Genomic DNA, 56568 nt, shown 5'->3' on the forward strand with positions numbered 1-56568 from the left:
CGAGCAGAAGCTCGTCGACGCGGGCATCAAGGCGCACCTGCGCATCATGCAGTCGAACGGCGGCGTGTCGACGGTCGAGAAGTGCTCGAAGGAGGCCGTCACGATCCTGATGTCGGGGCTGGCCGGCGGCGTGATGGGCGGCCGCTGGGCCGGTGCGCTGTCGGAGGAGAAGAACGTCATCACCGTCGACATCGGCGGCACGTCGGCGGACTTCAGCACGATCCCCGACGGCAAGGTGAAGATCATGAACCCGCGCGACACCTACGTCGGCGCGTATCCGATCCTCGCCCCGATGATCGACCTCGCGACGATGGGCGCGGGAGGCGGGTCGATCGCCTACATCGACGAGGGTGGCGCGTTCCGTGTCGGGCCGCGTTCGGCCGGCGCGGATCCGGGGCCCGCATGCTACGGCAAGGGCGGCACCGAGCCGACGGTCACCGACGCGCAGGTCGTGCTCGGGCGCCTGGACCCCGACCATTTCCTCGGTGGCGGCATCGAGATCGACGCCGAGCTGGCGCGCGAAGCGATCCGCACGAAGGTCGCAGAGCCGCTCGGGCTCACGGTCGAAGAGGCCGCGCTGGGCATCATCCGCATCCTCAACTCCAACATGTCGCTCGCGATCCGCGCGAACTCGGTCGCCAAGGGCTACGACCCGCGCAAGTTCGCGCTCGCCCCGTTCGGCGGTGCGGGTCCGCTCAATGGCGTCGCGCTTGCCGAGGCCGTCAGTGCACGCGAAGTGATCGTGCCGCCCGCACCGGGGATCACCGCGGCGATCGGGCTGCTTGTCACCGACATGCAGTACGAATTCATGCGCTCGGTGCCGACGCTGCTGAAGGACGTCGGGCAGCCGGCGCTCGACAAGCTCAACCGCGTGATCGACGAGCTCACCGCGCTGTGCCGCGAGCGGCTCGACGACGATGGCGTGCCGGCTGACAACCAGCACTTCGTGCGCATTGCCGAATGCCGCTACCACGGACAGGGCTTCGAGCTGCGTGCGGACATTCCCGAGGGTCGGATCGACGGCGAGCGGCTCGCCGCCATCAAGGCGAGCTTCCAGGCGCAACACAAGCGGGACTACGGCTGGGCGTTCGACGACGTCGATGTCGAGATCGTGACGATCCGCATCATCGGTATCGCCCGCACCCGACCCCTTGCCTGGCCGGAACTGGAGGATGCCGCGGGGAGCAGCCCCGACGGCGCATTGATGTACGAGCGGCCGACCATCTTCGACGACAGGAAGACCTACGCGACACCGCGCTATGACCGGAAGAAGCTCAAGGCCGGCCACGAACTTTCCGGCCCCGCGATCATCGTCCAGCACGACTCGACGACGCTGGTCCCGCCGGGCTACGTGGCCAAGGTTTCGGGCAAGGGCAACATCCACATCAATGCGCAGCGCGTCTAAGGAGAACCAGATGAACCCGTCGAACACCAAGGTCGACCCGATCACCCTGCAGGTCATCAGCGGCGCATTGCACACCATCGCCGAGGAAATGGGCCACGTCCTCTACCGCATGTCCTTCTCGTCGATCATCCGCGAGTCGCAGGACATCGGCGCGGGGCTCTTCGACCTGCACTTCAATACGCTGACCGAGTCCGAGGGCTCGCCGCTGCACATCGGCTCGATCCCGGCCTACCTGCGCGGCATCGACGCCTGCCTGCAGGGCGGCACGTGGAACGAGGGCGACGTCGTGCTCCACAACCACCCGTATTACGGCGCGAGCCACAGCCCCGACCTGTGCATCGTCGTGCCGGTGTTCTGGCGCGGCGAGCTGGTCGCCTTCGCGGCCAATACCGCGCACCACGTCGATATCGGTGCGGCAACGCCCGGTCTCATCATCGACATCCCGGACGTCTTCGCCGAGGGCATGCTCTTCGCCGGCATCAAGCTCTATGAGGGCGGCAAGCGCAATGAGGGCCTGTGGCAGTACATCGGCCACAACAGCCGCACCGCGAAGCAGACCAAGGACGACATCGACGCGCAGATCGCCTCGGCACTGCTCGGTGCGCAGCGGATGCAGGAACTCCTCGATACCTACGGCAAGGAAACCGTCTTCGGCGCCGCGGACCAGCTGATGGACTACACGGAGGCGATGATGCGCAGCCGCATCGCCGAGATTCCCGACGGCGAATATTTCGCCGAAGGCTATCTCGACGACGACGGTGCGAACCGTGACAAGCGCTTGCCGATCAAGGTGTGCGTGCGGGTCACCGGCGACAGCGTCGAGGTCGACCTCACCGGCTCGGCCGACCAGGTGCCGACGGGCTTCAACGTGCCTTTCGAAGGTTCGACGAAGCCGGCCTGCTACTGCGCCTTCCGTGCGATGCTCACCGATGCCGCGCTGATGGAGGTGAAGCTGCCGCCGAACGAAGGCTCCTTCCGTCCGATCAAGGTCACGGCGCCGAAGGGCTCGATCTTCAACCCGATCTACCCGGCCGCGGCCGAGGCGCGCTTCACGCAGTGCAACCGCATGATCGACCTGATCATCAAGGCGCTTGCGCCCGTGATGCCGCAGCGGGTCACCGCCGGCAACTCGGCGACGCTGTCCTTCGCCGCGTACTCGGGCATCAAGGCCGAAGGCGACTACTGGGTGTTTCTCGAAGTCAATGAGGGCGCCTACGGCGGTCGGCCGCATTCGGACGGCCCGGACTCGATCGACAACCTGATGGCGAACACGCGCAACAACCCGATCGAGGACCTCGGCATGCACCTGCCGATGGTGTGCGACCGCTACGAGCTGCGCGACGACGTGATGCCCGGAGCGGGGCAGTTTCGCGGCGGCATCGGCGTCGTCAAGACGCAGCGCCTGCTCACCGACGGCGCGATCACGCATGAGTCCGAGCGCCATCTGGACGTACCCTGGGGCGCCTTCGGCGGCACCGACGGTGCGGCGGGCCGCGTCGAGATCTTCCTGCCGGACGGCACGAAGCAGGACACCTACGCGAAGTTCTCCAACCTGCGCGTGCCGGCGGGTGGTGGCATGGCGTACTACGCACCCTGCGGCGGGGGCTATGGCGACCCGCTCGATCGCCCGGCCCGCCTGGTGCTTGAGGACGTGCTGGACGGCTTCTGCACCCGGGCACATGCCTTCGACGCCTACGGGGTGGTCGTCACCGAGGCGTTGGAGCTCGACGAGAGCGCCACTATGGCGCGGCGTACCTTGATTCGCCTCGAGCGGCGCCTGCCGCCGCTGGCGGAACAGGGCGCAGCGGTCGTCGAGACCGTCTAACCAGACCACCCGGTCGTCATTTCCCCCTTCGTGGCGAATCTCCCCTGCTCAGGCGGGGGAGAGGGGCTCTTGCGTCCAATTTTGGGCCCCGCTCGCCGCGCGTCCGATCAAGAACAAGAAAAACCTCCAAGCCATCCGCCTGACGCGACGCGCCACACGCGAATGACTTGCGGGGTTCCATTGTGGCCGTATGGCCCGGCGCCATCCTGGATTCATCGGGCGCGGGCCCTGCGGCTTCATCCACCAAAAAGGAGGTAAGTCGTGAGCGTTCATAACAACACGCAGTCCGAGATCTGGAACGAGGACCTTGCTCCGACCGATCCGACCCACAGGACCTGGCGCTGGCAGGATTACGCCGCCCTGTGGATCGGCATGGTCATGTGCATCCCATGCTACATGCTGGCGGCAGGTCTGATGGACCAGGGCATGTCGGCGACCCAGTCGGTCATGATCGTTTTCGCCGGCAACGCCATCGTGTTGATCCCCATGTTGCTGATCGGCCATCCCGGCGCCCGCTATGGCGTGCCCTTCGCGGTGCTGGTGCGATCGTCATTCGGCGTGCAGGGCAACAAATTGCCGGCCCTGTTGCGGGCGCTCGTCGCCTGCGGCTGGTTCGGCATCCAGTGCTGGGTGGGGGGAAGCGCCATCTACGCCATCGGCAATCTCCTGAGCGGAGGCCTGCTGGTGGGGCCGAAGATGGCGTGGGCCGGCGTCAACGCTTGGCAACTGGCGTGCTTCTTCATCTTCTGGGCGCTGCACCTTTACTTCATCGCCCGGGGGCCGGAGTCGGTGAGGAAGATCGAGACCTTCACCGCTCCCCTCAAGGTCGTGATCGTGCTCGCGCTGCTATGGTGGGCCTACGACAAGGCCGACGGCTTCGGCCAGATGTTCTCGGCGCCGTCCCAGTTCGGTCCCGGGGGCCAGAAGGAAGGCCAGTTCTGGGCAGTATTCTGGCCGTCGCTCACGGCGATGGCGGGGTTCTGGTCGACGCTGGCGATGAACATCCCCGACTTCACGCGCTTTTCCGCGTCCCAGCGCGAACACTACCTGGGTCAGGCGGTCGGCCTGCCGATCCCGATGGCCTTGCTGGCATTCGTCGGTGTCGCCGTCACCTCGGCCACCGTCGTCATCTATGGCAAGGCGATCTGGGACCCGGTCGACCTGGCGAGCCGGATGGAAGGCGTCGCCGTGGCGATCGGCCTGGCGATCATCACCCTCGATACGCTGTGCGTGAACCTCGCGGCCAATACCGTCGCGCCGGCCTACGACTTCGCCGCCATCTTCCCGCGGCATGTCAATTTCGCCCGGGGCGGCTACATCACGGCGGTCATCGGTGTCGTGATCATGCCGTGGAAGCTTGCGGAATCCACCCAGGGCTACATCTTTACCTGGCTCATCGGCTACGGCGCGCTGCTCGGACCGGTGCTCGGGATCATGCTCGCCGATTACTGGCTGATCCGGCGTACGCGGCTCGATGTCGACGATCTCTTCGACTTGCGCGGACGGTACGCTTATCGGAACGGCTGGAACATGTCGGCGCTGATCGCCTTCGCCATCGGCGTCCTGCCGAACCTGCCGGGATTCCTCCACGCCGCCTTTCCCGCTGCCTTCGCCGACGTACCGGCGTTCTTTACGGAACTCTACAACTACGCATGGTTCGTGGGCCTGTTCCTGTCCCTTGGGGTTTACCGGTTGTTGATGGCTTCAGAAACCGTACGGGTGAGCCAGCGCCTTGCCGTCGAAAGAGTCTGATCGGGTGCGCAACGGCGCTTGGGCAGCAACACAAATTCAGAACCAGAACATCACCACGTACATTAGGAACATGTGACATGAATCAGTTATCAGGGAAGATCGGACTTCGTCGCGTCGGGGCCGTAATCGGCGGCATCCTCGCGTTTGTCCTTGCAGGTCATCTCGGTTCCGCGACGGCCTCGGATTGGAGCGAAACGGACGTGCAGGTCATGAACGGCACGCGCTTCCGCGATCCGGGCAATCCCGACGACGTCACGAAGACGACGGTGACGCTGCAGCACGTGAGCGGCTACGCCTATGGGCGCAACTACTTCTTCGTGGATTCCTATTGGGGAACGAAGAACGCGCCGCGCGCGAACGACATCTACGGTGAGTACTACCACTACCTGAGCCTGGGCAAGATCACGGGCGCGAAGTTCGGCGAGGGCGTGCTGAAGGACGTCAGCCTGACCGCGGGTGTCAACGCGGGTGCCTCGACCGGGGGCGCGGCGACGCGGGTCCTGCTCTACGGCGTGACGCTGGATTTCGCGGTGCCCGGCTTCAGCTACTTCAACGTGGACCTGCTCGCCTACGACGACCGCTCGCAGTTCAACGGTGTGCAAACCCGTTACCGGAACAGCTATCAGGTGACCCCGGTATGGCGGCTGCCGTTCAGCATCGGCCCCACGCACTGGTCCTTCGAGGGCTTCTGCGACTTCATCGGCGCGCGCGGGCAGGGCACCGTCAATCAGACGCTGTGCCAACCGCAACTGCGGCTCGATGTCGGGCAACTCGTGTCGGGTCGCCGCGATGCGTTCTACGTCGGCACGGAATATCAGTACTGGCGGAACAAGTACGGCATCGACGGTCTCAATGAGAGCTTCCCCAACATCATGGCGGTCGTGAAGTTCTGATCGACGTGCGCTTCGCGGACTAGCTCCGCGGAGCCCCCACCCGAACGCGGTGCTCGGCGGCCAGGCCGTCGGCACCGCGTTCGGGCGTTTACCGCGCCTTTGGGTGAATAATGGTCATATAACGCAATAATCGATGAATAACTGTAAATAGACTAAGCAATAGTAACCGTTACTATCTCTCCAGACAAAGACGCCTTTGTCACACACCGAAACCCACACTGTCTGGAGAAGAAGACCATGCAAAGCCAACTCAACGACATGCTCAAGCAAGCCTTTGCCGAAGCCACCAAGCTCTACCAGGAGCGCGGCTTCCAGCGCCGCGTGGGCTTTGGCAAGAAGCCGGCGCTGATCAACGTCGACCTTGCGAACGCCTGGACGCGCCCGGGCAACCCCTTCACCTGCGAGAAGATCGACGACGAGATCATCCCCGGCGTGCAGCGCCTGCTGAAGGCGTGCCGCGAGAACAACCACCCGGTGATCCACGTGACGACCTGCTACCAGGTCACCGACCGCAACAATCCGAACACCGACATGGGCCTGTGGCACAACAAGATTCCGGTCGATGTCGTGAATCAGGAAGACGAGAACATCTGGGCGATCGACTCGCGCATCGCGCCGATCGCCGGTGAGCAGGTGCTGGTCAAGAAGCGCGCGAGCTCCTTCCATGGCACCTACCTCGCGGGCTTCCTGCGCGCGGCCGGGGTCGACACCATCCTCGTGACCGGCGTGACCGCATCGGCCTGCGTGCGCACGACGCTGTGCGACGGCCTGGCCGAGGGTTTCCGCACGATCGCCGTGCGCGAGTGCATCGGCGACCGCGTGCCCGGCGCAGTCGAGTGGAACCTGTTCGACATCGACGCCAAGTTCGCCGACGTGGAATCGGTCGATCGCTGCGTCGATTACCTGTACTCGATGAAGGGCTGATCGTGCGGGCGGGGGGCGTGGCGCCCCCGCCCGTCGCCGGCCCGTATGCCCCGAGCTTGTCCGTACGGGACCTCCGGTCGCGTTTTTTCGGTGATGAGTGGGCTGTACGGGGCGGTGCATGCAAATGTCTCAATGGTGTTCGGATAGTTCGCACGGATCGCAATAATCACGACCGAACTGTAAATAGATGCGGAAATTGCTTCGACTAGGATTCGGGTCTGAGGAGGCGTCGGACGGGCGGTCTGCACAGACAATATCTCGCCCAAGCAGGCAGGCGCTCGGCTGCGATATCCCTTCAGTCTGAGCGTACAGGGTTCATTCAAGCCGCCATCGCCGTCCTGAGGTGCGAGGGCAAGAACGGGAGATCGGATGCATGTCCGCAACAAACGGTTCCATCACTTCCATCGATACCCCGTTCCCCGGCGAAGGCGGCCTGACCGGCCATCATCCGCCTGCGGACCCGGGCGACGTGGCCGCGCAGCTGCACCGCGACGCAGTCGTGATTGACGGTCTGATCGTCGCGAAATGGGACCGCGATCTCTTCGAGGGCATGCGGCGAGGCGGCCTCACTGCGGCCAACTGCACGGTGTCGATCTGGGAAGGGCTGGGTGATACCGTGGACCAGATCGCGCAGATGAACGCGCTGATCGAAGCGAACGCCGACTGCCTGCTGAAGGTGCACACGACCGCGGATATCGAGCGGGCCAAGCGTGAAGGCCGGACGGGGGTCATCCTCGGTTTCCAGAACGCGACGGCCTTCGAGGACCGCCTGGGATACGTGCAGATCTTCAAGGACCTCGGCGTCGGGGTCGTGCAACTGTGCTACAACACGCAGAACCTCGTCGGGACCGGCTGCTACGAACGGGATGGCGGCTTGTCGGGATTCGGGCGCGAGATCCTCGCCGAAATGAACCGAGTGGGAATCCTTTGCGATCTGTCGCATGTCGGCCCGAATACTGCGCGCGAAGCAATAGCCGAATCGCGCAAGCCGGTTTGCTATTCGCATTGCCTGCCGAGCGGACTCAAGGATCATCCGCGAAACAAATCCGACGCCGAATTGAAATTCATCGCGGACCATGGCGGCTTCGTCGGAGTGACGATGTTTACGCCATTCCTGAAAAATGGTGTGAATTCCACGGTTGACGACTACGTCGAGGCTATTCGCTATGTATTCGATCTAGTGGGCGAAGAGAATGTCGGCATCGGCACTGATTTTACGCAAGGCCATGACGCGGCTTTTTTTGCGCGCCTCGTTCATGACAAGGGCTATGCGCGCCGCCTGACCAATTTCGGCGAAATCGTCAATCCTCTTGGAATTCGCACTGTCGCAGAATATCCCAATCTGACCGCCGCTTTGCTGAAGGGCGGATTCACTCCGACGCAGGCGCGGCGGATCATGGGCGAAAACTGGCTGCGCGTGCTGAAGGACGTGTGGGGCGAATAAGCGCGCTCGCGGTGCGGTTTTACCGCGTCCTATAATCTGGCGCGGCATCAGGTTGACGCAAGATTCCACTCTATATCAGCAACTTGCGTATTCAATAGACCTCGATCGTCCGTATCGTGCTATGCCTCGCATTTCAGGATGCCCGCAGGGATGATCTCGGGAGAATTCAAAAGATGGGTTGCACAGATGGAATGTGCGATATATCAATAACCCGGAATGGAGAAAATAGATAGACGACTAATGATGCAGCGCCCCAAAAGTAATCACAATAACTTCGATCTGCACTCGCATGGTGCAGGAGACAAAGACGATAGCCGCGAAACAAAAATAAGAACAGAAGAAAATAGACGATTCCGGGTTGTTTGGCCGTATATGAAGAATTTGTTCGCCGTTTTTAATCTGGCATTGTAATTGCTAGAAATTGTTTGCCAATTCATTTTATTCAATGATGGATCGTGCAGAGATGGTGCGTGCGAATTGCCCGCCATCAACGGTGACGAAGTCGATCGGGGGTCGTTCAATGAAACACGGTCTGACGTTCGTGGCTATTGGAATACCTAAGGAGAAAGTGACCGTGAATATCTCGATGATGAAAAGGATCCTTGCCGCAGCAATGCTGGCGGTTGCAGGTGTCGCATCGGCGGCCGACACGATCGAGCTTAAGATGCACAGCCAGATCGTCGAATCCCGCCCGGAGGCGAAATATCTGCAGGAGTTCGCCAATGACGTGGCGGCGCGCTCGAACGGCCGCCTGAAAATCAACGTGTTCCACGCGGGCTCGCTGGGCCTGAAGGACACCGACCTGCTGCGCATCATGCAGGCCGGGGCGGTGGATATGGCGATGCTGTACGGGGAGTATTTCACGCGCGACGCCCCCGAGTTGGGCGTGGTCTACGTGCAGGGCGCCATCCGCACGCCCCAGCAGCACCTACAGCTGCTGCCGACAATGCGCACGATCTACGAGGAAGGTTACGCGAAGTGGCGCATCCATACCGTCGGCGGCGTCGTGAGCCCGGTGTTCAACGTCGGCGTGCACTGCAAGGAGCCGATCAACAATCTGTCCCAGCTTAAAGGGAAGAAGCTGCGCGTGTGGGGCAGCCACCTGGTGAGCACTTTCCAGGGGCTGGACGTGGCGGCGCAGGTCATTCCGCAGAACAGCATGTACATGGCCCTGCAGACCGGCGTGGTCGACTGCGCCTACTACCTGTCGACGGTGGCCAAGACGGTATCGCTGCAGGAAGTCGCGAAGTACGAGGCTTACCTGCACCCGTGGGCCGCCGTGCCGTGGATGTTCGGCGTGAGCGACAAGGCGTGGTCGCGCCTGCCCAAGGATCTGCAGGCGGTGCTTGTCCAAGCGGGTGAGGCGATGTGGGCCAAGACGCGCGAGGCAGCCGTCAGTCCGCAGCGCGAGAGCGCCGCCATCGAGGAACGCAAGGCGCTCGGCATCACCATGCTGCAGCCCTTCCCTGAGGGTGACGTGAGTGCTTTCGCAGCCGCATCCGACAAGGCCTGGGCGGAGATGGCGAAATCGGCGGGCCCCAAGGGCACCGAGTACTACCAGCGAATGAAGGAGGCGATGGCGAAGCTGACGCCCTGAGCGGTGTCGCCAGGGTGGCCGGCCAAGCTTCTGGCTGCGGCCGCCCCGATCGTTTTCGTACCTCTCGTTGGAGTCCAAGATGCATTTTCTGATCCGCAGCCTGGAAAGGCTCGCACTTGGCATGAACCGGCTCGCCGCCGTAGCCGCCGTGCTGATGAGCCTGTTCGTGTTCCTGGGCGTCGTGATGCGCTACTTCGTCGGCGCACCCTTTGCCTTCTCCGATGAATTCATCGGCCTGCTGTTCGCCACGATGGCCTTCCTCGCGATGCCGCTGGGCCTCGTGACGCGCCGTCACATCATCCTCGACATCGTCACCCGCGGCCTGCAGGGGCCGCTGCGGCACTTCGTCGACATTGGCGCCACCGTGATCCTCGCGACTTTCTGCGTGTGGTTCCTCGCGCTCTCCTACGATTTCGCCGACTACTCGCGCCTGCTCGATGCGCGCTCGGACATCGGCTCGATGCTGCTGTGGCCGTGGATGGGGATGCTGCCGCTGTGCACAGTGGTGATGGTGCTCGTCAGCCTCGGCCAGCTCTTCGACAGCCTTCGCCAGCTCACCGGCCGGCCTTCGCTGTTCTCCCTCGCGGGCGAGGAGGAAGTGCTATGACCTTGGGCATCCTTTCGACCAGCATGCTCGTGCTGATGGTGACCGGCGCGGTGCTGGGCGCCGCGCTCGGGCTTACCGGCCTGATCCTGCTGCACTTTCAGGTGGGCGACGCGAGCTCGCTCGCGGTGCAGGCGGTGTGGAACACCTTTACCGACTTCACGCTGAGCGCGGTGCCGCTGTTCATCTTCCTCGGCGACATCCTGATGGCGAGCGGCATCTCCGGGCGCATCTACAACGGCCTCACGCCGTTGTTCCATCGTTTCTCGGGCAAGCTGCTGCACACCAACATCGCGGTGTGCACGGTGTTCGGTGCGGTCAGCGGGTCGAGCTCGTCGACCGCAGCAGCGATCGGTTCGGTCGGCTACCCCGAACTGGTGAAGCGCGGCTACGACCCGGCGACCGTCATTGCCTCGCTCGCGGCCGGCGGCACGCTGGGCCTGCTGATCCCGCCCAGCCTGTCGCTGCTGATCTACGGCGCGACGCAGGACGTGTCGATCGGCAAGCTCTTCCTCGCCGGCATCGTACCGGGACTGCTCATCGCCGGCCTGTTCTCGGCCTACATCGCCGCCCTGTGCTACTTCCGCAGGGATCTTGCACCGAAGGAAGACGAACGGCCGAGCTGGGGCGAGATCCTCCACCGACTGCGCGGGATCTGGCCACTGCCCATCCTGATCTTCTTCGTGCTCGGCACGATCTACATGGGGCTCGCGACGACCACCGAGGCCGCCGCGCTGGGCGTAGTCGCGGCGACGGTGCTGGGCTTCGTGTGGGGCGACCTGACGTTGTCGAAGCTGTGGCAGTCGTTCAAGACCTCGGTGCTGATGTTCGGCACGATCGCGATGGTGCTGCTCGGCACGCTGATTCTCGCGCAGGCGATCAGCGTCCTCGGACTGCCGAAGGAACTCGTCGACTGGGTCGCGAAGATGGGCCTGAGCCGCTACGAGGTGCTGTTCGCGATCGTGCTCGTGTATCTGGTGCTGGGCTGCTTCTTCGACGGCATCTCGCTGCTGCTGATGACGCTACCGATCGCCTTCCCGCTGATGATGTCGATGCAGTTCGACCCGATCTGGTTCGGCATCGTCGTCACGATATTGATGGAAGTGGGCATGATCACGCCGCCGGTGGGGCTCAACCTCTTCGTGCTGGTGACGATCTCCAGGCGCAAGGTGAGCCTCGGCGAGGCGTCGTGGGCCACCGTGCCGTACTGGCTGATCATGCTCGGGGTGATCGGGTTGTTCACGGCCTTCCCGGAGATCGTCACCTTCGTGCCCAGCCGGTTCTTCTGAGTCCGGACGTCTTTCCCCCTTGGCGATCCGCGGGTTCTCCAGGCCCGTGGGTCGCCTTTTTCGTGCAGCGGCTGCGCGAGACTACTATTGTGCCCTGCGCCAACACTAGCAGCGCAAGCAGCAACAGTCGTGCGGTGCGGCGACGTTATTCTCGTGCTTCGTTCGCGATGCCGAATTCCTCGGCGTTGTCGTGCAGGAATTTGGCGAATCGGTCCACGGTGGGCGTCGGAATGTCCTTTCGCCAGCACACCAGCGTCTCCATGGGCTTTTGCCGGCCCGCCAGCGGGCGAATCACGAGGCCCTTGCGCTGGATGTTCTCTGCGCAGCGCGCATACAGCGCCACCCCGATGTTCGCGGCGACCAGCCCGAAGATGCCGTCGCTGGTCGAGGCCTCCTGCGCTACGGAGGGCGAGAAGTTCGCGGCGTGGCACAGCGCGAAGAAATGTGTGCGGAAGGTCTCCCACGAGTCTTGCGAGCCGAGGATGAACTTCTCGTTGGCGAGATCGCGGATCGAGATGGAGGGCTTGTTGACGAGCGGATGCGCGGCCGGCAGCAGCACGACCAGGTCCTCGCGCGCGATCATGAGCTGGCTCACCGAGGGCGACTCGAAGGGTCCGATCAGGAAGCCGATGTCGATGCGCGATTCGAGCAAGGCCTCCTTCTGTTTCGAGCTCGGGAAGTGAAACAGCTCGACCTTGATGCCCGGATGGGTGTGCAGGAACTTCTCGATGATCATCGGCAGCTTGCCGTTGATCGCAAAGTCCATGTACGCGATGCGCAGGTAGCCCACCTTGCCGTCGGCGGCCGCCTGCGCGAGCAGCGACGCCTTCTCGATGTGCCCGAGCGCGAGACGGCATTCGTACAGGAAGGTGCGACCCGCCTCGGTAAGCTGCACGACGCGCGTGGTGCGCGAGAGCAGCTCCGCGCCGACGGCCTCCTCGAGGTGCTGGATCGTGCGCGTTAGCGCCGACTGCGTCATGTGCAGGCGCTCGGCGGCGGGGCGAAACTGCAGCTCCTCGGCAACCGCGATGAAGGCGCGCATGTGGCGGATTTCGAAGCGCATGGGAGGACGGACTCCAGTGAGAGAATAATGATCGTGAAAGGCAATAATCTACCACTAACTGTAAATAATGCAGGAAATAGTGTCGATTAGGATGCAGGTATGAACGGCCGCCCGGGACTGGGCGGCCCGCGACATCAACACGAGAGGACGCTATGGCTGGAGCAGTTGGGGGGAGGGGGGCGCTGCGGCGCGTGGTCGTGACGGGGTGGGGGCTTGCGACCCCGCTCGGCGTCGGCGTCGAGCGCACGTGGGCGCGCCTGCTGGCGGGCGAGTCGGGCATCCGTGCGATCGACCGCTTCGACGTCGCCGATTTGCCCTCGCGTATCGCCGGACTGCTGCCCGAAGGCGCCCATGCCGACGGGGGCTTCGACGCCGACGAATGGGTGCCGCCCAAGGACCAGCGCAAGATGGACCGCTTCGCGATGTACGCGCTATGTGCGGCCCAACAGGCGCTCGAGGATGCGGACTGGCAGCCGGCGACGCAGCACGCGCGTGAGCGGACCGGCGTGCTGATCGGCTCGGGCATCGGTGGCCTGCCCGCACTCGCCGAAGGCGCCCTGACCCTTGAACACAAGGGCGCACGACGCATCTCGCCCTTCTTCATCCCGTCCGCGCTCGTGAACCTCGCGGCGGGCCAGGTCGGAATCCGCCATGGCCTGCTGGGGCCGACTCACGGTGTGGCGACCGCCTGCGCGAGTGGTGCGCACGCGATCGGCGACGCCGCGCGCATGGTGATGCTGGGTGACGCCGACGTGATGGTGGCGGGCGGCACCGAGGGCGCCGTGTCGCGCCTGGGCATCGCCGGATTCTGTGCCGCGCGAGCCCTGTCGACCGGCTTCAACGACACGCCGCAGGCCGCCTCCCGCCCGTGGGATGCCGCGCGCGACGGTTTCGTGATCGGCGAGGGCAGCGGCATCGTCGTGCTGGAGGAGTACGAGCACGCGCGGGCGCGCGGCGCACGCATCCACGCCGAGGTGCTGGGTTACGGACTGTCCGGCGACGGCTACCACATCGCTGCGCCGCCCGAGGACGGCAGCGGCGCCCGGCGCGCAATGCGTGCCGCACTGGCCTGGGCGGGCGTTGCCCCGGAGGAAGTGGACTACGTGAACGCCCACGCGACCTCGACGCCGCTCGGCGACCTGGTCGAACTGCGTGCGCTGTGCGAGATCTTCGGTGGTCACGCCACGCGCGGTGGAGAGGGTGGACTGTCGGTGTCCTCGACCAAGTCGGCGATGGGGCATCTGCTCGGCGCGGCGGGGGCAGTCGAGGCCATCGTATGCATGCTCGCACTGCGCGACCAGATCGTGCCGCCAACGCTCAATCTCGCCGAACCGCCGGCGGAATTCGTCGGCATGGACTTCGTGCCCGGCGTTGCCCGGCGCCGTACCGTGCGCACTGCGCTGTCGAACTCCTTCGGTTTTGGCGGGACCAACGCGGCGCTGCTCTTCGGCGCCGTCAACGACTGAAGGAAGGCTGTCGTCAGTACTTCGATCATCCCGCGAAGCCGGTTAAGGCTGGCAAATGGTTGCGATCGGCGCCATTGCTTTCGACCGGAAAAGAGCGGCGACGGCCCGTCGAGGCCGCGCCGCCGCTTCCCGATCAGCTCTTCTCCGTTTTTGTCTCGGTCTTGACGTTGATGCCCTCGGCCGGATCAAGGTAGATCTCGACGCGGTCGCCGATCGTGTTGGTGCCCTTCAGCTCGTAACAATCGCCTTTCGTGACCTTGGCGCGCTGGAACTTGAAGCCGGCATCGACCAGTGTGCGCATCGAGTTCGCGGCCGGTTGCGGATCCTTCGGCGCGGCCGTGCACTTCGGGTCGGCATAGGCACTGGTACCGATCAGCAGGGCGGCGACGGCAAGGGTGAAGTGACGGACGTTCATGGCGGTCTCCTCTATCTGTGTGATGCATGCCGGGGTGGCATGGGTCACATTCTCGGGGAGTGAAGGTGAACCGCTCCTGAAGAGCCCATCCGGGCCGTCGGGTTATTTCGCTGTCGCGCCCGTTTGGTGCGTGCCCTGTCCATTAATGCGACAAGGGGATCGACTACACACCGTCGAATGTCTCAATATTGTGCGAGTAACCCTTCTGGATGAAGGTTTTGGTGAATTATGCTGCACCGCAGCGTGCATTTGAGTGCATTTAGTGCACAATGATGCATGAAGTGTTCATGGCGCTCATGCGCATGCTTTTCCCGCTACAGGAAGGACGCACTTGAAACCGACCGACATCAGCAATCCCGGCTACCTGCACAAGGTCGTCGACTGTCAGTGGGCCTGTCCGGCCCACACGCCCGTGCCCGAGTACATCCGGCAGATTGCCGCGGGCGACTTCTCGGCTGCGTACATGCTCAACTGGCAGTCGAACGTGTTCCCCGGCATCCTCGGGAGGGTCTGCGACCGTCCGTGCGAGCCGGCCTGTCGGCGCGGACGGGTCGATGCCGAGCCGGTCGCGATCTGCCGCCTCAAGCGCGTCGCCGCCGACTTCAAGGACGACATCCGTGATCGTCTGCCGAAGCCGCCCGCGAAGAAGAACGGCAAGCGCATCGCGTGCATCGGCGGCGGGCCGGCTTCGCTGACCGTGGCGCGCGACCTCGCGGTGCAGGGCTATCAGGTCACGGTGTTCGACAGCGGATCGTCGCCCGGCGGCATGATGCGCAGCCAGATTCCCAAGTTCCGCCTGCCCGACAGCGTCATCGACGAGGAGTGCGGCTATGTCGAGGAGCTCGGGGTCGAGCTGCGCCGCAACCACTGGATCGGTAGCCTGCGCGAAGTGCTCGCCGGCGACTGGGATGCCGTGTTCGTCGGCACCGGCGCGCCGCGCGGGCGGGATGCCAACCTGCCGGGGCGCAACCAGGCCGCGGCGCACGTCCACATCGGCATCGACTGGCTCGCGAACGTCGCCTTCGGCCACGTCACCGCGATCGGCAAGCGGGTGATCGTGCTCGGCGGCGGCAATACCGCGATGGACTGTTGCCGCTCGGCGCGGCGCCTGGGCGGCGAGGACGTGCGGGTGGTGGTGCGCAGCGGCTTCGAGGAGATGAAGGCCTCGCCGTGGGAGAAGGAGGATGCCCTTCACGAGGGGATCCCCATCCACAACTATCTCGTGCAGAAGGCCTTCACGCACGCCAACGGGCGCCTCACGGGCGTGCTGTTCGAGAAGGTGCGCGCCGAATACGACGACCAGGGCCGCCGCTCGCTGGTGCCGACGGGTGAGCCGGACGTGCATATGGAATGCGACGACGTGCTGATCGCGATCGGCCAGGAGAACGCCTTCCCGTGGATCGAGCGTGACATCGGCGTCGAGTTCGACCGCTCGGGCATGCCGGTGCTGGACACGCAGACGCTGCAATCGACGCTGCCGCGCGTGTTCTTCGGCGGCGATGCGGCGCTCGGGCCGAAGAACATCATCACTGCAGTGGCGCAGGGCCACGAGGCGGCGATCTCGATCGACCTCTTCTGCCGCGGGCTGCCGCTCACGCAGCGCCCCGCACCGACGATGAACCTCGTGAGCCAGAAGATGGGCATTCACGAGTGGAGCTACGACAACAAGGTGTCGGAAGAGGCGCGCCGCAAGGTGCCGGTGAAGGCGATCGAGGAGGCGCTGAAGGACATCAAGTCCGAGTTCGAGCTCGGCTACGACTTCAAGCTCGCCTGCGCCGAGACGGCCCGCTGCCTCAACTGCGACGTCGCCACGGTGTTCAAGCCGAAGCTGTGCATCGAGTGCGACGCCTGTGTCGACATCTGCCCGACCGAGTGCATCACCTTCACGCAGAACGGCGAGGACGAGGACTTGCGCGGGCGACTGAAGGCCCCGGCGAAGAATCGCGACCAGGCCCTGTATCTCGCCGAAGGGCTCAAGACCGGCCGGGTGATGGTCAAGGACGAGAACGTCTGCCTGCACTGCGGCATGTGTGCCGAGCGCTGCCCGACGGGTGCATGGGACATGCAGAAATTCGAGTTGAACCTCGCGTACGCCGGCGAAGCCGTCGAATCCCCACGCTCAGTTTGTTCGCTGTCCCCCGCGGGGGCGAAGGCCTCCCCCGGGGCGGCCGTAAGGGAGGCCTGATCGACCATGACAACACCAGCAATCCAGCACTGCAACGACTTCGTGATCAAGTTCGCGAACGTCAACGGCTCGGGCTCCGCCTCGGCGAACGAACTCTTTGCGCGTGCGATCATCCGCATGGGCGTGCCGGTGGCCCCGCGCAACATCTTCCCGTCCAACATCCAGGGCCTGCCCACGTGGTACGAGGTGCGCGTGTCCGAAGCCGGCTGGCTCGGCGCGCGCGGCGGCTGCGACATGATGGTCGCAATGAATCCGCAGACCTGGGACCGTGACGTCGCCGCGATCGATCCGGGCGGCTATCTCTTCTACGACTCGACCAAACCGCTGCCGCCGTCGAAGTTCCGCGACGACATCACCGTGCTGGGCATTCCGCTCACCGCGATGTGCAACGCCGAGTACGAGGACGCGCGCCAGCGCCAGCTGTTCAAGAACATCATGTACGTCGGTGCGCTGATGGCACTGCTCGACATGGAGTTCGCCGCGGCCGAGCAGCTTCTCGTCGACCGCTACCGCGGCAAGGACCAGCTCATCAAGGCCAACGTCAATGCGCTGCGCCTCGGCTACGACTACGCGAAGCAGCACCTGCCGTGCCCGATCGGGCTCACGGTGAAGCGCGCCGACGCGGTCGGCGACCGCATCATGATCGACGGCAACAGCGCCTGCGGCCTCGGCGCCGTGTTCGGCGGGGCGACCGTCGCGGGCTGGTATCCGATCACGCCCTCGACCTCGGTCATCGAAGCCTTCTCGAGCTACTGCCGCAAGTTCCGCACCGACCCGGACAACGGCCGTGCGCGCTACGCGATCGTGCAGGCCGAGGACGAGCTCGCGTCGATCGGCATGGTGATCGGCGCCGGCTGGAACGGCGCGCGCGCCTTCACCGCGACCTCCGGCCCGGGCATCTCGCTGATGCAGGAGTTCTTCGGCCTGGCGTATTTCGCCGAGATCCCCGCGGTGATCGTCGACGTGCAGCGCGGCAGCCCCTCGACCGGCATGCCGACGCGCACGCAGCAGTCGGATCTGTTGTCCTGCGCCTACGCCTCGCACGGCGACACGCGCCATGTGCTGCTGTTCCCGCAGGACGCGTACGAGTGCTTCAGCCTCACCGCGCAGGCCTTCGATCTCGCCGAGCGCCTGCAGACGCCGGTGTTCGTGCTCTCCGACCTCGACATCGGCATGAACGAGCAGCTGTGCGCGCCCTTCGACTGGGACGACAGCCGGCGCTACGACCGCGGCAAGCTCATGAGCTATGACGAGCTCGAAGCGGGCAAGGACTTCGGCCGTTACCTCGACGTCGACGGCGACGGCATCCCGTACCGCACGATTCCCGGCACCCACCCGACCAAGGGCGCGTACTTCACGCGCGGCACGACGCGCAACCCGTACGCGAAGTACAGCGAGACCGGTGCGGACTACGTGTACAACATGGAGCGCCTGCGCCGGAAGTTCAACACGGCGAAGGACCTCGTGCCCGCACCGATCCTGAAGAAGGCGGAGCAGCCCACGCACGTGGGGGTCATCTACTACGGCTCCACGGCGCCCGCGATGGCCGAGGCCGGCGCGCTGCTCGCGGCCGACGGCATCCACGTCGACACGCTGCGCGTGCGCGGCTTCCCGTTCAGCGACACGGTGATGCAGTTCATCGCCGAGCGCGACGCGGTGTTCGTCGTCGAACAGAACGAGAGCGCGCAGTTGCGCTCGCTGCTGATCAACGAAGGCGAAATCGATCCGAAGAAGCTCGTGCGCGTGCTGCACTACGACGGCTCGCCGATCACCGCGCGCTTCATCGCCGGCAAGATCGCCGACGCCCTGAGCGACCGCAAGGTGAGCCCCATCGGACAACCCCAGCGCAAGGTGGCCTCATGACCTATCTCGCCAAACCCAAGCTCCTCGCGGCCGACGCGCCGCGCAACGCGCTCGGCTACACCCGCCGCGACTACGAGGGCGCGATCTCGACGCTGTGCGCCGGTTGCGGCCACGACTCGATCAGCGCGTCCGTGGTGCAGGCCTGCTTCGACCTCGACATCGAACCGCACAAGGTCGCCAAGCTCTCGGGCATCGGCTGCTCGTCGAAGACGCCCGACTACTTCCTCGGCAACTCGCACGGCTTCAACTCGGTGCACGGACGCATGCCTTCGGTGCTCACCGGCGCGGCACTGGCGAACCGCAACCTGCTGTACCTCGGCGTGTCGGGCGACGGCGACTCGGCCTCGATCGGCATCGGCCAGTTCGCGCACGCGATGCGCCGCGGCGTGAACATGACCTACATCGTCGAGAACAACGGCGTGTATGGCCTTACCAAGGGGCAGTTCTCGGCGACCGCCGACAAGGGCTCGAAGAGCAAGAAGGGCGTGGTCAACCGCGACAACCCGATCGACCTCGCGACGCTGGCGCTGCAACTCGGCGCCACCTATGTCGCCCGCAGCTTCTCCGGCGACAAGGAACAGCTCGTGCCGCTCATCAAGGGTGCGCTGCGCCACGGCGGGCCGGCCTTCATCGACGTCATCAGCCCGTGCGTAACCTTCAACAACCACGCCGGCTCGACAAAGAGCTACGACTACGTGCGCGAGCACAACGCCGCAGTGAACCGCGTCGACGTGATCCTGCCCAAGGCGCAGATCGAGGCGTCCTACCCGCCGGGCAGCCTGCGCCGCGTCGTGCAGCACGACGGCTCGATCCTGCACCTGCGCAAGGTGAGCGTCGACTACGATCCGGCGGATCGCATCGGCGCGATGAACTACCTGCAGGAGCGCCAGGCGCTGGGCGAGATCGTGACGGGCTTGCTGTATGTCGACAGCAGCGGCCAGGACATGCATGCCAACCTCAACACCGTCGAGAAGGCGCTGAACCAGCTCGGCGACGCCTACCTGTGCCCGGGCAGCAAGGCGCTGGAGGCGCTCAACGCGACGCTGCGCTGAAAGCGGCCGCGCAGCCAAGAAAAACCCCGCCGGGTTGTCGTCCGGCGGGGCGAATTTCCACAAAGGAAGCGGAAAGAGGAAGGGAACGAGCGGGCGCTCAGTCGGCCACGATCGTGTGCTGCTGCTCGCCCAGCCCGGCAATCCCCGCGTCGATGCGCTCGCCGGCGCGCAGGTAGCGCTGTGGCGTCATGCCCATGCCGACGCCGGCGGGCGTGCCGGTGAAGATCAGGTCGCCCGGCTGCAGCGTCATCAGGCCGCTGACGTAGCTGATGATCTGCGCAGGGTTGAAGATCATGTTGGCGGTGTTGCTATCCTGCATGCGGTCGCCATTCACCGCGAGCCGCATCGGCAGTTCGCCCGGCTTGCCGACCTCGTCGGCCGTCGCGAGCCACGGCCCGATCGGCGCGAAGGTGTCGAAGCTCTTGCCCTTGGTCCACTGGCCGCCGCGTTCGAGCTGCCAGTAGCGCTCGGACATGTCCAGCCCGGTCATGTAGCCGGCGACGTGGCCGAGCGCGTCACCGACCGCGACGCGGCGCGCGGTCGTGCCGATGGCGATCACCAGTTCGAGTTCCCAGTCGGTCTTTTCCGAGCCGGGCGGCAGGACGATCGCGTCGTGCGGGCCGCAGATCGCCGTCTGCGCCTTCATGAACACGATCGGCTCCTGCGGGATCGGCAGGCTGGCCTCGCGCGCATGGTCGGCGTAGTTGAGGCCGATGCACACGATCTTGCCGATTCCCGCCAGCGGCGGGCCGAGGCGGGTGCCGGCAGGCACGATGGGGAGGCTGTGCGGGTCCAGCCCGCGCAGCCGCGCGAGACTGGACGGCGCGAGGGCAGCGCCGTTGATGTCGGGCAGCACGCCCGACAGGTCGCGCATCCTGCCTTCGGCGTCGAGCAGACCGGGGCTTTCCTGGCCCGGGTCTCCGAAGCGAACGAGTTTCACAGCGGTTCTCCTTGAAGCGCGAGGCGGCTGCGCGGACCCGCGCGGCGAGCCTCACTCATGGTTGATCCAGCGCGCGTGGGGCTCCGCGATGCCGATGCAGGGCTTGGCGCCCGGGCGCGCGAACGTGCCCCGTTCGGCCTTGCGCGGGTTCAGCGCGACCAGCGTTTCGGCCTGCTTCACCGCCGCCTCGACGCAATCGACGATCGGCATGTCCGAGATCGAGCGGAAGCCGCCGCCGCCCGCGCGCCACGGCGCCGAGGCGGTCGGTGACGCTTTGCGAGGTATTCGGGTTCAGCAGCAGGATTTTCATCTGCGATCCATCCGATTTCACTTTAGGCCACTTCGCGGAACAGGCGACCCCAGCCCTTGATGTCGCGGCTGTCGCACGAGATTGTGGTGACGCTGGTGCCGAACCGCGGCGCCTTCGTCGGGCGAGTTCCACCTCGAGATCGCGGAGATGGCCGGGAATGCGATTCTCGCGCGCCAGATGCGCGAGGGCGCTGCTCACCTGCCTCATCATCATCCTGTACGACTCGCCGGCCGGGCGTGCATGCCCGGACGACGAGCATCGCCGGCTGCTGGAGGCGTTCGTGAAGCGCGACGGGGAGACCGCGGCGGCGCTGATGCTGCACTAGGGATCACGTCGAGCAGTCGCTCGACATCAGCCTGTCGGCACCGGAAGACGACTATCTGGAGCGGGTCTTCTCCTGAGGCCGCAGGGCGCTCAGCTGGCCAGCGCGGCTTCGAGGTCGAGCTCTTCGGGACGCCCGCGCGAAAGATCGAGGCAGGCTTCCACGTGTTCGAGGTGCTCGGTCATCAGGCGGATCGCGGTCGCTTCGTCGCGATCGGCCAGCGCCTGGGTGATCTCGGAATGCTCCTGGTCGCGGCAGGCGGGCACCGAAGGGGCGTCGTACAGGAAGATGATCAGGCAGGTGAGCGACGCCAGTTCGTGCATCAGGCGCGCGGTCAGCGCGTTGCCGGAGAGTTCCGCGAGCAGGATGTGGTATTCGCCGGAGAGGCGGATGATCGCGCGGCGATCCCGCGCGGCGCGGGCGGCTTCCTCGGCTTCGACGTGGGCGCGTAGGCGCGCGATGATCGCCGGGTCCTTCTTCGCGATGATGCGTCGCACGACGAGGGCTTCGAGGGGGCGGCGCACCTCGAAAACCTCGCGTGCGTCCTCCACGGTGGGCTCGGCGACAAAGGCGCCGCGGTTGGGGTGCAGCACTACCACGCGCTCGAGCGCGAGCCGCGCGAGCACCTGGCGCACGCGCGCGCGGCTCGCGCCGAAGATATTCGCCAGCTTGTCCTCGCCGAGCTTGGTGCCCGGCGGCAGCCGGTGTTCCATGATCGACGTGATGATCCGCTCGTAGATTTCCAGGTCCGACGCGCCGCCTTCGCCATCGTTGGCCGGCCGCTCGTCCTGCAAGGGGGCCGGCGACGATGCGCGGACGCTGCGCCGTTTGACCGTCTTCGTCTGCATCCTGTCGATCTGCACCAGAGGGCGCCCGCAAGGCCGGGCCGGAACCTGAATTTTACGATTCGCGCCGACGCAGCCGCAAGAAAGGGGTGCGACGTGTCGGCATTTGCCATGCGTCGTTGCGCGAGCGAGATGCCATCGCCGGACTGCGCAAGGCGGCCGGACTGTCCCGCATGGGAATTTCGGGCGATGGGCGGGTTCTTGCATGTCGAAAAATACAGATAAATTGTCAACAAAATTGATGTTTATATTGGACGGATGGGGTCCCCGCGAGAGCGGCGTTCAAGCCCGTCGGCCAGGCGGCGCGAGGGCTGCCGGCACGCCCGAAGAGCGAGCGCAAGCTGATGCGGGAAGGCTAGGGCACACGCAGGCGGTCCGTATCATGATGGACGGCTAGCAAGCGAAGTCCGCCTCCGGTATCGTGGGGCGGTTTTTTTGCTTGGGGCCGGGCGCCCGATGCCGATGCGCAAACTCTACCGGGGCCGCGATCCGCGTCGCGCCCACAACATTGCCGAACTGCGCGCGATGGCCGCCGCGCGCATCCCCAACTTCTGCTTCGAATACCTCGAAGGCGGCGCCGACGACGAGGTGACGCTGCGGCAGAACCGCGCGAGCCTCGACGCGATCACTTTCCAGCCGCGCACGCTGGTCGACGTCTCCGAACGCGACCTCGGCTGCGAGCTGTTCGGCGAGCGCATCGCGATGCCGGCGATCATCGCGCCGACCGGCTTCAACGGCCTGCTGTCGCACGAGGGCGACCTGATGCTGGCCGAGGCCGCGCGCGAGGCCGGCATCCCGATGTGCCAGAGCATGGTGTCGACGGTGTCGCTGGAGCGTATCGTCGCGACCGGCGTGCGCCACTGGATGCAGATCTATCCGTTCAAGGACCGCGAGAACCTCGCCGGCGTCGTGAAGCGGGCGGAGGAGGCGGGCTCCGAGGCGATCGTGCTGACGACCGACGTGGCAGCCTTCGGCAACCGCGAATGGGACCGGCGCAACTACCGCGCGCCGATGAAGCTCAATCTCGACAACACCTTCGATGTCGCGACGCGCTGGCGCTGGCTCTTCGACGTGCTGATCCCGCACGGCATGCCGCGCTTCCGCAACCTGGGCGACTTCCTGCCGCCCGGGCAGGACAGCGCGCGCAACGCCGCGACCTTCCTGGCGAGCCAGATGGACCCGTCGCTGAACTGGGACGACGTCGCGTGGCTGCGCGACCTGTGGCCGCGCAAGCTGATCGTGAAGGGCATCCTGCGCCCGGACGACGCGGAGCGCGCGAAGCTGCTCGGTGTGGACGGACTGGTCATCACCAACCACGGCGGCCGGCAGCTCGACACCTGCGTCGCGCCGATCGACGTGTTGCCGGAGATCCGTGCGGCGGTGGGGCCGGACATGACGCTGATCATTGACAGCGGCCTGCGCCGCGGCAGCGACTTCGTGAAGGCGCGCGTGCTCGGCGCGGACGCGGCGATGTCCGGGCGCGCGACGCTGTACGGCCTCGCGGCGGCCGGCAAGCCCGGCGTCGCGCGGGCGCTGGAGATCCTGCGCTCCGAGATCGACCGGACGCTCGCGCTCCTCGGCTGCCCGCTGCTGACACAGCTCGGGGCGGACTGCGTGCGCCAGCCGCCGCGCTGACGGAATGTACGCAGGGGCGCACGCGGCGCCCCGCAACTTATTGGCGTCGCGCGCGCGCCGAGCGCTTACACTCTCGCCCTCAGCGGACTTTTCCGGCGCCTGCCGTGACCTTCGTACCCCCGCCGTGCCGCGGCCGTTGCGCGATGTGCCCCCTCCGATCCATTTTTCCCGCCGCTTCTGAAAGGTATTCGATGCACCCGCTTCACGATATTGACGCACTCCTGTTGCTCGCCCTGGCGCTCGCTTCGAAGCGGCGCCCGGCCGAGCTTGTCGAGGCCATCGCGGCAGTCGATCTGCTGCACGGGGCCATCCCGCCGGAGGCAAAGCTGGCCGACTCGTTCCAGCGCCTGTCGGCGAACGGCCTCATCTGCGCGGAGGAGGGGCGCTTCTCGCTGAATGCGGCGTCGCAGGCGATCGTCACCGGCTTGCCGAAGAAGGCGGATACGGCCGAGCGCATCTTCGAAGTCCGGCAGCGGCTCGGCGCGCATGTCGCGCAGGGCGAGCAGGCCGCGGCCGTGCCGACGGTCGAGCAGCTGAACGCCGCAATCCTTGCACACCGCGCGTCGGGGCAAGGGGCGGGCAAGAACCTGCTGATGCCCAAGCCCAAGACCGCTGACACCGAAAAGAAGCGCGCGGGACATTGGCGCAAGCCCGCCGGCGCCGCGCGTCGGCGCAAGGGCTGAGGCGGACGGTGAGCATGAGCGAATCGATCCCGCCGCAGGCGGAGCCGACCCCGGCCGGGCGGCCGTTCGGCGAGCTGCCGTTGTCGCCCGCGCTGCTGGCGACGCTGGAGCAGCTCGAATACCGGACGATGACGCCGATCCAGGCCGCCAGCCTGCCGTTGACGCTCGCCGGTCACGACCTGATCGCACAGGCGAAGACCGGCAGCGGCAAGACCGCGGCCTTCGCGCTGACGCTGCTCACCAACCTGAATCCGCGCCGCTTCGCGGTGCAGGCGATGGTGCTGTGCCCGACGCGCGAGCTGGCGGACCAGGTGACGCAGGAGATCCGCCGCTTGGCGCGATCGGCCGACAACATCAAGATCCTGTCGCTGTGCGGCGGCACGACGATGCGTCCGCAGCGCGCGAGCCTGGAGCACGGCGCGCATATCGTCGTCGGTACGCCGGGTCGCATCATGGACCACCTCGACCGCGGCAGCCTCAGGCTGGATGCGCTCAACACGCTGGTGCTCGACGAAGCCGACCGGATGCTCGACATGGGCTTTTTCGACGACATCGCGTTCGTTGCCAGCCGGTGCCCGGTGCGGCGCCAGACCTTGCTATTCTCGGCGACCTATCCCGAGGGGATCGAGAGGCTCGCGCAGCAGTTCCTGCGCAACCCGCAGCAAGTGAAGCTGACCGGGCAGCACGAGGGCAGCAAGATCCGCCAGCGCTTCTACGAGATCAAGCATGAGGAGCGCCTGCAGGCCGTGGGCGCGCTGCTCACGCACTACCGCCCGGTCAGCACGCTGGCGTTCTGCAACACCAAGCAGCAGTGCCGGGAACTGGTCGAGGTGCTGCACAAGCAGGGCTTCCATGCGCTGACGCTGCACGGCGATCTCGAACAACGCGAGCGCGACCAGGTGCTGATCCAGTTCGCCAATCGCAGCTGTTCGGTGCTGGTCGCCACCGACGTGGCAGCGCGCGGCCTCGACATCTCGCAACTCGAAGCGGTCATCAATGTCGACGTCACGCCCGATCCCGAAGTCCACGTCCACCGCATCGGCCGCACCGGCCGTGCCGACGAGGACGGCTGGGCGCTGACGCTATGCAGCCCGGCCGACAAGCGCCGCGTGGCGACCATCGCGCAGGTGACGGGCAGCGAGCCGGAGTGGCATGGCCTGGGATCGCTGCAGGGCGGCGACGAATCGCCGCTGGTGCCGCCGATGGTGACGCTGCAGATCCTCGGCGGGCGCAAGGACAAGATCCGGCCCGGTGACGTGCTCGGCGCGCTCACCGGGGAGGCGGGCTTCACGCGCGAGCAGGTCGGCAAGATCACCGTGACCGACCAGACGACTTACGTTGCGGTCGTGCGCGAGATTGCGGGCGACGCCGTGCGCAGGCTGTCCGCGGGCCGGCTCAAGGGCAAACCGGTGAAGGTGCGCGCGCTCGCCGGCTGAATCGCCGCATCACGGCTTCGGCGTATCGGCCGCCGCGCGCCACAGCGGCCGGCCCGTGGTGTCCAGATGGCACAGGTAGGCGCGCAGGTCGAATTCCAGCTGGTGGTAGTCGGGCTCCATGTGCCGGCACAGCTGGTAGAAGGCCTTGTCGTGCTCGCGCTCGCGGATGTGGGCCAGTTCGTGCACGACGATCATGCGCAGGAACTCCGGCGGCATGTCGCGGAACACGGCCGCGACGCGGATTTCGCACTTTGCCTTGAGCTTGCCGCCCTGTACGCGTGATACGCGCGTATGCGTGCCCAGCGCGTGCTGGATTACGTGCAGCTTGCTGTCGTACGCCACCTTGCTGAGTTGCCCGGCATTGCGCAGGAATTCGTCCTTGAGCGCCTGCACGTAGTCGTAGAGCGCCCGGTCGCTGCGCACCGCATGTGTCTGCGGATATTTCTTCAGCAGCAGGTCGCCGAGCCGGTCCTCCTCGATCAGCTTGCGCACCTGGGCGGCGAGATCGGGCGGGTAGCCCGCGAGATAATCGGGTGCGGTTCGGGGATGCATGCGTGTCGACGGGGTGCGAAGGCGCAATTGTACCGTCGGGGTTGCCGGGACCTTCACGCCGTGCAACGCGCGCAGGATCGTGTTGCGCAACCCGCCCGACAAGAATGTTTCGCTTCGCCACAATTCCGCGACAACGAAACGCCGCGATGCATGTATGCTTGCGCCCTCGACGCGGGATGCGGATTGCCTAGGCGTCCGGCCGGGAAAAGCGGCGCATGGAGCCGTTCGACACCGGGTGCAGTCATACTGTGCATGTGCTCCGCGGATTCGAAGCCTGACCATGACCTCATTGACGAATTCCTCAGCCTGGCGCGCACTCGCCGCCCACCGTGACGAACTCGGCGAGCGGCATCTGCGCGAACTCTTCGCGGCGGACAGTGGCCGCTTCGATCGGTTCTCGCTGCGTGCCGCGGGCCTCTTCCTCGACTACTCGAAGAACCGCATCGTGCCGCGCACGCTGGAGCTGCTCGCCGCGCTCGCGCGCGACCGCGGGCTGGAAGCCGAGCGCGCGGCGATGTTCGCAGGGCGCCGCATCAACACCACCGAAGGCCGCGCCGTGCTGCACGTCGCGCTGCGCAACCGCGGCGACGCGCCGGTCGAGCTCGACGGCAAGGACGTGATGCCGGACGTGCGCGAGGTGCTCGGCCGCGTGGGCCGCTTCGCCGACGCGGTGCGCAGCGGCGAGTGGCGCGGCTACACACGCGAAACGATCACCGACGTCGTCAACATCGGCATCGGCGGCTCCGACCTCGGCCCGGCGATGGCTTGCCAGGCGCTCGCCGCCTGCGGGCACGAACGCCTGACGATGCACTTCGTGTCGAACATCGACGGCGACCACCTCGCCGGCGTCCTGGCGAAGCTCGATCCGGCGCGCACGCTGTTCATCATCGCGTCGAAGACCTTCACGACGATCGAGACGATGACCAACGCCGCGAGCGCGCGTGCGTGGTTCCTCGCCAACGGCGGCAGCGAGGCGGCGATTCCGCAGCACTTCGTCGCGGTGTCGACGAACGCCGAGCGCGTCGCCGCCTTCGGCATCGATCTCGCGAACATGTTCGGCTTCTGGGACTGGGTCGGCGGGCGCTACTCGATGTGGTCGGCGGTCGGCCTGCCGATTGCCCTCTACGTCGGGCGCGACAACTTCGAAGCGCTCCTCGACGGCGCGCACGCGATGGACCGCCACTTCGCCGAGGCGCCGCTGGAAGCCAACATGCCGGTCATCCTCGGCCTGCTGGGCGTGTGGTATCGCGCCTTCTTCGGTTCGACGAGCGTCTCGATCGCGCCCTATGCACAGGCTCTCGCACGCCTGCCGGCCTACCTGCAGCAGCTCGAGATGGAGAGCAACGGCAAGTCGGTGACGCGCGACGGCGCGCCGGTCGACACCGCGACCTGTCCGGTGATCTGGGGCGAACCCGGCACCAACGGCCAGCATGCCTTCTTCCAGCTGCTGCACCAGGGCACGGACCTGATTCCGGTCGATTTCATCGCGCCGCTCAAGCCGAGCCACGACCTGGCCGAGCACCACCGCCTGCTGCTAGCGAACTGCATCGCGCAGAGCAAGGCGCTGATGGTCGGCAAGACGGCCGACGAGGTGCGCGCCGAACTCGCTGCCGGTGGCCTGACCGGCGACGCCCTCGAAGCGCTGGTCCCGCACCGCGTCTTCCCCGGCAACCGCCCGAGCAACACGCTGCTGCTGCCGGACCTCTCGCCGCGCGCGCTGGGCGCGCTGATCGCGCTCTACGAGCACAAGGTCTTCGTGCAGAGCGTGATCTGGGGCGTCAACGCCTTCGACCAGTGGGGCGTGGAGCTGGGCAAGCAGATCGCCACGCGCATCGCGGGCGAACTGGGCGGCGGTGCGGCCGGCGAGCACGATGCATCGACGAAAGGGCTGATCGCCGCCGTGCGCGCGGCGCACTGACGCTGCGCCTGCCGTCCGCCCGCAGGCGGGATCGTTCAGCGCGGCGCGGCGATCGCTTGACCGTGGAGAAAGTCCACCGCGTCGGCGAAAGCCTGAAGCATCCCGGGTGAAAAGGGATTGTGCCCGGCGTCGGGGACGATGCGCAGGCGGCTGCCCGGCACCGCGCGATGCAGGCGTTCCGCATTCCCGACGCGACAGACGCGATCCTGCTCGCCATGCAGGATCGCAACCGGAAGGGTGCCGAGCCGCGCGGCCAGTTCGAGCAGGCGGGTCTCTCCGAGGAAGCACTCGCGCCGCAGGTAATGGGCCTGCACGCGGTACTTGGCGAGCAGGGCGTCGCGCTCGCCGGCATCGGCCCATTCCGGCGCGGGCGCGGCCGATCCGTCCGAGAGGGTCGCCTCCCATTGCACCCAGCGGCGTACCGCTTCGATGGCGATCGTGATGTCGTCGCCGAGCACGGCATCGAACAGCCGATCGGGCAGTGCGCGCTCCCGGTCGCCGGGCGCGGCCTCGTCGAGCAGGCGCCAGCTTTCCGGGAACAACTCGCCGGCCGAGACGAAGAACCATTCCAGGTCGGCACGGCCGGTCAGGAAAACCCCGCGCAGGATCGCGCCCAGGCAGGCGTCGCGATGCTGCGCAGCGTAGGCGATGGCGAGCGCCGCGCCCCACGAGCCGCCGACGACCAGCCAGCGCTCGATACCCAGATGCAGCCGCAGCCGCTCGATGTCGGCGACGAGGTCCGCCGTCGTGTTGTGCGCGCATTCGCCGCGCGGCGTGCTGCGCCCGCAGCCGCGCTGGTCGAAGAGCACGATGCGGAAGCGCTCAGGATCGAACAGCTGCCGCATGCGCGGCGAGCAGCCGCTGCCCGGTCCGCCATGCAGGATCAACACCGGCAGGCCTTGCGGATTGCCGCATTGCTCGTGATGGAGCGCATGGCCGTCACCGGCCGCGAGCCAGCCGGATTGCCACGGCTCGATCGGCGGAAATGGCAGGGGTGACGCAGGATCGGGGCGCGGATCGGTCGCTTGCATGCGCGCGATCCTAGCGCAATCCCGCGCGCCGGCGAGGTTTCGGAGCCATGCGCCGCGAGGCGTGCGCGCATCTCATGAAAATCACTAGGTGAACTTCCCCAATTTTCCGATGTGCGATCGGGCGCTGCGGCGCATCCTGTGATCCGGCCGGGCAGTGATGCCGCGGCCAGACCCCGACACACTACTCAGGAGACACGTTCATGAAATGGGAAACCCCTTCGGCTTGCGATTTCCGCTTCGGCTTCGAAATCACGATGTACATCGCGACGCGCTGAGCGTCCGGCCGCGGCCTGCCCAGGCGGGCCGTGGCGTCTTGAGAGGAGGCGAGGGCAGTGAAGATCCGGGTGCTCGGTTCGGGGGCGGGGGGCGGATTCCCGCAATGGAACTGCAACTGCCGCAATTGCGACGGCCTGCGGCGCGGGACGGTGCGCGCGCATGCCCGTACGCAGTCGTCCATCGCGGTGAGCGGTGACGACGAGAACTGGGTGCTGTTCAACGCCTCGCCCGACGTGCTGCAGCAGATCCGCGCGTTTCCCGCGCTGCAGCCGGCCCGCGCGCTGCGCGACACGGCGATCCGCGCGATCGTGCTGATCGATGCGCAGATCGACCACACGACGGGCCTGCTGATGCTGCGCGAGCACCGCTCCCCGCATCAGCTCTGGTGCACGGCCGAGGTGCGCGAGGACCTGTCGGCCGGCAATCCGCTCTTCGGCGTGCTCGGCCATTACTGCGGCATCGACTGGCACGCGCTGCCGCTCGCCGGACGCTTCGACATCGCCGGGGCGCCGGGCGTGGCGTTCGAGGCGCTGCCGCTCACGAGCAACGCCCCGCCGTATTCGCCGCATCGCGACCAGCCGCGCCCGGGTGACAACATCGGCGTGACGCTGGTCGACGCGAAGAGCGGCCGCCGCGTGTTCTACGCGCCGGGCCTCGGCGAGATGGAGGAGCATGTGTGGGCGGCGATGCAGGCGGCCGATTGCGTGCTGGTCGACGGCACCTTGTGGACCGACGACGAGATGATCCGCCTCGGCGCCTCGACGAAGACCTCGCGCGCGATGGGTCACCTGCCGCAGTCCGGCCCCGGCGGCATGCTCGAATGGCTCGATCGCCTGCCCGCCGGCACCCGCAAGGTGCTGATCCACATCAACAACACGAACCCGATCCTCGACGAGGACAGTGCCGAGCGCGCGCAGCTTGCGGCGCACGGCATCGAGGTGGCGTACGACGGCATGGAGCTGTCGTTGTGAGCGCCGTCCCGGATCGAACGCATATGGAAGGAGAGAGTGAGATGGATTTCGACGTCGCGATCGAGGATGCCGCCGCGCGGGCATGCGCGGACAACGCGCCGCCGCTGAGCCGCGAGGAGTTCGAGGCGCGCCTGCGCGGCAAGAGCGCCAGTTACCACATCCATCACCCCTTCCACGTGATGATGGCCGAAGGGAAGCTCACGCGCGCCCAGCTGCAGGGCTGGGTCGCCAACCGTTTCTACTACCAGATCGCGATTCCGGTGAAGGACGCCGCGATCATGTCGAACTGCCCTGATCGCGAGATCCGCCGCGAGTGGATCCAGCGCATGCTCGATCATGACGGTTATGAGATCGGCGGGGTGAAGGATCCCGGCGGGATCGAGGCGTGGATCCGCTTGGGCGAGGCGGTGGGCCTCACGCGTGACGACGTCACCTCGCTGCGCCACGTCGTGCCGGCGGCGCGTTTCGCCGTCGACGCCTACGTCAATTTCGCGCGCCAGCGCCCGTGGCAGGAGGCCATCGCGTCGAGCCTCACCGAACTCTTCGCGCCGCACATCCACCAGCAGCGCATCGACACCTGGCCCGATATGTACCCGTGGGTCGATCCCGCGGGGCTGCAGTATTTCCGCAACCGCCTCGCGCAGGCACGGCGCGACGTCGCCCACGGCCTGCGCTTCACGCTCGACTACTTCAGCCGCAGCCGCGCGCTGCAGGAGCGGGCGCTGGAGATCCTGCAGTTCAAGCTCGACGTGCTGTGGGCACTCGCCGACGCGATCATGCTGAGCCAGTGTGAAATGGAAATCCGGGGGCCGAAGACATGAGCACGCCGGTCGCCATGGATGCGTGTCCGCGCGTGTCGCGCCGCTTCCGCCTGCAGTGGGAGGAGGCGCAACAGGCGTGGGTGCTGCTCTATCCTGAAGGGATGGTGAAGCTCAACCAGAGCGCGGGCGAGATCATGCGCCGTTGCGACGGCAGCCGCACGGTGGCCGCGATCGTGGCCGAGCTGGAGCAGGCCTTCGGTGCGAGCGGACTCGCGGATGACGTCGCGAAGTTCCTCGACCTCGCGCGCGGCCAGCAGTGGATCGAAGGGTAGGGAGGGCACCATGTCCGCCACCGGCATTTCCGCGCAGCCCGGCCCGCCGCTGTGGCTGCTCGCCGAACTCACCTACCGCTGCCCGCTGCACTGCGCGTTCTGCTACAACCCGGTCGACTTCGCGACGAGCGGGCCGGAGTTATCCACCGACGACTGGCTGCGCGTGCTGCGCGAGGCGCGCGCCGCGGGCAGCGTGCAATGCGGCTTCTCGGGCGGCGAGCCGATGCTGCGCGACGACCTCGAAGTGCTCGTCGCCGAGGCGCATCGCCTGGGCTTCTACACCAATCTGCTGACTTCCGGTGTCGGTCTCACGCCTGAGCGCGCCGCGGCGCTGAAGGCGGCCGGCCTCGATCACATCCAGCTGTCGTTCCAGGACTCGACGCGCGAGCTCAACGACTTCCTGTCGCACACGCGCACCTTCGACCTCAAGCAGCGCGTCGCCACGCTGATCAAGGAGAACGGCTGGCCGATGGTGATGAACTGCGTGATCCACCGGCTCAACATCGACTACATCGACCGCATCATCGAGATGGCGGTCGAGCTCGGCGCGGAATACCTCGAACTCGCGAACAGCCAGTATTACTCGTGGGCGCTCCTCAACCGCGACCAGCTGCTGCCCACGCGCGCACAGATCGAGCGCGCCGAGCGGGTGACCAACGAATACCGGGAAAAGTACGGCGACCGCATCCGCATCTTCTTCGTCGTGCCCGATTACCACGAGAAGCGCCCGAAGAAGTGCATGAACGGCTGGGGCAACGTCTTCCTCACCGTCACGCCGGACGGCACCGCGCTGCCCTGCCACACCGCGAAGATGCTGCCCGGACTGGCGTTTCCGAACGTGCGCGATCTGGGCGTGCGCGAGATCTGGTACGAATCGGAAGGCTTCAACCGCTATCGCGGCGACGGCTGGATGAAGGAAACCTGCCGCAGCTGTCCGGACAAGGAAAAGGATCTCGGCGGCTGCCGCTGCCAGGCCTACATGCTCGCGGGCGATCCGGCCGAAGCCGATCCCGTGTGCGACCGCTCGCCCGCACACCACGTCGTGCTCGACGCACTGGCGCGGGCGGAGGCGGGCAAGGGGCGGGAGGTGCCGCTGGTGTTCCGCGATCCGGCTGCGTCGCGGCGGCTTGCCGGCTGACTGCCGGAAGCTGCCGCGCCGGGCCGACCAAATCAGCGGCGATAACGGTAGCGCCAGCTGCGGCTGTCGTCGTCCCAGTAGCGGTAACCGTCGCTGTAACCACGGTCCCCCCAGTGGCGGTGATGGTGGCCGTACCCGCCGCGGTCGTAGTCCAGCGGCAGGACGATACAGCCGCCGAGCAGGCCGGCAACGAGGGACGTGGCGAGGAACTTGGTGAATGTGCGAGCCATGATTGACCTCCTTGTGAGTGGTCAACGTCCTGCCGGCAGTGGCCGCGTACGACCGACCATGACTGCTTTGTAAGACTGTGTATGCGAAGTGCCATGCAAACATGGCACTTCGGCCATGCAGCTTATGCCGCGCGCAGCGGTTCCAGGTAGTCGAGCTCCGGGCCGGCGGGCACGATTCCGGTCGGATTGAGCGCCTTGATGGAGTAGTAGCCCGCCTTGATGTGGTCGGGCCGGACGCTCGCCGCGAAGGCCGGGATCGCCAGCAGGCGCCCGAGATAGGCGAGCACCGCGGGGTAGGCGGACAGCGGCCGCAGGTTGCACTTGAACAGGCTGTAATAGGCAAGCTCGAAGCGCACCAGCGTGACGAAGGCGCGGATGTCGCTCTCGGTCAGCCGATCGCCCGTGAGCCAGTCGGCATGTGCGAGTCGCTCCTCCATCCAGTCCAGCGTCCCGAAAACCTCCGCGACCGCTTCCTCGTAGGCCTTCTGGGTGCCCGCGAAACCGGCGCGATACACGCCGTTGTTGAATCCCCCGTACAGGCGCTCGTTGACGGCGTCGATCTCCGCCTCCAGCCCGGCCGGGCGCAGGTCGATATCCTGCGTTGCGAGCGCCGCGAAGTCCTTGTCGAGGATGCGGACGATGTCCGAAGACTCGTTATTGACGATGGTGCGCGTCTTCCTGTCCCACAGCACCGGCACCGTCGCGCGGCCGGTGTGCGTCGGGTCGGCCAGCGTGTAGATCTCGTGCATGTAATTGGCGCCATTGACGCGGTCGAAATCGGTGCCGTCGCGCCCGGTGAAAGCCCAGCCCTGGTCGCCCAGGCGTGGATCCACGGCGCATACGTCGATCACGTCTTCGAGGCCCTTCAGGCGCAGCGCGATCAGCGTCCTGCACGCCCACGGGCAGATGTAGGCGACGTAGAGCTGGTAGCGCCCCGCTTCCGCGGTGAAGCCCTTCGCGTTGTCCGCACCGATCCGGTCGCGGAAACCCGAGTGCTGGCGGATGAAGCGCCCATCGGCGTCGCTCTTCTGCACCGGCTGCCAATTTTCCGTCCATTGTCCGTTTACAAGCATGTTTTTCCTCTCTCTGTCCGGGGTTCGACCCTCAATGGGGAGAAGGTATTGGACCTGCGGCGGAAGATATAGGACCGCGACGGGGCATTACTGTTGCCGCAAGCGGAACAATGTGTGGCGATTTTTTGCGAAAACAGGCCTGTGGTGGGCAGGCTATTGTTGCGGAAAGAGGAACATAACATCTCAATTGGGGCTGTTTTTCTCAACTTTACGGCCCGGTACAGTTCGGGTCGTGGTCAGCACGTGCTACGGAAACAAGGCGAGCGGCCCCAACCCCAATCAATGGAGAAACAGAATGAGCAACGGACTCGTGAATCGCCTTCTTGCTACCGACGCCGGCTGGGGGCCGCTGGCGCTGCGCCTTCCGGTGGGCATCATCTTCACCGCGCACGGCGCGCAGAAGCTTTTCGGCTGGTTCGGCGGCTACGGCCTCGAAGGGACTGGGAAGTGGATGGCGTCGATCGGTCTCGAGCCGGGCTACCTGATGGCGCTGCTGGGCGGCGGCGCGGAGTTTTTCGGCGGCCTCGCGCTGATCATCGGCCTGCTGGTGCGTCCGGCGTCGGCGGTGCTGGCCTTCGCGATGCTGGTGGCGATCTTCAGCGTGCACGCCGCCAATGGCCTGTTCATGAAGAACAACGGCTACGAGTTCGGGTTGGCGCTGCTGGCGGTCTCCATCTCGCTGCTGTTCAGCGGTGCGGGCAAGGCCTCGCTGGACGCGGTGCTGGCACCCGCGGGCGGGAAGCGCTGAGCGAAACCGGAACCATCGAGCGGAAACCACCATGCAAGACGACGCCTTCATTCTCGTTCAGAAACCTGCCGGCCCGGCCCGGCGCCTTATCCTCCTGTTCCACGGCGTGGGAGCCACGCCCGAGAACCTCCTGCCGCTCGCCGCAGCCCTCGCGGCGACCGAGCCGGCCGCCTGGGTCGTGAGCGTGCGCTCGCCGGATCCGTCGGATTTCGGCATGGGCTGGCAGTGGTTCTCCGTGCGCGGCGTGACCGAGGAAAACCGCCTCGACCGCGTCGCCGCAGCGATGCCGGGCTTCGTCCAGACCGTGCGCGACTGGCAGAAGCAGTCGGGCGTGGGTCCCGCCGCGACGACACTGCTGGGCTTTTCGCAGGGGGCGATCATGGCGCTCGAATCGACGCAGTTGCGCGACACCGTCGCCGGCGAGGTGATCTCCATCGCGGGGCGCTTTGCGCAGCCACCCAAGGTTTGTCCCGCTGCCACCGCCGTGCACTTCATCCACGGCGCGGACGACTCGGTGATCGACCCGCGCTACAGTATCGCGGGCGCGGACCGCCTCACGTCGATGGGCGCGAGCGTCGAGCTGAACCTCGTTCCCGACCTGGGGCACGCCATCGACGAAAGCGTCGTCGAGTTGCTGGGTACGAAATTGGGCAAGGCTTGAAGCCGGCCCTCACGCAAATGGAGGCCCCATCCCGGCCCGCAGCCGGGATGGGGTGGGCCGGCGCTCAGTTGGCCGAAGCCGCGGAATGCTCGAGGAGTGCGTCGGCTTCGGCCTCGACCCAGCGCTGGATGTTCGGATGGGGCATCAAGGGCTGCGCGAACCGGTACACCAATCCCTCCAGGTCGCTTTCGACCTCGGCCTCGATGCCGCCCGCCGACAGCAGCAGCGGGACCACGACGACGTCGCCCGCCGCGGCCGCGTCGGCCACCTGGCGTCGCAAGGACCCGCGGGCTTCGGCCCTCACCGGCTCGGGAGCGTCGTTGCGGTGCGTGAGAACGCTGACCGCCCGGAAGCCGCCCTTTTCCTGCAGGAAGCCCGCATGGATTTCCATGTCCTGCAGACACAGGTGGTTCTCGCCTTCGTCATTGGGCCCGTGGGCGATGAGGATGACGCTGGTCCTGGCGGGGTCGCGGACAAGCGCCAGCGCCCGCTCCAGCAGCACCTCGCTGATCAGGGGGTGCGCGTCCATCGCCTGGCCGAACAGGAAGCGCGCCGAACTCGTGACCCTGTCGAGATGACGCAGGCGTGTCGTCTTCGCCAGTTCTGCCTGCAGCCCGAGGATGTAGCGGAAGTTGCCGATGATGGGGCTGTGGGAGGAAACGAACAACGGCACCACCGCGATCTCGCGGACACCGCGGGCTTCGAGCCGATTCACCGCGGCCTGGATCGACTGCGGGTCGGCCATGCCGAAGGCGACTTCCGTCGGGCGCTGCTGGTCGAGGCTGCGCGCCATCTGTTCGACATTGGCATTCCACGGGCTGGCGGCGGAATGATGCCCTTGTCCGGAATCCGCATGGGCCCCGTGTGCCAGCAACAGGAGGCCCTCGTGGCCGTCCGCGGCCCGGGTCGCCGGTGCCGCCGCGAGGACAAGCGCAGCGCCGGCGACGGCAAGGCAGCGCGCAAACCGGGATGTCATCGTTTTCATGTCCTTCACCGAGCTGTCCGGTTCTTCAAGACCCGACGGCCATCGACCGGCCCGAACCGTCCTTTCGGGAAGAAGGATATCCCCGAACCTTTCCGTACCATAGCTGACGGCAACCAGCAGCCCGAAAAACCCGGGATGACGATCCTCACCCCGCGTCCGTCGGGAGCATCTGCGCGATATCCGGATCGTTGCTGAACGCCTCCGAAAAGTAGTTCACGAAGCTCTTCACCTTAAGCGAGGGGCGGCGCGATGGCTGGAAGACGACGTTGAGCGGCAACGGCGGCGGGCGGTAGCGCGTGAGGATGGCCTTGACGCGGCCGGCGCGCAGGTCGTCGCCGAAGGTCCAGAGGGGGGAATAGCTGATGCCGAGCCCTTCGCAGACGGCCTGGCGGATGGCCTCGGAGCTGTTGGACTGGAAGTTGCCGTCGACGCGGACGCTGTATGGACGGCCCTCGGCGTCGAGATAGCTCCATTCGTCGAGCGTCGCGAGGCCGGTGTAGAGCAGGCAGTTGTGGCGGATGAGCTCGTTCGGGTGCTGCGGTTCGCCGTGCAGCTCGATGTAGGACGGCGCGGCGAGGGTGGCGCGGTGGGCGGTGCTGATGCGGCGGGCGATCAGGCCGCTGTCCTTGAGTTCGCCGACGCGAAAGGCGACATCGATGCCGGCGGTGACGAGGTCGGTGAAGCCGTCGTCGAGCTGCAGATTGACCTTGAGGTTGGGGAAGCGGGCGTAGAAGGCGGGCAGGCGCGGCACGATGTGCAGGCGCCCGAAGGCGACCGGGGCGGCGACGCGCAGCAGGCCGGAGATCTCGCGTTCGGCGCGATGCACCTCGATATGCGCTTCCTCCAGCGTATCGAGGACCTGCCGGCAGCGTTCGTAGTAGAGCTGGCCGGCTTCGGTGAGCGCGTGGCTGCGCGAGGAACGCAGCAGGAGCGGGGCGCCCACGAGCTTCTCGAGCGCCTGCACCTGCTTGCTGATGGCGGACTGCGTGGTGCGTGCCTCGCGCGCGACGGCGGAGAAATTTCCCGTTTCGACGACGCGGACGAAGGTTTCCATCAGGCGCATGCGGTCCATCGCGGCTCCCGATCATTCCTGTGGGGAATAGATGTTATCACTGCGTCGGGCTACTCTACGGGGCCGCGCATGAAGATAATCGCCGCAAAGCGATCGGGCGACTGATCGTGACTGCAATCCACGAAGGAAACCGACCCATGACCGACACCCGCAAGCTTTTCCAGCCCGCCCGCATCGGCGACATCGAAGTCGCCAACCGCGTCGTGATGGCGCCCCTGACGCGCAGCCGCGCCGACGAGGCGGCCGGCGACGTTCCCGGCAGCGCGATGAACATCGAGTACTACCGCCAGCGCAGCAACGCGGGCCTGATCATCAGCGAAGGCACGCAGGTCTCGCCGGTGGGCAAGGGCTACATGGCGACGCCGGGTATCTATTCCGATGCGCAGGTCGAAGGCTGGAAGGCGATCACCCAGGCCGTGCATGCCGCGGGCTCGAAGATCGTCGCGCAGATCTGGCATGTCGGCCGCGTGACGCATCCGGACCTGACCGGCGGGGCCCAGCCGGTGGCGCCCTCGGCGGTCAGGCCGAAGGTTGTCGCGTACACCCGCAACGGCAAGGTGGACGTGCCCGAGCCGCACGCGCTGAGCGTCGAGGAGATCGCGGGCGTCGTGCAGGAATTCCGGCGCGCCGCCGCGAACGCGATCCGTGCAGGATTCGACGGCGTCGAGATCCACGGCGCCAACGGCTATCTGGTCGACCAGTTCCTGCGCGACGGCGCCAACCAACGCACCGACCAATACGGTGGCTCGGTCGAGAATCGCGCGCGCTTTGCGCTCGAAGTCATCGACGCGGTGGTTGCCGAAATCGGGGCAGGGCGTGTCGGCATCCGGCTGTCGCCGGTCACGCCCGCGAACGACCTGTCGGACAGCAACCCGCAGGCGGTCTTCGGCTACCTCGTCGAGGAGCTGAACAAGCGCGGCATCGCGTTCATCCACTTCGTCGAAGGCGCGACGGGCGGTGCGCGCGACGTGCCGGGCTTCGACTTCGCCTGGGCACGCAAGGCCTTTCAGGGGACCTACATCGCGAACAACGGCTACGACCGCGCGATGGCGATCGAAGCGGTCGAGTCGGGCAGAGCGGACGCCGTGGCTTTCGGTCGCCTGTACATCGCGAACCCCGACCTCGTGCATCGCCTCAAGCACGACACCGTGCTCAACGCGCCGAACCCGAAGACCTTCTACGCGCCCGGACCGGAAGGCTACACCGACTATCCGACGCTGGAGACGGTCGCGGCCTGATCGTTCTCCCTGACGACCGTTATCGGCAGCTTTCCGCCTCCTCCCGGAAGCTGCCGCCTGCGCCCCGGCTGGCTGGTCCAGGCGGGGCGTTTTTCATTCCTGCGCGGGACTGATGCTGCGGACGACGGCCTGGGTTTTTGGTTTCTGAAATTCAGCAATAGCAAAATGATTGACGATAGACGAATTGCTGTCTAGGATTCGAATCGTCCACCCCACCAACAGAGACCAAGAAATCATGACCACCAAAAAATTCGCCTCGCAGGCCGACCTCGAGGAAAAGAAGATCAGCTGGGACAAGCTCTCCGACAACGCCTGGGCCTACACCGCCGAGGGCGACCCCAATACCGGCGTGATCATCGGCGACGACGGCGTGATGATCATCGACGCGACCGCGACCCCCGTTGCTGCGCAGGGCGTGATCGCCAAGGTGCGCGAGATCACCGACAAGCCGATCAAGTACGTCGTGCTGACGCACTACCACGCCGTGCGCGTGCTCGGCGCCTCGGGCTACAAGGACGAGGGCCTGCAGCAGATCATCGCCAGCCGCGACACGTACGACCTGATCGTCGAGCGCGGCCAGCAGGACATGGATTCCGAGATCGGCCGCTTCCCGCGCCTCTTCCAGGCGGTCGAGAGCGTGCCGGGCCTCACCTGGCCGACGCTGACCTTCGAGGGCGAGATGACCCTGTGGATGGGCAAGCTCGAAGTGAAGATCAAGCAGGTCGGCCGCGGCCACACGAAGGGCGACACCATCGTCTATCTGCCGTCGCAGAACATCTGCTTCTCCGGCGACCTCGTCGAAGCCGACGCCGCCTGCTACACCGGCGACGCCTATCTCGCCGATTGGCCGCAGACCCTCGACAACCTCGCCGCGATGAAATTCGACACGCTCGTCCCGGGGCGCGGCCCCGCGCTGATCGGGCGCGAGGCGGTCGATGCCGGCCTCGCCTACACGCGCGATTTCGTCTCCACGCTGTACCGCAGCGCGCAGGAAGCGGTCGCGCAGGGTTTCGACCTGAAGGCGACGATGGCGCACACCCGCAAGAACATGGACCCGAAGTTCGGCCAGGTCTTCATCTACGAGCACTGCCTGCCCTTCGACGTGACGCGTGCGCACGACGAGGCGAGCGGCATCCGCGATCCGCGTATCTGGACCGCCGAGCGCGACCAGCAGATGTGGCATTCGCTGCAGGAATGACGTCGCCGGAGCCGTCGGCTTCCTGACGGCTCCGATCCCCCCGATTTTCCTGGCTGAGCAATCAGCCGATCAGAGTCACGCCCCGCGCGGGCGCAGGACTCCGGGCCGACGCACGCCAAGAGGCTGGTCCGGAACCATGAAAACAAACGGAGGAGACACCGTGCTGAGCACGTTCCAATACCCGAAGTTCGAGTACATCCGCCCGCCCGAGATCGCCGAAGGGCGCGAGGGGCACTACCCGGTGGTGATCGTCGGCGCCGGCCCGGTCGGCCTCGCCGCCGCGATCGACCTCGCCCGGCAGGGCCAGCGCGTGCTCCTGCTCGACAACGACGACACGGTGTCGATCGGCTCGCGCGGCGTGTGCTACGCGAAGCGCACGCTCGAAGTGCTGGATCGCCTCGGTTGCGCCGAGGAGATGGTGCAGAAGGGCGTGTCGTGGAACGTCGGCCGCACCTTCTTCCGCGAGGAGGAAGTGTTCAACTTCAACCTGTGCCCGGAGCCGGACCACCACCGGCCGGGCATGATCAACCTGCAGCAGTACTACCTCGAGGACGACCTGATCAAGCGTGCGCGCCAGCTGCCGAACCTCGAGATCCGCTTCAGGAACACCGTGATCGGCGTGACGCAGCGCGATGACTGCGCAACGCTGCGCGTCGAGACCGCGGACGGCGCCTATACGCTACACGCCGACTGGCTCATCGTCGCCGACGGCGCGCGCAGCCCGATCCGCACGATGCTGGGCCTCGACATCGACGGCAAGATCTTCATGGACCGCTTCCTGATCGCCGACGTCGTGATGAAGGCGGATTTCCCGACCGAGCGCTGGTTCTGGTTCGACCCGCCGTTCCACCGCAACCAGTCGGTGCTGCTACACCGCCAGGCCGACAACGTGTTCCGCATCGACTTCCAGCTCGGCTGGAACGTCGATCCGGAGGAAGAGAAGAAGCCCGAGAACGTCATCCCGCGCATCAAGTCGATGTTGGGTGACGATCGGGAATTCGAACTGGAATGGGTCAGCGTCTACACTTTCCAGTGCCGGCGCATGAACCGCTTCAACCACGGCCGCGTGCTCTTCGTCGGCGACTCGGCGCACCAGGTCTCGCCCTTCGGCGCACGGGGCGCGAACTCGGGCATCCAGGACACGGACAACCTCGTGTGGAAGCTGAAGCTCGTGATGGACGGCAAGGCACCCGCGACGCTGCTCGACACCTACTCGGAAGAGCGCTGCTACGCTGCCGACGAGAACATCATGAACTCGACGCGCTCGACCGACTTCATCACGCCGAAGAGCGCGGTCAGCAAGACCTTCCGCAATGCCGTGCTGGGCCTCGCCGAGAACCACGCCTTCGCCCGTGCCCTGGTGAACTCGGGGCGCCTGTCGGTGCCCAGCTTCCTCGCCGATTCGAGCCTCAACACGGCCGATTCGGAAGTCTTCGCCGGCAACATGATCCCCGGCGCGCCGCTCGACGACGCTCCGATCCAGACGACCGAAGGCACGCAGTGGCTGCTCGGCGCGGTCGGCAACCGTTTCCAGCTGCTGCACTACATCCCGGATGCGAGCGCCCTCGATGCCGCCACCGCCCGGGCGCTGCGCAGCCTGATCGACGCCCCGATCGCGGTCGAAGCGATCGTCGTGGCCGAGCGCGGCACGGCGCCCGCCGGGCTCGCGACGCTGATCGACGCGAAGGGCCGCGTGCGCGAACGCTACGACCTGCGCGAAGGCACGAGCTATCTCGTCCGCCCCGACCAGCACGTCGCCGCCCGCTGGCGCACGCTGGATGTCGCCCAGGTGCGTGTCGCCGTGGCCCGCGCGACCTGCAACGCCTGATGGAGACCGCTGCCATGGCCCTCAACACGCAACCGAACCTGCACGAACCCGGCAAGCGCCACTTCCGCGCCTTCTCGTCCGGCGACGATTTCTACGAGGCACTGATCGAAACGCACCGCGAGCTCACCGACGAGCAGAGCGCGATGGTGAACGCCCGCCTGATCCTGCTGCTCGCGAACCACATCGGCGACCTCTCGGTGCTGCGCGAGGCGATGCACATCGCGCGCGAAGGCGTCTGACAACGATACGGAGACAGACATGAGCTCACTGATCCAGAAGATCCACCACGTGGCCTATCGCTGCCACGACGCATTCGCCACCGCGCACTGGTACGAAAAGCACCTCGGCATGAAGCTGATCCTGTCGATCGCCGAGGACGCCGTGCCCTCGACCGGCGAAGCCGATCCCTACATGCACATCTTCCTCGACGCCGGCATGGGCAACGTGCTCGCCTTCTTCGAGCTGCCCACCCGCCCGACGATGGGCCGCGATCCCAACACGCCGGCCTGGACGCAGCACCTCGCGCTGCAGGTCGAGTCGCTGGACGTGCTGATGGCGACGAAGGCGCGGCTGGAGTCCGAAGGCATCGACGTGATCGGGCCGACCGACCACGCGCTCTTCCAGTCGATCTACTTCTTCGACCCGAACGGCCACCGCCTGGAACTCGCCGCGAACACCGCGTCGCCGAAGATGCTCGAAGCGCTCGACAAGGTGAAGTGGGACATGCTCGAAGAGTGGGCGCAGACCAAGAAGGCGCCGAAGCACGCGGCGTGGATGCACGACGGCAGCTACAAGGAGATGTTCAAGTGAAACTCGCGACCCTCAAGCAAGGCGGCCGCGACGGCACGCTCGTCGTCGTCAGCCGCGACCTCGCCCGCTGCCGCGCCGTCCCCGCGATCGCCCGCACGCTGCAGGCCGCACTGGACAACTGGGGCGACTGCGAAACGCAACTGCGCCAGGTGTATGAAGCGCTCAACAGTGGCGCGGTCGATTCGCAGCCGTTCGCCGAAGCCGTCTGCCACTCGCCGCTGCCGCGCGCCTACCAATGGGCGGACGGCTCGGCCTACCTCAACCACGTCGAGCTCGTGCGCAAGGCGCGCAACTCGGAAGTGCCGGAGAGCTTCTACACCGACCCGCTGATGTACCAGGGCGGCTCGGACAGCTTCATCGGCCCGCGCGACAAGGTCGTCGCGGACGAGAGCTGGGGCATCGACTTCGAGGCCGAAGTCACCGTCGTGACCGGCGACGTGCCCATGGGTGCGACGCCCGAAGAGGCCGCGAAGGCGATCCGCCTCGTGATGCTGGTGAACGACGTCAGCCTGCGCGGCCTGATCCCGAACGAACTCGCCAAGGGCTTCGGCTTCTTCCAGTCGAAGCCCGCTTCCGCGTTCTCGCCGGTCGCGGTCACGCCGGACGAACTCGGCGACGCGTGGCGCGACGCGAAGGTGCATCTGCCGCTCGTCGTGCATCTCAACGACAAGCTGTTCGGCAAGCCCAACGCCGGCATCGACATGACGTTCAACTTCGGCCAGCTGGTCGCCCACGTCGCCAGGACGCGCGAGCTTGAAGCCGGCTCCATCATCGGCTCCGGCACCGTGTCGAACAAGGCGGGCGATCTGTGGGGCTCGTCGATCGAGCACGGCGGCGTCGGCTACTGCTGCCTCGCCGAAGTGCGCACCTGGGAAACGATCGAGCAGGGCAAGCCCGCGACGCCATTCATGCGCGACGGCGACACCGTGCGCATCGAGATGTTCGATGCCCACGGCAAGAACATCTTCGGCCGGATCGAAAATACCGTCGCGACGCCCGTCGCCCACTAACCCGGGCGAGCACGGCAAGGCGCTGCCATGCGTGATGCCGAGGGGATAGAATGGAACGACAAGCTGGTTCGTCAACGAGACACGATGGAGCCTGACATGACCGACAACACCGTCGCACCGCTCTGGACGCCCTCCGCGGACCGCATCGCCGCCGCGAACGTCACCGCCTTCCGCCTGGCCGCCGAAAAGCGCTGGGGCGTATCGCTGCCCGACTACGACGCGCTGTACGCCTGGTCCGTCGCCGCGCCCGAGCAGTTCTGGGTGAGCGTGTGGGAGGATGGCGGCGTGATCGGCCAGCGCGGCGAGTGCGTGCTCGTCGACGGCGGCAAGATGCCCGGCGCGAAGTGGTTTCCCGATGCGCGCCTGAACTTCGCGCAGAACCTGCTGCGCTCGCGCGACGCCAGGGACGCGCTCGTCTTCTGGGGCGAGGACCGCGTGCAGAACCGCATGACGCACGGCGAGCTGTACCGCGCCGTCGCGCACTTCACCGCCGCGCTGCGCGAGCAGGGCGTGCAGCCGGGCGACCGCGTCGCGGCCTACATGCCGAACATGCCCGAGACGGTGATCGCGATGCTGGCCGCGGCGAGCATCGGCGCGATCTTCACCTCGGCGTCGCCGGACTTCGGCGTGCAGGGCGTGCTCGACCGCTTCGGCCAGACCGCGCCGAAGGTGCTCGTCGCCTGCGACGGCTACTCCTACGGCGGCAAGACCATCGACGTGCTCGGCAAGCTGGGTGACATCGTGCGCCAGCTGCCCTCGCTGAAGCGCGTCGTCGTCGTGCCCTACGTGCATGCCGAACACGAGCTGAAGGATGTCCCCCACGCGGTGATGTGGGAGCGCTTCATCGCCCCCTACCATTTCGTCGACGACATCGCCTTCGAGCCGCTGCCCTTCGACCACCCGCTCTACATCATGTACTCGTCGGGCACGACCGGCGTGCCGAAGTGCATCGTGCATTGCGCGGGCGGCGCGCTGCTGCAGCACCTGAAGGAACATCGCCTGCACGCCGACGTGAAGCCGGGCGACCGCCTGTTCTATTTCACGACCTGTGGCTGGATGATGTGGAACTGGCTCGTCTCGGGCCTCGCCGCGGGCGCGACGCTGTTGCTGTACGACGGCTCCCCCTTCGCGTCCGACAACGGGATCCTGTTCGACTACGCCGATGCCGAGCACATGACGCACTTCGGCACCTCGGCGAAGTTCATCGACGCCGCCGCGAAGTTCGGCCTGAAGCCGCGCGCAACGCACAGCCTCGCCTCCGTGCGCGCGATGATGAGCACCGGCAGCCCGCTCGTGCCGGAAAGTTTCGACTACGTCTATCGCGACATCAAGGCCGATCTGCAGCTGTCGTCGATCTCGGGCGGCACCGACATCATCTCGTGCTTCGTCCTCGGCTCGCCGGTGCTGCCGGTGTGGCGCGGCGAAATCCAGAGCCGCGGGCTGGGCATGGCGGTCGACGTGTGGGACGACGACGGCCGGCCGCTGCGTGGTGACAAGGGCGAACTCGTGTGCACCAAGCCTTTCCCGGTGATGCCGGTCGGCTTCTGGGGCGACGACGACGGCGCGAAGTACCACGCGGCCTACTTCGACCGTTTCCCGAACGTCTGGTGTCACGGCGACTTCTGCGAGATCACCGGGCACGGTGGTCTCGTCATCCACGGCCGCTCCGACGCGACGCTGAACCCCGGTGGCGTGCGCATCGGCACCGCGGAAATCTACCGCCAGGTCGAGAAACTGCCGGAAGTCGTCGAATCGCTCGTGATCGGCCAGGACTGGCCGCCGCAGAACCCGAACGACGTGCGCGTCGTGCTGTTCGTGAAGCTGCGCGAAGGGCTCGCGCTCGACGATGCGCTCGTCGCGCGCATCAAACAGACCATCCGCGACAACACCACGCCGCGCCACGTTCCGGCGAAAGTGCTGCAGGTCACCGACATTCCGCGCACCAAGAGCGGCAAGATCGTCGAACTCGCCGTGCGCAACGTCGTGCATGGGCGGCCGGTGAAGAACCAGGAGGCGCTCGCGAACCCCGAGGCGCTGGCGTTCTTCCGCGACCGGCCGGAACTGGGCGAATAGCGGCAGGGGCGGGCACCGGAGTCGACATGCCGATCGAAGCGCAAGCAGGGCTGAATCGCGAGTCCGCGCCGGAATTCGGCGACGGGCCGCGCCTGCTCGCGGACATCGGCGCGACCAATGCGCGTTTCGCCCTGGAGCGCGCTCCCGGCCGCGTCGAAGCGATCGAAGTGCTGCACTGCGGCGATTACGCGGGCATCATCGACGTCGTCCGGGCCTACCTGCGGCAACAAGGTGGTGCGAGCCCGCGGCACGCGGCGATCGCGATTGCGAACCCGATCGGGGGCGACCACGTCAAGATGACGAACCGCGACTGGCAGTTCTCCATCGAGCAGGCTCGCCGGGACTTGGGCTTCGACACGCTGCTCGTCGTGAACGACCTCGCCGTGCTGGCGACGGCGCTGCCGTGGCTGGCGGAGGGCGACCGCGTGCAGGTGGGCGGCGGCGAGGCTGCTCCGGATGGCGTGATCGGCGTGATCGGCCCGGGCACCGGCCTCGGCGTATCCGGCCTGATTCCCGCCGAGGACCGCTGGATCACCCTCGGCAGCGAAGGCGGTCACACCACGTTCGCGCCCGCGGACGAGCGTGAACTCTTCATCCTGCGGTACGCATGGCGAGACATGCCGCACGTGTCATCGGAACGCTTCGTTTCGGGACCCGGCCTGGAGCTGATCCACCGCGCGCTCGCCGAGCGCAACGGCGTCGCGGCCGTGCCGGCGCCGGGTGCGGCCGACATCGTCACGCGCGCGCTCGCGGGCGATCCCTTGTGCGCGGAAGTGGTCGATTGCTTCTGCGCGATGCTCGGCACGGTCGCGTCGAACCTGGCCCTGACCCTCGGCGCGGTCGGCGGCATATACATCGGTGGCGGCGTTGTGCCGCGCCTGGGAGAGCTCTTCCTGCGCTCGCCCTTCCGGGCGCGCTTCGAGGCCAAGGGGCGCTTCGCGGATTACCTGGCGTGCATCCCGACCTACCTGATCACCGCGCCGTATCCGGCGCTGCAGGGCGTCTCGGCGATGCTCGGCCACCACCTGCAGGCCGGCACCGGTGGGTCGAATCGGGGCGCGCCGCGCCGCTGAGCCAGCCGGGCGGGGGAAGACACGTCGCCCGCCTGTTGGCCGGCCCGGCCGGGTGCTATGGTGAAGGTGACGGCCGCCCGCACAGATATCGTTCCGGCATGACGCCATGGCGCGGCCCCGCAGTGGGGAGGGCGATACACCATGAATCTGATTGCAGTCAGGATCGAAAAACCCGAACCGATCAACTTCATTCTCGGGCAGACGCACTTCATCAAGTCGGTCGAGGACATCCACGAAGCACTGGTGAGTGCAGTGCCCGGCATCCGCTTCGGGCTCGCGTTCTGCGAGGCGTCTGGCGACCGCCTGATCCGCTGGTCGGGCACGGACCACGCGATGGTCCTGCTGGCCCAGACGAATGCGCAAGCGATCGGCGCCGGTCACAGCTTCATCGTCTTTCTCGGCGAGGGCTTCTATCCGGTCAACGTCCTCAACGCGATCAAGCAGGTGCCCGAGGTGTGCCGCATCTTCTGCGCAACGTCGAATCCGGTCGAGGTGTTGCTGGCGGAAACGGGGCAGGGGCGCGGCATCGTCGGCGTCGTGGACGGCTCGCCGCCGCTCGGGATCGAGGACGAGCAGAAGATCGACGCGCGCAAGAAGCTGCTGCGGCAGATCGGCTACAAGCTTTGAACGGGGGGCACATCGCGAGCGCCGTGCGTCGGTGGCTCGTCGGTGTCGACTTCCGGAAATGGACCGCGGCCGGCCCTGCGAACGTCGAGATCGTGGAGTGCAACCGATGCATTCGTAGGCCGCGTGACCCCGTAAAGCAAAAAGCCCGATCAGGCTGACCGGGCTAACGCACTGATTTCACTGGTGCCGACAATCTGACTCGAACAGATGACCTACCGCTTACAAGGCGGTTGCTCTACCAACTGAGCTATGCCGGCGCGGGCGGCATTATAGCTTAACGCCGGCGTCCTGAAAGCGCTGATAGACTGCTTCGACTTCGGTGCGGCAATCCAGCAGGGCCTGTACGGTCGGGGCGTAGAGCTGGGTGCCGGACATTCGCGTGACTTCCTGGAATGCGTTGTCGAGCGTCCACGCGGGCTTGTAGCTGCGCGCGCAGGCGAGGGCGTCGAAAACGTCGGCAGTGGCGACGATGCGCGCTTCAAGCGGGATGGCATCGCCATGCAGGCCGTGCGGATAGCCGCTGCCGTCCATGCGTTCGTGGTGGGCGATGACGATGTTGCGCAGCATGTCGATGTTCGACAGGGACGCGAGGCCGAAGTCGTTGATGATCCGGTCGGCCATCTGCTGGCCGACGATGACGTGCTGGCGCATCTCCGCGCGCTCGATGTCGTCGAGCTTGCCCGGTTTCAGCAGGATACGGTCGGGTACGCCGATCTTGCCGATGTCGTGGAGGGCGGAAAACAGGAAGACGTTTTCGGCGTAGTCGTCGGTCTTGCCGTGCGAAGGGCCGATCTCGCGCGCGATGATGCGTGCATAGCGTGCCATGCGGTCCAGATGAGCGCCGGTCTCGAGGTCGCGCACGTGCGCGAACTGGCTCGCGAGCCGCAGCCCGCCGACGAGCATCTTCACGGTGGCGAGTTCCTGCGTGACGATCATGCCGATGAGATGGCCGTAGAGCAGGAGATCAGCCACCACCGTCTCGGTGAAGACGTCACGTTCGTGCGCATCGAAGAACAGGAAACCGAGCAGCAGGTTGTCCTGCCGGATCGGCAGCGTGAGGCTGGACAGGAAGCCCTGACGGTGCAGCCAGCGCGAGTGGGTCGAATCCGAGGCCGGCAGCTTGCTGAGATCGTTCAGCACGCGTGCCTGCCCGCTTTCGGCGATCGCGAGGAGCGACGGGACGCTGTCGAGCGCGCACTCGTATCCGTTGAGGGGGGCGATGCCGGGGTCGTTGCTGGCGACGAAGGTCTTGAGGCGTCGCATCTCCGGGTCGTGGAGCGCGACGGCGATGCGGACGATCGACGGGTAGCGCTCGTGGATGCGCCGGTGCAGTTCGCGCACCTTGTCGCTGACCGATGCCACGTGCAGGTTGCCGGCCTGCCTCGCGGCCGATGCGGCGAATTCCTGCCAGCTGTCCGTGACCGTCATGGTATGCGCGTGCGTTGAACGGAAGCCAATTATCAGTTACGGTCCGCGGCGCCGCCAGTACTTTCGGCACGAACCGGCGGCTCGTCGCGCGACGCTAACGGCGCGTCAGTAGCGGGCGCTCGTGGTGCGCAGCCGCTCGACGTCGGGGATATGAATCGTGCGCCCTTCGACGACGATCAGGCCCGCCTCGGCGAGCTCGTGCAGGATGCGGGAGAAGTGTTCCTGGGTGAGGTTGAGGCGCGATGCGATGGTGCCCTTGCTGGTGGGCAGGCGGATCGACACGCGCCCGCACAGCCCCGGCTCGCCGCTGCTTTCCTCCTCGCGCAGCAGGTAGCCGACGATGCGTTCGCGCCCCGACAGCAGCGAGTAGGTTTCGACGTCGGCGATGAGGTGATGCAGGCGCGCCGACAGGCCGGCGATGATGCGGCGGCAGAACGTCGGGTCGCGGTCCATCTCCTCGAACACGACGTTCTTGGCGATGTGCAGCAGCCGGCTGTCCGTGAGGGCCTGCGCCATCACGAAGTACGGCTTTTCCATGAACATGACCGCCTCGCCGAAACTCTGGCCCGGGCGCATGATCTCGATGACCTTCTCCTGGCCTTCGGCAGAGGTGAAGGCGAGCTTGATCTGGCCGCAGAGCACGAGATGGAAGCCGTGGCAGGGGTCGCCGCGGTGGAACAGCACGGTGCCCTTCTCGACGTTCTGTTCGCGCACGCCGCGCGCGAAACGGGCGAGCTCATCGGGGTTGAGCCCTTCGAGAAGCGGGACGTGGGCGAGCAGGCGGCACAGATGCTCGGTATCCGGCTGCGTCGTCGCTGGCGCGGCAGAAGGGGGATGCGTGCATTGGCTCAGTGGCATGGCGTCACCGCGTCAGTTGGGCGTAGAACATCGGCAGGCGTGCGGGCAGCTCTTCCGGCTTGCGGATCACCGCGTAGCCGGCCGGCCCGAAGAGGTGCGGAAGGTAGCCCGCGCCCTCGCGGTCGATCGTCACGCAGAAGGGCACGAGGCCCAGCTTGCGCGCCTCGGAGACGGCGACGCGCGTGTCCTCGATGCCGTATCGGCCTTCGTAGAGATCCAGGTCGTTGGGCTTGCCGTCCGACAGGATCAGCAGGATACGGCGTGCGGCCGGCTCGGCGGCGAGGATCTGGCTCGAGCGGCGGATCGCCGCGCCGAGGCGCGTGTAGTAGCCGGGCTTGATCGCGCTGATGCGGCCGCGGATGCGGTCGTCGAAGCGGTCGCCGAAGTCCTTCAGGCGGTGGAAGCGCACCTGGCTGCGCTTCACCGACGAGAATCCCGCCAGCGCGAAGCGGTCGCCCGTCGCGCCGAGCGCCTCGCCGAAGAGCAGCAGCGCGTCGCGGATCACGTCGATGACGCGCGCTTCGCTGGATACCCAGCTGTCGGTCGACAGGGACAGGTCGGCGAGCACCATGCAGGCGAGGTCGCGTTCGCGTTTTTCCAGCGACAGCCAGAGCTGGTCCGAGGGGTGGCGGCCGACGGCGCGGTCGGTCTGGGCGCGCACGACCGCGTCGACATCGAGTTCGGAGCCGTCCACCTGCGCCTTGATCCAGCGCCGCCCCGGTTGCAGCGCCGCGAACTGCTGGTGCAGGCGCTTTGCCGTGCGGCGCAGGTGTTCGGGGAGCGGGCAGGGCTGGGCGTCGCGCGCCGCGAGCTCGGCCAGGCGTACGTGGTCCTCCAGCAGCACGCCCTTGCGGTAATCCCATTCCGGCAGCGGAATGCCGGGGCCGAGCACGACGTCGTCCTCGGCGGCGGAGGGCAGGTCGAGATCGAAGCGCACCTTGGAGGCGACGCGCTCCTGGTCCTGCGACAGCGACAGGTGGTCGAGGTCGCGCGCCGCATCGGCGGCATTCGGGTCGGGTTCGTCGTCGGTCGGGCGGTTGATGCGCAGGAACTCCGCGATCGCGAGCAGGCTTTCGGCGCGGAACATCAGCATGATGCCGTTCTTTTCCTTCGGCATCTCGACCTGCTCGGCGCGGTGGGCGCGGCGCTCGGTTTCCTCGAAGGCCGGCGGGCCGCCATCGGCGGTCTGCTCCGGGTCGGCACCGCTGCGGCGGGACACACCGCCCGCGGCGGCCAGCGATCCCGTCAGCCACAGCAGCACGGGGTGTGCCGAAGGCGTGCCTTGCGGCACGGCGGGAAGCGCGAACACGGTTCCCGGCGCGTCGAGCGCACGCTGAATCGCGCGTTCGCGCTCGGCTTCCTGCGCGGGCAGCTTCTCGGGTCTGGGGCGCTTCGGCAGGTAAGCCTCGACCAGCCGCCGGTAGCGCGGCGCAAGCCCCGGCCACGTATGCAGCGCGGCGCAGGTCGCGAACTGGTTGCGACGGAAATCGCGGTCCGCCTCGTCCTCGCCGTCGGCTTCGAGACCTTCGTGCGCGGCGGCGAGCGCCGCCAGCCACAGGTAGAGATCCCGGTTCAGCGACTTCTCCGGAAAGGCGTCGATCTCGGGCGGCAGCCGCAGCGTCGAGGGGTCCATGCGCGCCCGCGCGGTCCGCTCGCCGGCGCCGGCGATGCGCGCGAGCAGGCCGCGCCGCGCGCCGTGTTCGTCATTGGTCGCGGCCGCCACGCGCAGACCCGGATCGCCACCGAGCGCACGGAAGAACACCCCCGCGGTGCGTTCGATGTCCTTCAGCCGCACGACCGCGTCGGGGTGGTTGCCGACGGCGGCGCGGGTGATCAGGCGGTGCCAGATTTTTCCTACGGCCTCTTCCATATCCTTGTCCTGGCTAGCGTTCCTTGGCGGAGCGGAATCCGGCCTCGTTCTGGCGCGCGGCCTCGTGGCTGACCCACTGCAGCAGCGGGCCCTGCGGATTGGCGCGCTGGCTCTGTTCGCACGCCTCGACGCACTGCGCGCACTGCGTGCAGGTGAACATCAGGCGCTTGATGTTGCGTGGCGTGAGCCGCATCGGGCACACCGCGTCGCAGGCCGACTGGCGGTCGGGCAGGCAGCTCGCACAATCGGCCGCGCGTTTGCGCTGGAAGCCGACGACCATCGCGTTACGGTTACCCATCCATGCGAGGCTCTGGAACAGCCCGACCGCGCAGGCATAGCGGCAGAAGAGGTGCCGCGCGAACAGGAATTCGATCGACAGCACCGCGGTGCCGGCCGTGAGGAAGATCGTCTGGTTGCGCGTGAGCGCCGCGCTGAAGATGTTGCCGTAGATCTCCGCCGGCGGCAGCAGGTAGGTCAGGAACACGACCGCCCACAGGAAGGCGAAGAACACCGCCGCAGGCACGACGACCAGCCACCAGCGCGCGTCGGCCCGCCACGGCGTGCCGTCCGCCTTCCACGGCGGCAGCGGCTCCTTGACCCATACGCTGGGCTTGCCGGAGGCCTTCTGCATCAGCTTGTTGATCGTCTCGACGACCGAGAAATGCGGGCACAGCCAGCCGCAGTACAGACGCCCCCACTTCCACGCCACCCACAGGAAGACGCCCGCTCCGACGAAGATCGGCACGAACAGCCGGAACATCACGTTGGCCCCCGCCTCGAGCGCGCCGATGCGCCCGGCGAGGAAGTCGTCCATCCCCAGCCGCCACTCCATCCCCAGCAGCCAGGCGTGGCCCGCGTCGAGGTCGTAGCGGAAGATGTTGAACACCGGCGCAAGGATGAACAGCGTGAAGAAGGCGATCTGGAACGCGATGCGCTTCTTCTGCGTGCGGTTGTGCCCCATCGGTTTCGCCGCGGCGATCGGAATCACGCGGCGGGCGGGCTTCTCCTCGACGCCGGGCGTCGCCGAAAGCAGGGAGGTGAGGGGGGCATTCATGGTCTTACTCGAACAGATCCGGGCCGATGAAGGGGTACTGCCAGCTCTGGCCGAGCATTGCGTGATTCAGTCCGATAACCCCGAAGATCACCAGCGTGGCGTGGAAGGAAACGAAATAGAGGATGCCCAGCACCCACGACCACGGATCGTCGAAGCCGCCCAGCAGGAAGATCGCGATGCTGACACCGAGCAGCATCGCGCCGCCGTAGAGGCTTGCGACGACCGTCTGCTGCAGGTGATTGCGCACCACCAGCGGGGCGGATTCGCGATGCTTGCGCCACAGGATCACGAGCACGACGAAGGCCAGGCCCGGTGCGACCAGCAGGTTCGCGAGGAACAGCGACTCCGCAAGGATCGCCAGGCGCGGACCGGGCATCTGTTCCCTGAGGAGATCGGCTTCCTGGTCGGGCATGGCCGCAGGCCGCTTCGATCCGGACGCGTCAGCGCCCGAAAGTTGCCGAAACCACTTCCATCAGCGCGTCGGACACTTCCGGGTCGTCCGTCAGACTTTCGACGATCGCCGCACGACATGCGGTCACCGGGTCCATGCCGTCGCGCACCAGCAGCGCCGCATACACCAGCAGGCGCGTACTCGCAGCCTCCTCCAGGTCCTGATCCTTCAGGGTGCGCAGCGCATGCGCGATCGACACCAGGCGCTTCGCCAGATCCGCCGCGCATCCCGATTCGCCGACGAGGATCGCCTCCTCGCGCTCGGCCGCGGGAAAGTCGAAGCGCAGGCTCACGAAGCGCTGGCGCGTCGACGGCTTCATGCCCTTCAGCAGGTTCTGGTAACCCGGGTTGTACGACACCACCAGCATGAACGAAGGCGGTGCGGTGAGCAGTTCGCCGGTGCGGTCGATCGGCAGGATGCGGCGGTCGTCGGCGAGCGGGTGCAGCACGACGGTCGTGTCCTTGCGCGCCTCGACGACCTCGTCGAGATAGCAGATGCCGCCCTCGCGCACGGCGCGCGTCAGCGGGCCGTCGCACCACACCGTCTGGCCGTCGCCGATCAGGTGGCGGCCGACGAGGTCCGCGGCGGTCAGGTCGTCGTGGCACGCCACCGTGTACAGCGGCAGGCCGAGGCGGGCGGCCATGTGCGCGACGAAGCGCGTCTTGCCGCAGCCGGTCGGGCCCTTGATCAGCAGCGGCAGGCGGTTCTTCCACGCATGCTCGAAGACGTCGATCTCGTCGCCGGCGGACTGATAGAAGGGGATATCGAGGTGGGGCGTGTCGAGCTTCATGCGCCGAGTCCTTTCCAGTAGGCAATGCCGATCAGGGAGCACACGAGCGTCATCCAGCCGAGCGCGAGCACCGGCCACATCAGCGGGGCGCGACGAAGGGCCATGTAGTCCAGGATGATCATGGCGCCCTTGCCGAAGGCGATGCTGAACAGCAGGCCGACGATGGCAGGGCCCGATCCGCCGGTTTCGCCGACGGTCCAGGTCACGATGGTCGCGGCGATCAGGATCACCCATATCATCGTCGCGCGCCGCGGCGTGCCGTGATCGGAATGGTGCACCGCAAGCGCCCGGGCGGAAGTTCTTTGGTTGTGCATCGTCTCGTACCTCTCAGCGCATCACATAAACCAGCGGGAACAGAATCAGCCACACCAGATCCACCATGTGCCAGTAGGCGGCGCCGGTCTCGATCCCGTTCATGTTGCCCGGGGCGTAGCGGCCCTTGCGCGCACCGTTCCACAGCGCGCCGAGGATCACGAGGCCCAGGATCACGTGCATGAAGTGGAAGAAGGTGAGCACCAGGTAGAACATGTGGAAGGTGCTCGACGATAGGCTCACGCCGGCTGCGAACTTCGCCACGTATTCGAACAGTTTCACGACGACGAAGCCCATGCCGCACGCGAATCCGCCGGCGATCCACGACGCCGCACGACGGCTCTGGCCGGCTTCCGCAGCCTGCACGGCGCGCACGACGAAGTAGCTCGACGTCAGCAGCAGGATCGTGTTGATCGCGCCCGCGTTGCGATCGAGCGCGAGTTGCTGCGCGTTGAACAGCTCGACGCTGTTCGCACGCGCGAACGCATAGGCGATGAAGAAGGCGCCGAAGGCCAGCAGTTCGGCGAGGATGAAGAACCAGATCGCCAGGTCGCCGGGCAGGCGCCGGGGAGCGGCGTCCGATGCAACGGCCGGAAGGGAAGGCGGGCTCACGAGTGTTTGGGCAAATGTATTCATGACACGAGTGTTGGGGCACATGTATTCATGGCTCCCAGTCTACGAAGCGTGAGCGGGCCTGACCTTGATTCTGGTTAACTCATGGACTGCGGGAAGTAAAGGGGTGGGGAAATTTCCCCATGTTTCCGACAAATAAAAAGGGGCGGCCGAAGCCGCCCCGAACTGCTCACGGCCCCGCGGAGGGCCGGAAGCTGCACGCCGATCAGGCGTGAATCAGGGGTTTGCTCTCGCCCTTGACGAAGAAGCTCGCAAGGTAGGTGACGAGACCCGCGGCGAACACCACACCCGCCCACAGGCGCATCCAGTAGAACAGCGAGACCTGGTCCTGCACCGCCATGAAGGGCATCGGGGTGTCGGATACGCGCTGCAGCCACACTTGCAGGATGCCGGCCGCGGTGAGGAACAGGGTGATGAAGACCATCGAGATCGTCATCAGCCAGAAGCCCCACATTTCGCAGACCTGCGCGCGCTCGTCGTTGGCGGCACGGCCGCGCAGCAGCGGCATCGCGTAGCTGATCATCGTCAGCACCACCAGCACGTAAGCACCGTAGAAGGCCATGTGACCATGCGCCGCGGTGATCTGCGAACCGTGCGTGTAGTAGTTCACCGGAGCCAGGGTGTGCAGGAAGCCCCACACGCCCGCGCCGAGGAAGGCCATCACGCCGGTGCCCAGCGCCCACAGCACGGCAGCCTTGTTCGGATGCTCGCGGCGGCGGCGGTTCACCATGTTGAAGGCGAAGACGGTCATCGCGAAGAACGGGATCGGTTCAAGGGCCGAGAACACCGAACCCAGCCACTGCCAGTAACCCGGCGTGCCGATCCAGAAGTAGTGGTGGCCGGTACCGATCAGGCCGGTGACGAGCGCCAGGGTGATGATCACGTACAGCCACTTCTCGATCACTTCACGGTCGACGCCGGTCACCTTGATCAGCACGAAGGCGAGGATGGCGGCCATGATCAGTTCCCACACGCCTTCCACCCACAGGTGCACAACCCACCACCAGTAGAACTTGTCCTTCACCAGGTTGCCCGGGTTGTAGAACGAGAACAGGAAGAAGATCGCCAGACCCCACAGGCCCATCAGCAGCACGATGCTGATGACGGTCTTGCGGCCCTTCAGCAGCGTCATCGTGATGTTGAACAGGAAGGCCAGCGCCACGATCACGATGCCGATCTTGGTCAGCAGCGGCTGCTCCAGGAACTCCCGTCCCATCGTCGCGAGGATGTTGTTGCCCGTCATCTCGGCGAGGGTCGAATACGGCACCAGCAGGTAGCCGAGAATCGTCGCCGCACCGGCGACCAGGAAGATCCAGAACATCGCCAGGGCGAGTTTCGGACTATACAGCTCGGTTTCCGCCTCCTCGGGAACGAGGAAGTAGGTGGCACCCATGAAGCCGAACAGCAGCCACACGATGAGCAGGTTGGTGTGCACCATCCGCGCCACGTTGAACGGGATCTCCGGGAAGAGGAAATCGCCGACGACGTACTGCAGACCCATGGCGAGACCGAAGATGATCTGTCCCACGAAGAGACCGATGGCCGCTATGAAGTACGGCATCGCGACCGATTGCGATGAATATTTCATGGTTATGAATTCCCTTGAAGTTGTCGATCCG

54 protein-coding genes and 1 tRNA gene (1 of these 55 cut by a window edge) are annotated in these 56568 nt (G+C 66.4%); 34 read left to right on the forward strand and 21 right to left on the reverse strand.

Annotated features, from left to right (window positions below; all coding sequences use genetic code 11):
- From GPA22_RS04235 to GPA22_RS04275, 9 genes are all read left to right on the forward strand, one after another.
- Positions 1 to 1405, forward strand: the 3' portion of a protein-coding gene (locus GPA22_RS04235) for a hydantoinase/oxoprolinase family protein (RefSeq protein ID WP_169254856.1). The gene continues 692 nt to the left of window position 1, outside the view; the window shows 1405 of its 2097 coding nt (coding positions 693-2097); its start codon lies off the left edge, out of view; its stop codon occupies positions 1403 to 1405.
- Between the two features lie 10 nt (positions 1406 to 1415).
- Positions 1416 to 3230, forward strand: coding sequence for a hydantoinase B/oxoprolinase family protein (locus GPA22_RS04240; protein ID WP_211168927.1), 1815 nt, complete (start codon positions 1416 to 1418; stop codon positions 3228 to 3230).
- 261 nt (positions 3231 to 3491) lie between these two features.
- Positions 3492 to 4982, forward strand: a complete 1491-nt coding sequence (locus tag GPA22_RS04245) for an NCS1 family nucleobase:cation symporter (protein WP_169254858.1) — start codon at positions 3492 to 3494, stop codon at positions 4980 to 4982.
- A gap of 77 nt (positions 4983 to 5059) precedes the next feature.
- Positions 5060 to 5875 (forward strand): DUF5020 family protein, encoded by an 816-nt coding sequence (locus GPA22_RS04250; protein ID WP_169254859.1) that lies wholly within the window; start codon positions 5060 to 5062, stop codon positions 5873 to 5875.
- A 237-nt stretch (positions 5876 to 6112) separates the two neighbouring features.
- Entirely contained in the window at positions 6113 to 6799 is a 687-nt protein-coding gene (locus tag GPA22_RS04255) for an isochorismatase family protein (protein WP_169254860.1), read from the forward strand.
- 373 nt (positions 6800 to 7172) lie between these two features.
- Positions 7173 to 8243, forward strand: coding sequence for a dipeptidase (locus GPA22_RS04260; protein WP_211168928.1), 1071 nt, complete (start codon positions 7173 to 7175; stop codon positions 8241 to 8243).
- A 574-nt stretch (positions 8244 to 8817) separates the two neighbouring features.
- Positions 8818 to 9840 (forward strand): TRAP transporter substrate-binding protein DctP, encoded by a 1023-nt coding sequence (gene dctP, locus GPA22_RS04265; RefSeq protein ID WP_343035946.1) that lies wholly within the window; start codon positions 8818 to 8820, stop codon positions 9838 to 9840.
- Positions 9841 to 9919: 79 nt separating this feature from the next.
- Positions 9920 to 10447, forward strand: a complete 528-nt coding sequence (locus GPA22_RS04270; RefSeq protein ID WP_169254861.1) for a TRAP transporter small permease — start codon at positions 9920 to 9922, stop codon at positions 10445 to 10447.
- Complete coding sequence (locus GPA22_RS04275) at positions 10444 to 11733, forward strand: TRAP transporter large permease (protein ID WP_169254862.1); 1290 nt, start codon at positions 10444 to 10446, stop codon at positions 11731 to 11733. The genes GPA22_RS04270 and GPA22_RS04275 overlap by 4 nt, the downstream gene beginning before the upstream one ends.
- A gap of 145 nt (positions 11734 to 11878) precedes the next feature.
- Here the strand turns inward: GPA22_RS04275 and GPA22_RS04280 are convergent, their stop codons facing one another.
- Positions 11879 to 12796, reverse strand: coding sequence for a LysR family transcriptional regulator (locus GPA22_RS04280; protein ID WP_169254863.1), 918 nt, complete (start codon positions 12794 to 12796; stop codon positions 11879 to 11881).
- A 152-nt stretch (positions 12797 to 12948) separates the two neighbouring features.
- Between GPA22_RS04280 and fabF the strand changes: the two genes are divergently transcribed.
- Complete coding sequence (gene fabF / locus GPA22_RS04285) at positions 12949 to 14262, forward strand: beta-ketoacyl-ACP synthase II (RefSeq protein WP_169254864.1); 1314 nt, start codon at positions 12949 to 12951, stop codon at positions 14260 to 14262.
- 133 nt (positions 14263 to 14395) lie between these two features.
- Here the strand turns inward: fabF and GPA22_RS04290 are convergent, their stop codons facing one another.
- Positions 14396 to 14677 (reverse strand): PepSY domain-containing protein, encoded by a 282-nt coding sequence (locus GPA22_RS04290; protein ID WP_169254865.1) that lies wholly within the window; start codon positions 14675 to 14677, stop codon positions 14396 to 14398.
- A 331-nt stretch (positions 14678 to 15008) separates the two neighbouring features.
- On the opposite strand from GPA22_RS04290, the gene GPA22_RS04295 reads away from it, so the two are divergent.
- From GPA22_RS04295 to GPA22_RS04305, 3 genes are read left to right on the forward strand one after another with little or no spacing between them, the layout of a single operon-like run.
- Entirely contained in the window at positions 15009 to 16862 is a 1854-nt protein-coding gene (locus GPA22_RS04295; protein ID WP_246264071.1) for an FAD-dependent oxidoreductase, read from the forward strand.
- Positions 16863 to 16868: 6 nt separating this feature from the next.
- On the forward strand, positions 16869 to 18725 hold the full coding sequence (locus tag GPA22_RS04300) for a 2-oxoacid:acceptor oxidoreductase subunit alpha (RefSeq protein WP_169254866.1): 1857 nt from the start codon (positions 16869 to 16871) through the stop codon (positions 18723 to 18725).
- Positions 18722 to 19777: a 2-oxoacid:ferredoxin oxidoreductase subunit beta gene (locus tag GPA22_RS04305; protein WP_169254867.1), complete on the forward strand. Its 1056-nt coding sequence runs from the start codon at positions 18722 to 18724 to the stop codon at positions 19775 to 19777. Before GPA22_RS04300 ends, GPA22_RS04305 begins: the two co-directional genes overlap by 4 nt.
- A gap of 97 nt (positions 19778 to 19874) precedes the next feature.
- Here GPA22_RS04305 and GPA22_RS04310 read toward each other — a convergent pair whose 3' ends face one another.
- Together GPA22_RS04310 and GPA22_RS04315 are read right to left on the reverse strand one after the other, a co-directional pair.
- Entirely contained in the window at positions 19875 to 20717 is an 843-nt protein-coding gene (locus tag GPA22_RS04310) for a fumarylacetoacetate hydrolase family protein (protein WP_169254868.1), read from the reverse strand.
- A gap of 51 nt (positions 20718 to 20768) precedes the next feature.
- The gene (locus tag GPA22_RS04315; protein ID WP_246264072.1) at positions 20769 to 20927 is read right to left on the reverse strand and encodes a hypothetical protein; all 159 of its coding nucleotides are present in this window, start codon (positions 20925 to 20927) and stop codon (positions 20769 to 20771) included.
- Positions 20928 to 21184: 257 nt separating this feature from the next.
- Here GPA22_RS04315 and GPA22_RS04320 point away from each other — a divergent pair, with 257 nt between their 5' ends.
- On the forward strand, positions 21185 to 21352 hold the full coding sequence (locus GPA22_RS04320; RefSeq protein ID WP_169254869.1) for a hypothetical protein: 168 nt from the start codon (positions 21185 to 21187) through the stop codon (positions 21350 to 21352).
- Positions 21353 to 21441: 89 nt separating this feature from the next.
- On the opposite strand, the gene GPA22_RS04325 is transcribed toward GPA22_RS04320, so the two are convergent.
- On the reverse strand, positions 21442 to 22212 hold the full coding sequence (locus tag GPA22_RS04325) for a GntR family transcriptional regulator (protein ID WP_343035948.1): 771 nt from the start codon (positions 22210 to 22212) through the stop codon (positions 21442 to 21444).
- A gap of 438 nt (positions 22213 to 22650) precedes the next feature.
- Between GPA22_RS04325 and GPA22_RS04330 the strand changes: the two genes are divergently transcribed.
- From GPA22_RS04330 to dbpA, 3 genes are all read left to right on the forward strand, one after another.
- Positions 22651 to 23829, forward strand: coding sequence for an alpha-hydroxy acid oxidase (locus GPA22_RS04330; protein ID WP_211168929.1), 1179 nt, complete (start codon positions 22651 to 22653; stop codon positions 23827 to 23829).
- 191 nt (positions 23830 to 24020) lie between these two features.
- Positions 24021 to 24512, forward strand: a complete 492-nt coding sequence (locus GPA22_RS04335) for a hypothetical protein (protein ID WP_169254870.1) — start codon at positions 24021 to 24023, stop codon at positions 24510 to 24512.
- Between the two features lie 14 nt (positions 24513 to 24526).
- A complete protein-coding gene (gene dbpA / locus GPA22_RS04340; RefSeq protein WP_169254871.1) occupies positions 24527 to 25948 on the forward strand; it encodes an ATP-dependent RNA helicase DbpA in 1422 nt (473 codons plus the stop codon).
- A gap of 9 nt (positions 25949 to 25957) precedes the next feature.
- Here dbpA and GPA22_RS04345 read toward each other — a convergent pair whose 3' ends face one another.
- Positions 25958 to 26500 (reverse strand): M48 metallopeptidase family protein, encoded by a 543-nt coding sequence (locus tag GPA22_RS04345; RefSeq protein ID WP_169254872.1) that lies wholly within the window; start codon positions 26498 to 26500, stop codon positions 25958 to 25960.
- Between the two features lie 280 nt (positions 26501 to 26780).
- On the opposite strand from GPA22_RS04345, the gene pgi reads away from it, so the two are divergent.
- Entirely contained in the window at positions 26781 to 28418 is a 1638-nt protein-coding gene (gene pgi, locus GPA22_RS04350) for a glucose-6-phosphate isomerase (protein ID WP_169254873.1), read from the forward strand.
- 35 nt (positions 28419 to 28453) lie between these two features.
- Here pgi and pip read toward each other — a convergent pair whose 3' ends face one another.
- Positions 28454 to 29449: a prolyl aminopeptidase gene (pip, locus tag GPA22_RS04355; RefSeq protein WP_169254874.1), complete on the reverse strand. Its 996-nt coding sequence runs from the start codon at positions 29447 to 29449 to the stop codon at positions 28454 to 28456.
- Between the two features lie 200 nt (positions 29450 to 29649).
- On the opposite strand from pip, the gene pqqA reads away from it, so the two are divergent.
- From pqqA to pqqE, 5 genes are read left to right on the forward strand one after another with little or no spacing between them, the layout of a single operon-like run.
- Positions 29650 to 29724, forward strand: coding sequence for a pyrroloquinoline quinone precursor peptide PqqA (pqqA, locus tag GPA22_RS04360; protein ID WP_076601006.1), 75 nt, complete (start codon positions 29650 to 29652; stop codon positions 29722 to 29724).
- Between the two features lie 57 nt (positions 29725 to 29781).
- Positions 29782 to 30696, forward strand: coding sequence for a pyrroloquinoline quinone biosynthesis protein PqqB (gene pqqB / locus GPA22_RS04365; RefSeq protein WP_169254875.1), 915 nt, complete (start codon positions 29782 to 29784; stop codon positions 30694 to 30696).
- A 41-nt stretch (positions 30697 to 30737) separates the two neighbouring features.
- Positions 30738 to 31517: a pyrroloquinoline-quinone synthase PqqC gene (pqqC, locus tag GPA22_RS04370; RefSeq protein ID WP_169254876.1), complete on the forward strand. Its 780-nt coding sequence runs from the start codon at positions 30738 to 30740 to the stop codon at positions 31515 to 31517.
- On the forward strand, positions 31514 to 31789 hold the full coding sequence (pqqD, locus tag GPA22_RS04375; RefSeq protein ID WP_169254877.1) for a pyrroloquinoline quinone biosynthesis peptide chaperone PqqD: 276 nt from the start codon (positions 31514 to 31516) through the stop codon (positions 31787 to 31789). The genes pqqC and pqqD overlap by 4 nt, the downstream gene beginning before the upstream one ends.
- A 10-nt stretch (positions 31790 to 31799) precedes the next feature.
- Positions 31800 to 32927, forward strand: a complete 1128-nt coding sequence (pqqE, locus tag GPA22_RS04380; protein WP_169254878.1) for a pyrroloquinoline quinone biosynthesis protein PqqE — start codon at positions 31800 to 31802, stop codon at positions 32925 to 32927.
- Positions 32928 to 32959: 32 nt separating this feature from the next.
- Here the strand turns inward: pqqE and GPA22_RS04385 are convergent, their stop codons facing one another.
- A complete protein-coding gene (locus GPA22_RS04385) occupies positions 32960 to 33157 on the reverse strand; it encodes a hypothetical protein (protein WP_169254811.1) in 198 nt (65 codons plus the stop codon).
- 122 nt (positions 33158 to 33279) lie between these two features.
- On the reverse strand, positions 33280 to 34230 hold the full coding sequence (locus GPA22_RS04390; protein ID WP_169254879.1) for a glutathione S-transferase family protein: 951 nt from the start codon (positions 34228 to 34230) through the stop codon (positions 33280 to 33282).
- A 295-nt stretch (positions 34231 to 34525) separates the two neighbouring features.
- Here GPA22_RS04390 and GPA22_RS04395 point away from each other — a divergent pair, with 295 nt between their 5' ends.
- Positions 34526 to 34978, forward strand: a complete 453-nt coding sequence (locus tag GPA22_RS04395; protein WP_169254880.1) for a DoxX family protein — start codon at positions 34526 to 34528, stop codon at positions 34976 to 34978.
- Between the two features lie 31 nt (positions 34979 to 35009).
- Complete coding sequence (gene ypfH / locus GPA22_RS04400) at positions 35010 to 35639, forward strand: esterase (RefSeq protein WP_169254881.1); 630 nt, start codon at positions 35010 to 35012, stop codon at positions 35637 to 35639.
- 64 nt (positions 35640 to 35703) lie between these two features.
- Here ypfH and GPA22_RS04405 read toward each other — a convergent pair whose 3' ends face one another.
- Together GPA22_RS04405 and GPA22_RS04410 are read right to left on the reverse strand one after the other, a co-directional pair.
- Entirely contained in the window at positions 35704 to 36615 is a 912-nt protein-coding gene (locus GPA22_RS04405; RefSeq protein WP_211168930.1) for a sirohydrochlorin chelatase, read from the reverse strand.
- Between the two features lie 154 nt (positions 36616 to 36769).
- Positions 36770 to 37696, reverse strand: coding sequence for a LysR family transcriptional regulator (locus GPA22_RS04410; RefSeq protein ID WP_169254883.1), 927 nt, complete (start codon positions 37694 to 37696; stop codon positions 36770 to 36772).
- A gap of 137 nt (positions 37697 to 37833) precedes the next feature.
- On the opposite strand from GPA22_RS04410, the gene GPA22_RS04415 reads away from it, so the two are divergent.
- From GPA22_RS04415 to GPA22_RS04455, 9 genes are all read left to right on the forward strand, one after another.
- Complete coding sequence (locus GPA22_RS04415; protein ID WP_169254884.1) at positions 37834 to 38934, forward strand: alkene reductase; 1101 nt, start codon at positions 37834 to 37836, stop codon at positions 38932 to 38934.
- 235 nt (positions 38935 to 39169) lie between these two features.
- The gene (locus GPA22_RS04420; RefSeq protein ID WP_169254885.1) at positions 39170 to 40132 is read left to right on the forward strand and encodes an MBL fold metallo-hydrolase; all 963 of its coding nucleotides are present in this window, start codon (positions 39170 to 39172) and stop codon (positions 40130 to 40132) included.
- A gap of 160 nt (positions 40133 to 40292) precedes the next feature.
- Positions 40293 to 41960, forward strand: a complete 1668-nt coding sequence (locus tag GPA22_RS04425; RefSeq protein WP_169254886.1) for an FAD-dependent oxidoreductase — start codon at positions 40293 to 40295, stop codon at positions 41958 to 41960.
- Positions 41961 to 41974: 14 nt separating this feature from the next.
- Positions 41975 to 42199: a DUF2783 domain-containing protein gene (locus GPA22_RS04430; RefSeq protein WP_169254887.1), complete on the forward strand. Its 225-nt coding sequence runs from the start codon at positions 41975 to 41977 to the stop codon at positions 42197 to 42199.
- 19 nt (positions 42200 to 42218) lie between these two features.
- Positions 42219 to 42770 (forward strand): VOC family protein, encoded by a 552-nt coding sequence (locus GPA22_RS04435; RefSeq protein WP_169254888.1) that lies wholly within the window; start codon positions 42219 to 42221, stop codon positions 42768 to 42770.
- On the forward strand, positions 42767 to 43780 hold the full coding sequence (locus GPA22_RS04440) for a fumarylacetoacetate hydrolase family protein (protein ID WP_169254889.1): 1014 nt from the start codon (positions 42767 to 42769) through the stop codon (positions 43778 to 43780). The genes GPA22_RS04435 and GPA22_RS04440 overlap by 4 nt, the downstream gene beginning before the upstream one ends.
- A 96-nt stretch (positions 43781 to 43876) precedes the next feature.
- Positions 43877 to 45853, forward strand: a complete 1977-nt coding sequence (locus tag GPA22_RS04445; RefSeq protein ID WP_169254890.1) for an acetoacetate--CoA ligase — start codon at positions 43877 to 43879, stop codon at positions 45851 to 45853.
- Between the two features lie 26 nt (positions 45854 to 45879).
- Entirely contained in the window at positions 45880 to 46926 is a 1047-nt protein-coding gene (locus tag GPA22_RS04450; RefSeq protein ID WP_169254891.1) for a glucokinase, read from the forward strand.
- Positions 46927 to 47067: 141 nt separating this feature from the next.
- Positions 47068 to 47553, forward strand: coding sequence for an adenosine-specific kinase (locus GPA22_RS04455; RefSeq protein ID WP_169254892.1), 486 nt, complete (start codon positions 47068 to 47070; stop codon positions 47551 to 47553).
- Positions 47554 to 47734: 181 nt separating this feature from the next.
- Here GPA22_RS04455 and GPA22_RS04460 read toward each other — a convergent pair.
- From GPA22_RS04460 to GPA22_RS04505, 10 genes are all read right to left on the reverse strand, one after another.
- A tRNA-Thr gene (locus tag GPA22_RS04460) sits at positions 47735 to 47810 on the reverse strand.
- Positions 47811 to 47820: 10 nt separating this feature from the next.
- The gene (locus GPA22_RS04465; RefSeq protein ID WP_169254893.1) at positions 47821 to 48981 is read right to left on the reverse strand and encodes an HD-GYP domain-containing protein; all 1161 of its coding nucleotides are present in this window, start codon (positions 48979 to 48981) and stop codon (positions 47821 to 47823) included.
- A 105-nt stretch (positions 48982 to 49086) separates the two neighbouring features.
- Positions 49087 to 49839 (reverse strand): Crp/Fnr family transcriptional regulator, encoded by a 753-nt coding sequence (locus tag GPA22_RS04470; RefSeq protein ID WP_169254894.1) that lies wholly within the window; start codon positions 49837 to 49839, stop codon positions 49087 to 49089.
- Between the two features lie 4 nt (positions 49840 to 49843).
- A complete protein-coding gene (locus tag GPA22_RS04475) occupies positions 49844 to 51709 on the reverse strand; it encodes a nitric oxide reductase activation protein NorD (RefSeq protein WP_169254895.1) in 1866 nt (621 codons plus the stop codon).
- 13 nt (positions 51710 to 51722) lie between these two features.
- Positions 51723 to 52763, reverse strand: a complete 1041-nt coding sequence (locus GPA22_RS04480) for a 4Fe-4S binding protein (protein WP_169254896.1) — start codon at positions 52761 to 52763, stop codon at positions 51723 to 51725.
- 4 nt (positions 52764 to 52767) lie between these two features.
- Complete coding sequence (locus GPA22_RS04485) at positions 52768 to 53175, reverse strand: magnetosome magnetite crystal formation protein family (protein ID WP_169254897.1); 408 nt, start codon at positions 53173 to 53175, stop codon at positions 52768 to 52770.
- Positions 53176 to 53203: 28 nt separating this feature from the next.
- Positions 53204 to 54004, reverse strand: a complete 801-nt coding sequence (locus GPA22_RS04490; protein ID WP_169254898.1) for a CbbQ/NirQ/NorQ/GpvN family protein — start codon at positions 54002 to 54004, stop codon at positions 53204 to 53206.
- Positions 54001 to 54318, reverse strand: a complete 318-nt coding sequence (locus GPA22_RS04495; RefSeq protein ID WP_169254899.1) for a cytochrome C oxidase subunit IV family protein — start codon at positions 54316 to 54318, stop codon at positions 54001 to 54003. The genes GPA22_RS04490 and GPA22_RS04495 overlap by 4 nt, the downstream gene beginning before the upstream one ends.
- A gap of 13 nt (positions 54319 to 54331) precedes the next feature.
- Positions 54332 to 54952, reverse strand: a complete 621-nt coding sequence (locus tag GPA22_RS04500) for a cytochrome c oxidase subunit 3 family protein (protein WP_169254900.1) — start codon at positions 54950 to 54952, stop codon at positions 54332 to 54334.
- A 202-nt stretch (positions 54953 to 55154) separates the two neighbouring features.
- Positions 55155 to 56537, reverse strand: coding sequence for a cbb3-type cytochrome c oxidase subunit I (locus GPA22_RS04505; RefSeq protein ID WP_169254901.1), 1383 nt, complete (start codon positions 56535 to 56537; stop codon positions 55155 to 55157).
- Between the last annotated feature and the right edge of the window lie 31 nt (positions 56538 to 56568).

The sequence above is a fragment of the Aromatoleum toluvorans genome (genome assembly GCF_012910905.1).
In the GTDB taxonomy this organism is placed as follows: Bacteria; Pseudomonadota; Gammaproteobacteria; order Burkholderiales; family Rhodocyclaceae; genus Aromatoleum; species Aromatoleum toluvorans.

Bases quoted from the DNA above. Each gene is read 5' to 3' on its own strand.
- GPA22_RS04240 (WP_211168927.1), top strand. From the start codon at position 1,416: ATGAACCCGTCGAACACCAAGGTCGACCCGATCACCCTGCAGGTCATC.
- GPA22_RS04250 (WP_169254859.1), top strand. From the start codon at position 5,060: ATGAATCAGTTATCAGGGAAGATCGGACTTCGTCGCGTCGGGGCCGTA.
- GPA22_RS04255 (WP_169254860.1), top strand. From the start codon at position 6,113: ATGCAAAGCCAACTCAACGACATGCTCAAGCAAGCCTTTGCCGAAGCC.
- GPA22_RS04260 (WP_211168928.1), top strand. From the start codon at position 7,173: ATGTCCGCAACAAACGGTTCCATCACTTCCATCGATACCCCGTTCCCC.
- GPA22_RS04270 (WP_169254861.1), top strand. From the start codon at position 9,920: ATGCATTTTCTGATCCGCAGCCTGGAAAGGCTCGCACTTGGCATGAAC.
- GPA22_RS04275 (WP_169254862.1), top strand. From the start codon at position 10,444: ATGACCTTGGGCATCCTTTCGACCAGCATGCTCGTGCTGATGGTGACC.
- GPA22_RS04280 (WP_169254863.1), bottom strand. From the start codon at position 12,796: ATGCGCTTCGAAATCCGCCACATGCGCGCCTTCATCGCGGTTGCCGAG.
- fabF (WP_169254864.1), top strand. From the start codon at position 12,949: ATGGCTGGAGCAGTTGGGGGGAGGGGGGCGCTGCGGCGCGTGGTCGTG.
- GPA22_RS04290 (WP_169254865.1), bottom strand. From the start codon at position 14,677: ATGAACGTCCGTCACTTCACCCTTGCCGTCGCCGCCCTGCTGATCGGT.
- GPA22_RS04300 (WP_169254866.1), top strand. From the start codon at position 16,869: ATGACAACACCAGCAATCCAGCACTGCAACGACTTCGTGATCAAGTTC.
- GPA22_RS04305 (WP_169254867.1), top strand. From the start codon at position 18,722: ATGACCTATCTCGCCAAACCCAAGCTCCTCGCGGCCGACGCGCCGCGC.
- GPA22_RS04315 (WP_246264072.1), bottom strand. From the start codon at position 20,927: ATGCCGATCGTCGATTGCGTCGAGGCGGCGGTGAAGCAGGCCGAAACG.
- GPA22_RS04320 (WP_169254869.1), top strand. From the start codon at position 21,185: ATGCGATTCTCGCGCGCCAGATGCGCGAGGGCGCTGCTCACCTGCCTC.
- GPA22_RS04330 (WP_211168929.1), top strand. From the start codon at position 22,651: ATGCCGATGCGCAAACTCTACCGGGGCCGCGATCCGCGTCGCGCCCAC.
- GPA22_RS04335 (WP_169254870.1), top strand. From the start codon at position 24,021: ATGCACCCGCTTCACGATATTGACGCACTCCTGTTGCTCGCCCTGGCG.
- dbpA (WP_169254871.1), top strand. From the start codon at position 24,527: ATGAGCGAATCGATCCCGCCGCAGGCGGAGCCGACCCCGGCCGGGCGG.
- GPA22_RS04345 (WP_169254872.1), bottom strand. From the start codon at position 26,500: ATGCATCCCCGAACCGCACCCGATTATCTCGCGGGCTACCCGCCCGAT.
- pgi (WP_169254873.1), top strand. From the start codon at position 26,781: ATGACCTCATTGACGAATTCCTCAGCCTGGCGCGCACTCGCCGCCCAC.
- pip (WP_169254874.1), bottom strand. From the start codon at position 29,449: ATGCAAGCGACCGATCCGCGCCCCGATCCTGCGTCACCCCTGCCATTT.
- pqqC (WP_169254876.1), top strand. From the start codon at position 30,738: ATGGATTTCGACGTCGCGATCGAGGATGCCGCCGCGCGGGCATGCGCG.
- pqqD (WP_169254877.1), top strand. From the start codon at position 31,514: ATGAGCACGCCGGTCGCCATGGATGCGTGTCCGCGCGTGTCGCGCCGC.
- pqqE (WP_169254878.1), top strand. From the start codon at position 31,800: ATGTCCGCCACCGGCATTTCCGCGCAGCCCGGCCCGCCGCTGTGGCTG.
- GPA22_RS04385 (WP_169254811.1), bottom strand. From the start codon at position 33,157: ATGGCTCGCACATTCACCAAGTTCCTCGCCACGTCCCTCGTTGCCGGC.
- GPA22_RS04390 (WP_169254879.1), bottom strand. From the start codon at position 34,230: ATGCTTGTAAACGGACAATGGACGGAAAATTGGCAGCCGGTGCAGAAG.
- GPA22_RS04395 (WP_169254880.1), top strand. From the start codon at position 34,526: ATGAGCAACGGACTCGTGAATCGCCTTCTTGCTACCGACGCCGGCTGG.
- ypfH (WP_169254881.1), top strand. From the start codon at position 35,010: ATGCAAGACGACGCCTTCATTCTCGTTCAGAAACCTGCCGGCCCGGCC.
- GPA22_RS04405 (WP_211168930.1), bottom strand. From the start codon at position 36,615: ATGACATCCCGGTTTGCGCGCTGCCTTGCCGTCGCCGGCGCTGCGCTT.
- GPA22_RS04410 (WP_169254883.1), bottom strand. From the start codon at position 37,696: ATGGACCGCATGCGCCTGATGGAAACCTTCGTCCGCGTCGTCGAAACG.
- GPA22_RS04415 (WP_169254884.1), top strand. From the start codon at position 37,834: ATGACCGACACCCGCAAGCTTTTCCAGCCCGCCCGCATCGGCGACATC.
- GPA22_RS04420 (WP_169254885.1), top strand. From the start codon at position 39,170: ATGACCACCAAAAAATTCGCCTCGCAGGCCGACCTCGAGGAAAAGAAG.
- GPA22_RS04430 (WP_169254887.1), top strand. From the start codon at position 41,975: ATGGCCCTCAACACGCAACCGAACCTGCACGAACCCGGCAAGCGCCAC.
- GPA22_RS04435 (WP_169254888.1), top strand. From the start codon at position 42,219: ATGAGCTCACTGATCCAGAAGATCCACCACGTGGCCTATCGCTGCCAC.
- GPA22_RS04445 (WP_169254890.1), top strand. From the start codon at position 43,877: ATGACCGACAACACCGTCGCACCGCTCTGGACGCCCTCCGCGGACCGC.
- GPA22_RS04450 (WP_169254891.1), top strand. From the start codon at position 45,880: ATGCCGATCGAAGCGCAAGCAGGGCTGAATCGCGAGTCCGCGCCGGAA.
- GPA22_RS04455 (WP_169254892.1), top strand. From the start codon at position 47,068: ATGAATCTGATTGCAGTCAGGATCGAAAAACCCGAACCGATCAACTTC.
- GPA22_RS04465 (WP_169254893.1), bottom strand. From the start codon at position 48,981: ATGACGGTCACGGACAGCTGGCAGGAATTCGCCGCATCGGCCGCGAGG.
- GPA22_RS04470 (WP_169254894.1), bottom strand. From the start codon at position 49,839: ATGCCACTGAGCCAATGCACGCATCCCCCTTCTGCCGCGCCAGCGACG.
- GPA22_RS04475 (WP_169254895.1), bottom strand. From the start codon at position 51,709: ATGGAAGAGGCCGTAGGAAAAATCTGGCACCGCCTGATCACCCGCGCC.
- GPA22_RS04480 (WP_169254896.1), bottom strand. From the start codon at position 52,763: ATGAATGCCCCCCTCACCTCCCTGCTTTCGGCGACGCCCGGCGTCGAG.
- GPA22_RS04485 (WP_169254897.1), bottom strand. From the start codon at position 53,175: ATGCCCGACCAGGAAGCCGATCTCCTCAGGGAACAGATGCCCGGTCCG.
- GPA22_RS04490 (WP_169254898.1), bottom strand. From the start codon at position 54,004: ATGAAGCTCGACACGCCCCACCTCGATATCCCCTTCTATCAGTCCGCC.
- GPA22_RS04495 (WP_169254899.1), bottom strand. From the start codon at position 54,318: ATGCACAACCAAAGAACTTCCGCCCGGGCGCTTGCGGTGCACCATTCC.
- GPA22_RS04500 (WP_169254900.1), bottom strand. From the start codon at position 54,952: ATGAATACATTTGCCCAAACACTCGTGAGCCCGCCTTCCCTTCCGGCC.
- GPA22_RS04505 (WP_169254901.1), bottom strand. From the start codon at position 56,537: ATGAAATATTCATCGCAATCGGTCGCGATGCCGTACTTCATAGCGGCC.